52 protein-coding genes and 1 pseudogene (2 of these 53 cut by a window edge) are annotated in these 55,573 nt (G+C 74.7%); 36 read left to right on the forward strand and 17 right to left on the reverse strand.

Annotated elements, in window-relative coordinates; translation table 11 throughout:
• Together ACLWS4_RS10520 and ACLWS4_RS10525 are read left to right on the forward strand one after the other, a co-directional pair.
• Positions 1-1,441, forward strand: the 3' portion of a protein-coding gene (locus ACLWS4_RS10520) for a non-ribosomal peptide synthetase (protein WP_416873965.1). Its footprint begins 476 nt before the window's first position; only the last 1,441 of its 1,917 coding nucleotides appear in the window; its start codon lies beyond the left edge, outside the window; the stop codon is at positions 1,439-1,441.
• Positions 1,438-4,296, forward strand: coding sequence for a condensation domain-containing protein (locus ACLWS4_RS10525; RefSeq protein WP_416873888.1), 2,859 nt, complete (start codon positions 1,438-1,440; stop codon positions 4,294-4,296). The genes ACLWS4_RS10520 and ACLWS4_RS10525 overlap by 4 nt, the downstream gene beginning before the upstream one ends.
• Before the next feature lie 56 nt (positions 4,297-4,352).
• Here ACLWS4_RS10525 and ACLWS4_RS10530 read toward each other — a convergent pair whose 3' ends face one another.
• Entirely contained in the window at positions 4,353-4,835 is a 483-nt protein-coding gene (locus ACLWS4_RS10530; RefSeq protein WP_416873889.1) for a hypothetical protein, read from the reverse strand.
• A 222-nt stretch (positions 4,836-5,057) separates the two neighbouring features.
• Between ACLWS4_RS10530 and ACLWS4_RS10535 the strand changes: the two genes are divergently transcribed.
• The 4 genes from ACLWS4_RS10535 to ACLWS4_RS10550 all read left to right on the forward strand — a co-directional run bounded on the left by ACLWS4_RS10535 (position 5,058) and on the right by ACLWS4_RS10550 (position 8,746).
• Complete coding sequence (locus ACLWS4_RS10535; protein ID WP_416873890.1) at positions 5,058-5,891, forward strand: NAD(P)H-binding protein; 834 nt, start codon at positions 5,058-5,060, stop codon at positions 5,889-5,891.
• Between the two features lie 334 nt (positions 5,892-6,225).
• The gene (locus ACLWS4_RS10540) at positions 6,226-7,062 is read left to right on the forward strand and encodes an NmrA family transcriptional regulator (RefSeq protein WP_181970918.1); all 837 of its coding nucleotides are present in this window, start codon (positions 6,226-6,228) and stop codon (positions 7,060-7,062) included.
• Positions 7,063-7,241: 179 nt separating this feature from the next.
• Positions 7,242-7,844 carry a DUF1772 domain-containing protein gene (locus ACLWS4_RS10545; RefSeq protein WP_049653286.1) on the forward strand — a complete coding sequence of 201 codons (603 nt, stop codon included), beginning with the start codon at positions 7,242-7,244 and terminating at the stop codon, positions 7,842-7,844.
• Between the two features lie 206 nt (positions 7,845-8,050).
• Positions 8,051-8,746, forward strand: a complete 696-nt coding sequence (locus ACLWS4_RS10550; RefSeq protein ID WP_049653289.1) for a polysaccharide deacetylase family protein — start codon at positions 8,051-8,053, stop codon at positions 8,744-8,746.
• A 149-nt stretch (positions 8,747-8,895) separates the two neighbouring features.
• On the opposite strand, the gene ACLWS4_RS10555 is transcribed toward ACLWS4_RS10550, so the two are convergent.
• Complete coding sequence (locus ACLWS4_RS10555) at positions 8,896-9,363, reverse strand: DUF1772 domain-containing protein (RefSeq protein WP_310593231.1); 468 nt, start codon at positions 9,361-9,363, stop codon at positions 8,896-8,898.
• 219 nt (positions 9,364-9,582) lie between these two features.
• Between ACLWS4_RS10555 and ACLWS4_RS10560 the strand changes: the two genes are divergently transcribed.
• The 4 genes from ACLWS4_RS10560 to ACLWS4_RS10575 all read left to right on the forward strand — a co-directional run bounded on the left by ACLWS4_RS10560 (position 9,583) and on the right by ACLWS4_RS10575 (position 13,191).
• On the forward strand, positions 9,583-10,590 hold the full coding sequence (locus ACLWS4_RS10560; RefSeq protein ID WP_049653291.1) for an AraC family transcriptional regulator: 1,008 nt from the start codon (positions 9,583-9,585) through the stop codon (positions 10,588-10,590).
• Positions 10,591-10,674: 84 nt separating this feature from the next.
• Positions 10,675-11,268 (forward strand): TetR/AcrR family transcriptional regulator, encoded by a 594-nt coding sequence (locus ACLWS4_RS10565; RefSeq protein WP_416873891.1) that lies wholly within the window; start codon positions 10,675-10,677, stop codon positions 11,266-11,268.
• A gap of 44 nt (positions 11,269-11,312) precedes the next feature.
• Positions 11,313-12,470 carry a GDSL-type esterase/lipase family protein gene (locus tag ACLWS4_RS10570; RefSeq protein WP_416873892.1) on the forward strand — a complete coding sequence of 386 codons (1,158 nt, stop codon included), beginning with the start codon at positions 11,313-11,315 and terminating at the stop codon, positions 12,468-12,470.
• A 157-nt stretch (positions 12,471-12,627) separates the two neighbouring features.
• Positions 12,628-13,191, forward strand: coding sequence for a hypothetical protein (locus ACLWS4_RS10575; RefSeq protein ID WP_416873893.1), 564 nt, complete (start codon positions 12,628-12,630; stop codon positions 13,189-13,191).
• A 107-nt stretch (positions 13,192-13,298) separates the two neighbouring features.
• Here ACLWS4_RS10575 and ACLWS4_RS10580 read toward each other — a convergent pair whose 3' ends face one another.
• The 7 genes from ACLWS4_RS10580 to ACLWS4_RS10610 all read right to left on the reverse strand — a co-directional run bounded on the left by ACLWS4_RS10580 (position 13,299) and on the right by ACLWS4_RS10610 (position 22,192).
• Positions 13,299-13,988: a hypothetical protein gene (locus tag ACLWS4_RS10580; protein ID WP_416873894.1), complete on the reverse strand. Its 690-nt coding sequence runs from the start codon at positions 13,986-13,988 to the stop codon at positions 13,299-13,301.
• Between the two features lie 188 nt (positions 13,989-14,176).
• Positions 14,177-14,842 (reverse strand): 4'-phosphopantetheinyl transferase family protein, encoded by a 666-nt coding sequence (locus tag ACLWS4_RS10585; RefSeq protein ID WP_416873895.1) that lies wholly within the window; start codon positions 14,840-14,842, stop codon positions 14,177-14,179.
• Between the two features lie 5 nt (positions 14,843-14,847).
• Positions 14,848-15,756 carry an alpha/beta fold hydrolase gene (locus ACLWS4_RS10590; RefSeq protein ID WP_416873896.1) on the reverse strand — a complete coding sequence of 303 codons (909 nt, stop codon included), beginning with the start codon at positions 15,754-15,756 and terminating at the stop codon, positions 14,848-14,850.
• Positions 15,757-15,790: 34 nt separating this feature from the next.
• Positions 15,791-16,261, reverse strand: a complete 471-nt coding sequence (locus ACLWS4_RS10595; protein WP_074004792.1) for an SRPBCC family protein — start codon at positions 16,259-16,261, stop codon at positions 15,791-15,793.
• Positions 16,262-16,351: 90 nt separating this feature from the next.
• Entirely contained in the window at positions 16,352-17,827 is a 1,476-nt protein-coding gene (locus ACLWS4_RS10600; protein WP_117485437.1) for an FAD-binding protein, read from the reverse strand.
• Positions 17,828-19,313: 1,486 nt separating this feature from the next.
• A complete protein-coding gene (locus tag ACLWS4_RS10605; RefSeq protein ID WP_416873897.1) occupies positions 19,314-21,254 on the reverse strand; it encodes a flavin-containing monooxygenase in 1,941 nt (646 codons plus the stop codon).
• A gap of 44 nt (positions 21,255-21,298) precedes the next feature.
• Positions 21,299-22,192: a class I SAM-dependent methyltransferase gene (locus ACLWS4_RS10610; RefSeq protein WP_074006253.1), complete on the reverse strand. Its 894-nt coding sequence runs from the start codon at positions 22,190-22,192 to the stop codon at positions 21,299-21,301.
• 1,407 nt (positions 22,193-23,599) lie between these two features.
• Between ACLWS4_RS10610 and ACLWS4_RS10615 the strand changes: the two genes are divergently transcribed.
• Genes ACLWS4_RS10615 through ACLWS4_RS10625 form a run of 3 tightly spaced genes read left to right on the forward strand, consistent with a single transcriptional unit; the run spans position 23,600 to position 25,640 of the window.
• Positions 23,600-23,860 (forward strand): hypothetical protein, encoded by a 261-nt coding sequence (locus ACLWS4_RS10615; RefSeq protein WP_049656300.1) that lies wholly within the window; start codon positions 23,600-23,602, stop codon positions 23,858-23,860.
• A 41-nt stretch (positions 23,861-23,901) separates the two neighbouring features.
• A complete protein-coding gene (locus ACLWS4_RS10620) occupies positions 23,902-24,888 on the forward strand; it encodes a 3-oxoacyl-ACP synthase III family protein (protein WP_049656304.1) in 987 nt (328 codons plus the stop codon).
• Positions 24,885-25,640, forward strand: coding sequence for an SDR family NAD(P)-dependent oxidoreductase (locus ACLWS4_RS10625; RefSeq protein ID WP_049656301.1), 756 nt, complete (start codon positions 24,885-24,887; stop codon positions 25,638-25,640). Before ACLWS4_RS10620 ends, ACLWS4_RS10625 begins: the two co-directional genes overlap by 4 nt.
• A gap of 372 nt (positions 25,641-26,012) precedes the next feature.
• On the opposite strand, the gene ACLWS4_RS10630 is transcribed toward ACLWS4_RS10625, so the two are convergent.
• The gene (locus tag ACLWS4_RS10630; protein WP_416873898.1) at positions 26,013-26,414 is read right to left on the reverse strand and encodes an Imm7 family immunity protein; all 402 of its coding nucleotides are present in this window, start codon (positions 26,412-26,414) and stop codon (positions 26,013-26,015) included.
• Positions 26,415-26,580: 166 nt separating this feature from the next.
• Here ACLWS4_RS10630 and ACLWS4_RS10635 point away from each other — a divergent pair, with 166 nt between their 5' ends.
• The 3 genes and pseudogenes from ACLWS4_RS10635 to ACLWS4_RS10645 all read left to right on the forward strand — a co-directional run bounded on the left by ACLWS4_RS10635 (position 26,581) and on the right by ACLWS4_RS10645 (position 29,777).
• Positions 26,581-28,230 carry an alpha/beta fold hydrolase gene (locus ACLWS4_RS10635; RefSeq protein ID WP_416873899.1) on the forward strand — a complete coding sequence of 550 codons (1,650 nt, stop codon included), beginning with the start codon at positions 26,581-26,583 and terminating at the stop codon, positions 28,228-28,230.
• A 228-nt stretch (positions 28,231-28,458) separates the two neighbouring features.
• A pseudogene (locus ACLWS4_RS10640) lies at positions 28,459-28,894 on the forward strand (VOC family protein).
• Between the two features lie 337 nt (positions 28,895-29,231).
• Positions 29,232-29,777 (forward strand): SMI1/KNR4 family protein, encoded by a 546-nt coding sequence (locus ACLWS4_RS10645; RefSeq protein WP_416873900.1) that lies wholly within the window; start codon positions 29,232-29,234, stop codon positions 29,775-29,777.
• 470 nt (positions 29,778-30,247) lie between these two features.
• On the opposite strand, the gene ACLWS4_RS10650 is transcribed toward ACLWS4_RS10645, so the two are convergent.
• Positions 30,248-30,892: a TetR/AcrR family transcriptional regulator gene (locus tag ACLWS4_RS10650; protein WP_416873901.1), complete on the reverse strand. Its 645-nt coding sequence runs from the start codon at positions 30,890-30,892 to the stop codon at positions 30,248-30,250.
• A gap of 122 nt (positions 30,893-31,014) precedes the next feature.
• On the opposite strand from ACLWS4_RS10650, the gene ACLWS4_RS10655 reads away from it, so the two are divergent.
• A complete protein-coding gene (locus ACLWS4_RS10655; RefSeq protein ID WP_416873902.1) occupies positions 31,015-32,067 on the forward strand; it encodes an alpha/beta hydrolase in 1,053 nt (350 codons plus the stop codon).
• A 239-nt stretch (positions 32,068-32,306) separates the two neighbouring features.
• Here ACLWS4_RS10655 and tpx read toward each other — a convergent pair whose 3' ends face one another.
• Positions 32,307-32,807 (reverse strand): thiol peroxidase, encoded by a 501-nt coding sequence (gene tpx / locus ACLWS4_RS10660; RefSeq protein ID WP_049659074.1) that lies wholly within the window; start codon positions 32,805-32,807, stop codon positions 32,307-32,309.
• Positions 32,808-33,377: 570 nt separating this feature from the next.
• Positions 33,378-34,361, reverse strand: coding sequence for an oxidoreductase (locus tag ACLWS4_RS10665; RefSeq protein WP_416873903.1), 984 nt, complete (start codon positions 34,359-34,361; stop codon positions 33,378-33,380).
• 82 nt (positions 34,362-34,443) lie between these two features.
• Between ACLWS4_RS10665 and ACLWS4_RS10670 the strand changes: the two genes are divergently transcribed.
• Positions 34,444-35,124 carry a TetR family transcriptional regulator gene (locus tag ACLWS4_RS10670; protein WP_380737684.1) on the forward strand — a complete coding sequence of 227 codons (681 nt, stop codon included), beginning with the start codon at positions 34,444-34,446 and terminating at the stop codon, positions 35,122-35,124.
• A 165-nt stretch (positions 35,125-35,289) separates the two neighbouring features.
• Here the strand turns inward: ACLWS4_RS10670 and ACLWS4_RS10675 are convergent, their stop codons facing one another.
• A complete protein-coding gene (locus tag ACLWS4_RS10675; protein WP_049661667.1) occupies positions 35,290-35,652 on the reverse strand; it encodes a hypothetical protein in 363 nt (120 codons plus the stop codon).
• Between the two features lie 406 nt (positions 35,653-36,058).
• Here ACLWS4_RS10675 and ACLWS4_RS10680 point away from each other — a divergent pair, with 406 nt between their 5' ends.
• From ACLWS4_RS10680 to ACLWS4_RS10700, 5 genes are all read left to right on the forward strand, one after another.
• Complete coding sequence (locus tag ACLWS4_RS10680; protein ID WP_049660971.1) at positions 36,059-36,445, forward strand: VOC family protein; 387 nt, start codon at positions 36,059-36,061, stop codon at positions 36,443-36,445.
• A 109-nt stretch (positions 36,446-36,554) separates the two neighbouring features.
• Positions 36,555-36,872 (forward strand): ArsR/SmtB family transcription factor, encoded by a 318-nt coding sequence (locus tag ACLWS4_RS10685; RefSeq protein WP_198959518.1) that lies wholly within the window; start codon positions 36,555-36,557, stop codon positions 36,870-36,872.
• A 101-nt stretch (positions 36,873-36,973) separates the two neighbouring features.
• Complete coding sequence (locus ACLWS4_RS10690; RefSeq protein WP_416873904.1) at positions 36,974-38,221, forward strand: MFS transporter; 1,248 nt, start codon at positions 36,974-36,976, stop codon at positions 38,219-38,221.
• 227 nt (positions 38,222-38,448) lie between these two features.
• A complete protein-coding gene (locus ACLWS4_RS10695; protein ID WP_049660792.1) occupies positions 38,449-38,871 on the forward strand; it encodes a YwqJ-related putative deaminase in 423 nt (140 codons plus the stop codon).
• Positions 38,868-39,611, forward strand: a complete 744-nt coding sequence (locus ACLWS4_RS10700) for an SUKH-3 domain-containing protein (protein WP_416873905.1) — start codon at positions 38,868-38,870, stop codon at positions 39,609-39,611. The genes ACLWS4_RS10695 and ACLWS4_RS10700 overlap by 4 nt, the downstream gene beginning before the upstream one ends.
• Positions 39,612-39,722: 111 nt before the next feature.
• Here ACLWS4_RS10700 and ACLWS4_RS10705 read toward each other — a convergent pair whose 3' ends face one another.
• The gene (locus tag ACLWS4_RS10705) at positions 39,723-40,691 is read right to left on the reverse strand and encodes a phosphotransferase family protein (protein WP_416873906.1); all 969 of its coding nucleotides are present in this window, start codon (positions 40,689-40,691) and stop codon (positions 39,723-39,725) included.
• Between the two features lie 183 nt (positions 40,692-40,874).
• Between ACLWS4_RS10705 and ACLWS4_RS10710 the strand changes: the two genes are divergently transcribed.
• Entirely contained in the window at positions 40,875-41,870 is a 996-nt protein-coding gene (locus ACLWS4_RS10710; RefSeq protein WP_416873907.1) for a zinc-dependent alcohol dehydrogenase family protein, read from the forward strand.
• A gap of 46 nt (positions 41,871-41,916) precedes the next feature.
• Here the strand turns inward: ACLWS4_RS10710 and ACLWS4_RS10715 are convergent, their stop codons facing one another.
• Both ACLWS4_RS10715 and ACLWS4_RS10720 read right to left on the reverse strand, forming a co-directional pair.
• Positions 41,917-42,270, reverse strand: coding sequence for an ArsR/SmtB family transcription factor (locus ACLWS4_RS10715; RefSeq protein WP_049660701.1), 354 nt, complete (start codon positions 42,268-42,270; stop codon positions 41,917-41,919).
• Positions 42,271-42,921: 651 nt separating this feature from the next.
• Positions 42,922-43,794, reverse strand: a complete 873-nt coding sequence (locus ACLWS4_RS10720; RefSeq protein WP_380740881.1) for an AfsR/SARP family transcriptional regulator — start codon at positions 43,792-43,794, stop codon at positions 42,922-42,924.
• A 485-nt stretch (positions 43,795-44,279) separates the two neighbouring features.
• On the opposite strand from ACLWS4_RS10720, the gene ACLWS4_RS10725 reads away from it, so the two are divergent.
• From ACLWS4_RS10725 to ACLWS4_RS10780, 12 genes are all read left to right on the forward strand, one after another.
• Positions 44,280-45,491: an aminotransferase class I/II-fold pyridoxal phosphate-dependent enzyme gene (locus tag ACLWS4_RS10725; RefSeq protein ID WP_049659474.1), complete on the forward strand. Its 1,212-nt coding sequence runs from the start codon at positions 44,280-44,282 to the stop codon at positions 45,489-45,491.
• A 168-nt stretch (positions 45,492-45,659) separates the two neighbouring features.
• Positions 45,660-46,895: a beta-ketoacyl-[acyl-carrier-protein] synthase family protein gene (locus tag ACLWS4_RS10730; RefSeq protein WP_375874209.1), complete on the forward strand. Its 1,236-nt coding sequence runs from the start codon at positions 45,660-45,662 to the stop codon at positions 46,893-46,895.
• A complete protein-coding gene (locus ACLWS4_RS10735) occupies positions 46,892-47,803 on the forward strand; it encodes a MaoC family dehydratase (RefSeq protein WP_416873908.1) in 912 nt (303 codons plus the stop codon). Before ACLWS4_RS10730 ends, ACLWS4_RS10735 begins: the two co-directional genes overlap by 4 nt.
• A gap of 5 nt (positions 47,804-47,808) precedes the next feature.
• On the forward strand, positions 47,809-49,329 hold the full coding sequence (locus tag ACLWS4_RS10740) for an AMP-binding protein (protein ID WP_380778415.1): 1,521 nt from the start codon (positions 47,809-47,811) through the stop codon (positions 49,327-49,329).
• Between the two features lie 69 nt (positions 49,330-49,398).
• Positions 49,399-49,680 carry an acyl carrier protein gene (locus ACLWS4_RS10745; RefSeq protein ID WP_049656700.1) on the forward strand — a complete coding sequence of 94 codons (282 nt, stop codon included), beginning with the start codon at positions 49,399-49,401 and terminating at the stop codon, positions 49,678-49,680.
• 5 nt (positions 49,681-49,685) lie between these two features.
• Positions 49,686-50,714, forward strand: a complete 1,029-nt coding sequence (locus tag ACLWS4_RS10750; protein WP_049656702.1) for a hypothetical protein — start codon at positions 49,686-49,688, stop codon at positions 50,712-50,714.
• Entirely contained in the window at positions 50,707-51,642 is a 936-nt protein-coding gene (gene trpA / locus ACLWS4_RS10755) for a tryptophan synthase subunit alpha (protein WP_416873909.1), read from the forward strand. The genes ACLWS4_RS10750 and trpA overlap by 8 nt, the downstream gene beginning before the upstream one ends.
• Positions 51,636-52,010 carry an ectoine synthase gene (locus ACLWS4_RS10760; protein ID WP_049656703.1) on the forward strand — a complete coding sequence of 125 codons (375 nt, stop codon included), beginning with the start codon at positions 51,636-51,638 and terminating at the stop codon, positions 52,008-52,010. The genes trpA and ACLWS4_RS10760 overlap by 7 nt, the downstream gene beginning before the upstream one ends.
• Positions 52,011-52,178: 168 nt before the next feature.
• Positions 52,179-53,324: an acyl-CoA dehydrogenase family protein gene (locus tag ACLWS4_RS10765; protein WP_049656704.1), complete on the forward strand. Its 1,146-nt coding sequence runs from the start codon at positions 52,179-52,181 to the stop codon at positions 53,322-53,324.
• Complete coding sequence (locus tag ACLWS4_RS10770; protein WP_416873910.1) at positions 53,321-54,037, forward strand: phosphoribosylanthranilate isomerase; 717 nt, start codon at positions 53,321-53,323, stop codon at positions 54,035-54,037. The genes ACLWS4_RS10765 and ACLWS4_RS10770 overlap by 4 nt, the downstream gene beginning before the upstream one ends.
• The gene (locus ACLWS4_RS10775; protein WP_049656707.1) at positions 54,034-54,735 is read left to right on the forward strand and encodes an indole-3-glycerol-phosphate synthase; all 702 of its coding nucleotides are present in this window, start codon (positions 54,034-54,036) and stop codon (positions 54,733-54,735) included. The genes ACLWS4_RS10770 and ACLWS4_RS10775 overlap by 4 nt, the downstream gene beginning before the upstream one ends.
• Positions 54,732-55,573, forward strand: partial view of an alpha/beta hydrolase gene (locus ACLWS4_RS10780; protein ID WP_416873911.1) — the 5' portion only. Its footprint extends 79 nt past the window's final position; only the first 842 of its 921 coding nucleotides appear in the window; its start codon is at positions 54,732-54,734; its stop codon lies off the right edge, out of view. Before ACLWS4_RS10775 ends, ACLWS4_RS10780 begins: the two co-directional genes overlap by 4 nt.

The following is a 55,573-nucleotide window of genomic DNA, read 5'->3' on the forward strand; positions in this document are numbered from 1 at the left end:
GCCCGCCCTGCTCTACTACACCTCCGGCTCCACCGGCCGCCCCAAGGGCGTCCTCGTCCCGCACCGCGCCGTCGCCGACCTGGTCACCGCCGAGGACGCCGTCGTCCTCGGCCCGCGCGACCGGGTGCTCTTCCATTCCACCGTCTCCTTCGACGGCGCCACCTTCGAACTGTGGGCCCCGCTCGCCCGCGGCGCCGCCGTGGCCGTCTCCCCGAGCGAGCGGCCCAGCGCCGAGGACCTGGTCCGCGACGTCGAGAGCTTCGGCGTCACCACCGTCTTCCTCACCACCGCGCTCTTCCACCACCTGGCCGCCCGGCGCTCCCGGATCTTCGGCGTGCTGCGCACCCTGGTCGTCGGCGGCGAGGCGATCTCCGCCGAGCACGCGGGCGCCGTGCTGCGGGCCTTCCCCTGGCTCGAACTGGTCAACGGGTACGGGCCGACCGAGGCCACCACCTTCACCACCGTCCACCGGGTCACCCCGGCCGACTGCGCCGGCTCCGTCCCGATCGGCCGGACCTTCGGCGGCGCCCGCGCCTACGTCCTGGACGAGGGCCTCGCGCCGGTGGCGCCGGGCGCCGTCGGCGAACTGTGGATCGCCGGCGACCGGCTGGCCCTCGGCTACCTCGACCGGCCGGAGCTGACCGCCGAGCGCTTCCGCGAACTGCCGGGCATCGGACGCGCCTACCGCAGCGGCGACCGGGTCGCCCAACTGCCGGACGGCTCCCTGGAGTACCACGGGCGCACCGACGACCAGGTCAAGGTACGGGGCTACCGGATCGAACCCGGCGAGGTCGAGCACGCGCTGCTCCAGCTGTCCGAGGTCGCCGAGGCGGCGGTCGTGGTCCGCCGGGCCGGGCAGCCCGACGCCGCGCTCACCGCCTGCCTGGTGCTCGCCGAGGGCACCCGCCCGGCCGTCGAGGCGCTGCGCGCCCGGCTGGCCGAGCAGCTGCCCGCCCACCTGGTGCCCACCGCCTGGACCGTGCTCGCCGCGCTGCCGCTGACCGGCAGCGGGAAGGTGGACCGGCGGGCACTGGCCGCCGACGAGCGGGCCGGGGCGCACCCGGCCGGGGACGAGACGGCCGTCGACGGGGCGGCCGACGCGCACCCGCCCGTGAACGAGACGGCCGACGCGCACCCGGCCGGCGGCGGGCCGACCGGGGCACACCCGGCCACCGGCGCCGGCCTCGGCCCGATCCAGCAGGTCGTCGCCGAGGCGTGGAGCCGGGCCCTGGAACGCCCGATCACCGACCCGGCCGCCGACTTCCTCGCCGAGGGCGGCCACTCGCTGCTCGCCATGTGGGTGGTGGACGACCTGCGCGAGGACCTCGGGGTCGAGCTGTCGCTCGCCGACTTCCTCGCCCACCCGACCGTCGCCGCCCAGGCCGACCTGCTGGAACGCGCCCTGCGGGCCGCCGACGACACCCCCGGAGCCGACCGATGAGCACCGTCGACCAGACCGACCTGCTGCGCCGCGCCCGCGGCCGCCGCACCGCCACCGCCCCCTCCCGACCCGTCGCGCCCGGCGGCCCGGCCGCACCCGCCGAGCCGGCCCCGCTCTCGCACGCCCAGCAGCGGATGTGGCTGATGGACCACCTCGGCCAGGGCGGCGCCCTCTACAACGTGCCGATCGCCACCCGGCTGCGCGGCCCGCTCGACCAGGCCGCCCTCGCCGCCGCGATCACCGGCCTGACCGAGCGGCACGCCGTCCTGCGCACCCGCTACCCGCGCCGGGGCGACCAGCCCTACCAGCAGACCGACCCGGTCGCCCCGGTGCCGCTGCCGGTGCTGGACGCCACCGGCCCCGAGCAGCTCCTCGCCGAGGCCGCCCGCCCGTTCGACCTCGCCGCCGGCCCGGTGCTGCGCGCCCTGCTGCTGCGGCACGGTCCCGAGGACCACACACTGCTGCTGACGATCCATCACATCGCGGTGGACGGCGGCTCGCTGCCGTTCATCGCCTCGGACATCGCCGCGCTGTACCGCGCCGAATGCGAGGGGGTTCCGGCCCAACTCCCGTCGATGGCCCCCTCGTACGCCGACTACGCCCGCCAGGAGCGAGCCCGGGAGGCCGAGTTGACGGCCGCCGCCGACACCCTCGCGGCCGGTCTGTCCGGAGCCCGGCCGCTGTCGCTGCTGCGGCCCGTCCCACCCGGCGCCCGCGAGCGCCGCGCCGCCCTGCACGCCGCCCCGGTGGACCCCTCCGTGGTGGAAGGGCTGCGCGTCCTCGGCGCGCGGCACGGCGCCACGCTGTACACCGTCGTCCTGGCCGCCGCGTTCGCCGTGCTGCGCACCGCCTCCGGGCAGGACGACCTCGTCCTCGGCTGCGCCAGCGGCCACCGCGCGCGGCCCGAGTTCCGCCGGACCGTCGGCCTCGCCGTCAACACCCTCGCCGTGCGGACGAATCCGTCCGGAGACCCGTCGTTCGCCGAACTGCTCGGTCTCGTCCGCACCGCCCTGCTCGACGCCCAGCAGCACCACGAGGTGCCGTTCGACCTCGTGGTCGAGCGGCTCGGCGCGGCCTCGCGCGGGGCGGACGGCACCCCGCTGCTCTCGGTCAGCTGCGACCTGCTCCGGATCGCCGACCCGCTGGTGCTGCCCGGCCTCGACACCGAGAACGTCGAACTCGATCTGGGACTGGCCAAGTTCGGCCTCACCCTGCTGCTGGAGGACGGCCCGCGGCCGCGCGTCCTGGTCCAGCACGACCGGGACGCGCTGGACGCGACCACCGCCGCCCGGCTCGCCGACGCCTTCGCCGCGCTGCTCACCGCCGTGGCCGGCAACCCGGACCTGGCGCTGTCCGCACTGCCCGGCGAGCGGCTGGCCGCCGCCGAACACCCCGTGGCGGCCGCCCTCACGGCCGATCCCGCGGTGGTCGAGGCGGCCGTCGTCGAGCACCCCGACGGCCCGCCGCTCGCCTACGCGGTGGTGCGCGGGCCCGTCGCGCCGACCGGCAGTGCCCTGCGGGCCGCCCTGCGCGGGCACCTGCCGGCCGCCGAACTGCCGCGTGCGGTCACCCTGCTGGACCGGCTGCCCCGCCTCCCGGACGGCACCCCGGACCGCGACCGGCTGCCCGGCGCGGGCCCGCAGCCCGGCACCGCCGCACTTTCCGGCACCGCTCCGCTGTCCGGTGCCGCTCCGCTGGAGGGCGGCCCGCTGGACGTCGTCCGGCAGGCGTTCGGCGAACTGCTCAGCGCGACCCCGCCCGCCGACGGCGACTTCTTCGCCCTCGGCGGCCACTCCCTCATCGCCGTCCAGCTCGCCGAACGCCTGCGCACCCGCACCGGGCTGCCGCTCACCGGCCTCGACATCCTGGAGCAGCGCACCCCGCGTGCCCTCGCCGCCCTGCTCGCCACCCGCGCGGACGAGCGCAGCGCCGCCCTCGCCCAGGCCGGCGCCCGCCCGCGGAGCACCGGTGCCCGCACCGGCACCGTCCTGCTCACCGGTGCCACCGGAGGGGTCGGCGCGGCCGTGCTCCAGGAGCTGATGGCCCAGGGCCGGCCGGTCCGGGTGCTTGTCCGGCCCGAGTCCGCGCACCTGCCCGCGCTGAACGGCGCCGAGGTGGCGGAGGGCGACCTCGGCGACCTCGACAGCCTGCGCCGGGCCGTCGAAGGCGTCGACGCTGTCATCCACTCCGCCTGCACCTTCACCGACCACGCCACCGACCTCGCCGCGATGCGCGCGCTGGTCGACGGCTGGCGGGGCGGCCCGTTCGTCTTCGTCAGCAGCATCGACGCGTACGGCCGCCCGCCGGGCACCGAGGTCCCCGAGGGCGGCCCCAGCAGCGCGCCGGTCACCCCGTACGGGCAGGCCAAGCTGGACAGCGAGCGGATCCTCTTCGAGGCCGCCGCCACCGGCCGCGGCCAGGCCGTCGCCGTCCGCGCCCCGATCGTCTGGGGCCCGCACCACCGCCTGCGCGACCAGCTCCGCTGGGGCTCCACCGGCGCCCTCTACCAGGCCGCCCTGGCCGGACGCCCGATCGGCCTGCCCGCCGACGACGAGTGGTACGGCGCGTCCTGGGTGCACGCCGCCGCCCTGGCCCGCGCCCTCACCGCCTGCCTCACCCCCGACCACCCCGCCGCCGGCCGGGTCGTCAACGCGGTGAGCGGACACGTCTCCTGGCCCGAGTTCACCGCGGAACTGGTCCGCCTGCTCGGCTCCGACAGCCCCATCGCCACCGCCCCCGACGCCGACGAGGACCTCCGCCGCCCCTGGCACTACCGCGCGGACACCCTGGCCGCTCCCCTCGCCCCCGAACCCGGCGAGGACTGGCGCAGCGTCCTGGCGGCCATGGTCCGCTGAGCCCCCGCCGCGGGCGGAGGAGTCCGGTTCGCCGGACACCTCCGCCCGCGGCGCTGCTACTCCAGCAGCCATTCGACCCCTTCCTCCGGCACCCACGGGAAGGGCACCTCGGGCCACTGCGCCGCCGCCCACGCGTCGAGGTCGACCGCCATGACGGCGTCGATGAACTCGGTCGGCGGCCGGTAGTCGTGCGCGGTGATGTAGTGGGTGATCAGGAACGGTGCCGCATAGGCGATCGGCGGCGCGCCCGGGATCCGGATCTCGCCGTTGCCCTCCGGGTACTCGTCGCCCGGCGGGCACAGGTCGCAGTCGTGCAGCCCGAGGCAGACGTTCATCCACTGCACCTGTTGGACGGCCCTCAGCTTCGCCGTGAACTCGGCGGGCACCTTCCCGGTCGGATAGGGCTGGCCGGCCTCCAGCCAGCCGACGTTCAACCGGGTGTAGGCGGGGCGGTACCAGAGGGCGCGGAACCCGGGCTCCGGCTCGTCGAAATAGTCCTTGGCGTTGTAGGTGTACTCGGTCAGATCTTCGTAGAACACCGAGGCATCATGCCCGACCGGTCTCCACCGCCCCCTACCGGACCTGTCGTAGCCGGGCCGTGGCGACATCGCGGGTGCGCCGTGCGCGGTCGCGTTCGGGGAGCAGGCTCAGGACCTCGTGCGGCTGCTGCCGGGTGCCTCCTCGGCGATCTACTTGACCTCAAGTCGGCTTGAATTCCTAGCCTTCCCTCCGACCAGTCGTCAGATGACAGGAGAAGGCCCATGATTCTTGTGACCGGAGCCACCGGGAACATCGGACGCGCCCTGCTGGAGGACCTGCGGGCGCACGGGGCGGGTCCCCTCCGAGCCCTCACCCGTGACGCCGCCCGGGCCCGGTTCCCCGAGGGGGTGGAGGTGCGCGAAGGCGACTTCGCCGACCCGGCCGCCCTGGCGTCCGCCCTCGACGGGGTGCGCTCGCTGTTCCTGGTGTCGCGGATCGGCTCCGACGCCGAGATCCTCGCCGCCGCCCGCCGGTCGGGTGTCGAGCACGTGGTGCTGGTGTCGTCCATCACCGTCCAGACGCATCCGCACCTGGGCCCCGCCCGCGAGAACGCCGCCGTCGAGCGGCTGCTCATGGACAGCGGCATGGCGTGGACGGTGCTCCGGCCGACGCAGTTCGCCTCGAACGCCCTGTGGTGGGCGCCGGCGATCCGCGAGCGCCGGACGGTCCGCGTGCCGTACGCGGACACCGGGCTGCCCACCGTCCACCCCGCGGACATCGCGGCGGTGGCGCGCGTGGCGCTCACCGAACCCGGCCACCGGGGACGGACCTACGCGCTGACCGGCCCGCGGCGGGTGACGGCCCGGCAGCAGCTGGAGGCCGTCGCGGCGGCCCTGGGGCGGGAGGTGCCCGTCGCGGAGACCGGCCGCGCGGAGGCCCACCGGGAACTGTCCGCGCTCCTGGGGGCCGAGGCCGCGGACGCGGTGCTGGACGTGACGGGCGGCGACGTCAACGACGAGCTGCTCGAGGTGCGCGACACCGTCGAAACGGTCACCGGATCCCCCGCCAGGCCCTTCCACCGCTGGGTCTCCGAGAACATCGCCGCCTTCCGCTGAGCCGCCCCCCGGCAGCGCCCCGCCCGGCACCGGGTGCTCAACCGATGGCCACCACCCGGGCCCACTCCGGCGGAGTGTCCGGCCGGATGCTCAAGGGCTGCTGGAGGAGGGGTCGAGACGGGTGGTTCGTGGGGGCTTGGGTGTGTTCTGGTGGAGGGCGGAGGGGGCGCGGCGGGGGTGTAGACGCTCGCGCATGGAACTGAGTGCGGAGGCTATGGTTCGCCGGCCCGGAGTGGCCTTGACTGGTGAGCACAAGGACGGACGCGCAGGGTTCACGAACACCGGCGGGTCCGCCGATCCGAACAGGCTCCTACTCCGAGTGAGGGTGATTGTGATGGCTGGTGTGGTGGATCTCGCGGTCGAGTCCGGTGTCGTGCTGGTGGTCGGTGGGACGGGGAAGACGGGTCGCCGGGTGGCGGACCGGCTGACGGCCCTGGGGTACGGGGTGCGGGTGGGGTCGCGTTCGGGTGCGGTGCCGTTCGACTGGCACGACGAGGGGACGTGGGAGGGGGCGTTGGAGGGTGTGAGTGCGGCGTATCTGACGTACTACCCGGATCTGGCGTTCCCGGGTGCGGTGGAGGCGGTGGGGGCGTTCTCGCGGTTGGCGGCGGAGCGCGGGGTGGGGCGGCTGGTGCTGCTGTCGGGGCGCGGTGAGGAGGCCGCGGAGGCGGGGGAGAAGGCGGTGATGGAGTCGGGGGCCGCGTGGACGGTGGTGCGGTGCGCGTGGTTCAACCAGAACTTCAGTGAGTCGTTCTTCCTGGAGCCGGTGCTGGCGGGGGAGTTGGCGTTGCCGGTGGGTGGTGCGGTGGAGCCGTTCGTGGACGCGGAGGACATCGCGGACGTGGCGGTGGCGGCGTTGACGGAGGCGGGGCACGCGGGGGAGGTGTACGAGCTGACGGGGCCGCGGCTGCTGTCGTTCTCGGACGTGGCGGTGGAGCTGTCGGCGGCGACGGGGCGTGAGGTGCGGTTCGAGGCGGTGTCGGAGGAGTCGTACCGGGGGGTGCTGGAGGCGGCGGGGCTGCCGGCGGACTTCGCGGAGCTGTTCTCGGTGATCCTGGACGGCCGCAACGCGTCGCTGGGCGACGGGGTGCGGCGGGCGTTGGGCCGCGAGCCGCGGGACTTCGCCGACTACGCCCGCGAGGCCGCCGCCTCGGGCGTGTGGAACGCGTGACCAGCCAGAAGGGCAACACCTGCCGTCCGTACGGCAGTCCACTTGATCGTCGGTGCCGGGCGGCGCCGACCGCCTGACCGAACACCCGGCCCCGGCCGGGAGCGGTGAGGAGGTCGGCGGCCCGGACACCGGGAGGGTCCCCGCGTCGGGCGGGGACCGGGGAGACCGAAGGAAAACCGATGCGCTCGAATCAGACCGCGACCCCTGCTTCCTACACCGCCGCACAGTCCTTCACCGGCCTCGCGCCGGGCGGTACGGCCCCGGCCGTGCCCGCCACCCGGAGCAAGGCCGCCGGGCCGCTCCTGGTGGGCGCCACCGTCGCGATGGGCCTGATGGCGGGCCTGTTCTTCGCCTTCGACGTCTCGGTGATGCCGGGCCTCGCGGCGGGCGACGACCACACCTACGTGGCGGCGATGCAGCAGATCAACAAGGCGATCGACGGGAACGGGCTGTTCGGCCTGGTCTTCGTCGGCGCGTTCCTCGCCACCGGCATCGCCGCCTGGCTCCAGCACAAGGCCGGCCGGCGCCAGGCCGCGCTCTGGGCGGCGGCCGCGACGGCGCTGTACGTGGTGGCGCTGATCGTCACCATGGGCGTCAACATCCCGCTCAACAACGAGCTGGCGGCGGCCGGCGACCCGGCGCAGATCCACGACCTGGCCGCCGTACGGGCCAAGTTCGCGGATACCTGGGTCCCGGTCAACATGCTCCGCACCGCGCTCTGCGCCGGCGGACTGTTCGCGCTGACCCGCTCCCTGGTGCTGCACGGCCGCGCGGGGCGCTGAACGCCGAACCCCCGCACCGCGCCCCCGGCGGAACCCCGCCGGGGGCCTCGGCATGTCCGATACCCGCGGTGCCCGGCGGTGCTCGCCACCCGGCGCACCCACTGGCCGGTTCCGTTCGCTCGCGATCGACGGAGGGTCGCGGCGGACGGCCCCTCAGGAGCAGACTGGCGGCCGGTGCACGGGAGTTCCGACCGCAGGGGGCAGACATGACCGTACGACCCGGCAGGCGAACGGCAGTCGGCAGGATCCGGACCGCGATCGGCGCGCTCGTCGTCGCCCTGGCGGCGGGAGCGGCGGTCGCCCTGCCCGCCACCGGGGCGGAGGCGGCCGGCGCCAACGGCGGCAAGGTGGTCTACCTGACCTTCGACGACGGCCCCAGCCCCGCCTACACGCCCAAGGTCCTGGCGACGCTCGCCCGGTACGGGGTGCGCGCGACCTTCTTCGAGATCGGGCAGAACGTCGCCGCCCACCCCTCGGTGACCGCGCAGGTCGCCAAGCAGGGCCACAGCGTGCAGAACCACTCCTGGTCGCACCCGGACCTGCGCAAGCTCTCCGCCGCCGCGCTCGACGCGCAGGTGGCCGACACCGACCGGGCGATCCGCGCGCGGACCGGCCGCACCCCGAGCTGCCTGCGCCCGCCGTACGGCGCGGTGAACAGCACGGTGCGCTCGAAGGCCGCGGCGCTCGGCAAGCAGGTCGTGCTCTGGTCGGTGGACCCGGCGGACTGGTCCCGCCCCGGCACGGCCGCGATCCGGTCACGGGTGCTGGACAACGTCCGTCCCGGATCGGTGGTCCTGATGCACGACGGCGGCGGCGACCGCAGTCAGACGGTGGCCGCGCTGCCGACGATCATCTCCACGCTCAAGGCGCGCGGGTACGGCTTCGCCACCCTCTGCGGCTGAGTCGGGCCGGCGGCAGAGGGTGGCGGGGGACGGGCGGCGCGCTGGGGCCGCCCGTCGAACGGGCTCGGCCCGGCTGCTGAGCGGGTCCGGGCCGGCCGTCGAAGGGGCTCGGCCCGGTCGGCTCCGCCCGTCGAGCGGGTCGGGGCCGGTCAGCTCTGCCCGTTGAGGATCAGTGCCCACGCGAGGCAGGCCAGCGCGCCGGTCGACAGCAGGGTGCGCAGCACGTTGAAGCGCACCCAGCGCGCCTCGAAGCGGCTGCGCACCGCGGCCGGGTCGGCGATCCGCTGGGGCGACCCGGCGGCCTCGAGCTCGTCGTTCAGCGGGATGTTGACCGAGCGGGTCACCCCGATCATCGCGATGTACAGCACGAGGGCGGCGATGGTCGCGGGCAGGACGTCGTGCCCGTCCGAGGGCAGGTGCAGGGCGACCGCGGCCGCGGTGGCGAGCAGGGCGCCGACGAAGCCGAGGACGAACCAGCCGTTCAGGATCGCCTTGTTGATGCGCTGCATGACCTCGATGAAGGTCCGGTCCTCGGCCCGCGCGAGCGCGGGCATGACCGAGCAGGAGAATCCGTAGAACAGTCCCGCGGTCAGTCCACAGGTGACAGTGGCCGCCACCAGGACGAGTGTGCGTGCCGTTTCCATCGTCGTGAGCCCCTCACTTCTCGCTGTCGGTACCGCTGTACTGCCGTACCGCCGTATCGCGTTCGCCGTGTCTCGGTCCATACCCCGTGGGCAGATCATCCGGCATCGGGGCGGTGCGGGCCACCTCGATCACTCAAGAGTCTCTCAAATGACGAAGCGTCAAATGATGTGCCGACGTCTACACTTGGCGGCATGGACACTCTGACGGGACTCCTCGACGGCCCCAAGGCCCGTGGCGCGTTCCTGCTGCGCTCCATCCTCACCCCGCCGTGGTCGCTGCGGATCGAGGACCGGGCCCCGCTCTCGGTCGTGACGATGGTCCGCGGCGACGCGTGGATCCTGCCCGAGCGCGGCACCCCGCTGCTGCTGCACCCCGGGGACGTGGCGATCGTGCGCGGCCCGGAGCCGTACACCGTGGCGGACGATCCGGACACCCCGGTGGACGTGATCGTCGGCCCGGGACAGGTCTGCACCAAGGGCGGGGTGGACGTCTCCGAGGTGATGTCGCTCGGCGTCCGGACCTGGGGCCAGGGGCGGGAGGGCGACCGGGCCTCCTCGGTGGTGCTGTCCGGCACCTACCAGGCCGAGCACGAGATCGGCCAGCGGCTGCTGGGCTGCCTGCCCGCACTGCTGGTCCGCCCGGCCGGCACCGGCGCCGACGACACCCTGGTGCACCTGCTGGCCGCCGAGATAGGGCGCAACGAGCCCGGCCAGGAGCTCGTCCTGGACCGCATCCTGGACCTGCTGGTGGTCTCCGTGCTGCGCTCCTGGCTGGCCGCCCCCGACTCCGGTGCCCCCGCCTGGTACCGCGCCCAGCACGACCAGGTGGTCGGCCCGGTGCTGCGGCTGATGCACGACGACCCGGCCACCGCGTGGACGGTCGCCGAACTGGCCCAGCGGGTCGGGGTCTCCCGGGCCGGCCTGGCCCGCCGCTTCACCGCCCTGGTCGGCGAGCCCCCGATGGCGTACCTGGCGGGCTGGCGCCTGGCGGTCGCCGCCGACCTGCTGCGCGAGCCCGAGTGCACCGTCGCCTTCGCCGCCCGCAAGGTCGGCTACAGCAACGCCTTCGCGCTCTCGGCGGCCTTCAAGCGGGTGCGCGGCGTCAGTCCGCAGGAGCACCGCCGGCTGGCCGCCACGGGCAGCCAGCCGCAGGCGGCGGGCTTCTCGGGGCCGGCGGAGACGGTGATCCTGGCGGGCTGAGCAGGTCGTTTCCATTTGCCTAAACCATTTAGGCAATCCCATACTGTCCGTAGGCCACCGACGCGACCGTACGGGAGAACGCACATGGCACGGGCAGGGCTGACCGTCGAACGCCTGGTCGTCGCGGGCGCCGAACTCGCCGACGAGGTCGGCTTCGACCAGGTGACCGTCGCCGCGGTCGCCCGCCGCTTCGGCGTCCGGACGGCCAGCCTGTACTCCCACGTCAAGAGCTCCCAGGACCTCAAGACCCGGATCGCCCTGTACGCCCTGGAGGAACTCGCCGACCTCGTCGCCGACGCCCTCGCCGGCCGGGCGGGCCGCGACGCGCTCGCCGCCTTCGCGGACGCCTACCGCGACTACGCGGCCCGCCACCCCGGCCGCTACGACGCCACCCGCCTGCGCCTGGACGCCGAGACGGCCGCCGCCAGCGCGGGCGTCCGGCACGCCCAGATGTCCAGGGCGCTCCTGCGCGGCTACGACCTGGGCGAGCCGGAGCAGACCCACGCGGTGCGGATGCTCGGCAGCGTCTTCCACGGCTACATCAGCCTGGAGGCGGCCGGCGGCTTCAGCCACACCGCCGTCGACGCGCGGCAGTCCTGGGACTGGATCATCGACTCCCTCGACGCGCTGCTGCGCTCGGGCGGAGTCCGTACGACCAGTCCGACCATCCGTCCATGAGCCCGGTCTGACGACCGGACGAACCGACGAACCGAAGAAGCATCATGACCACGATCACCACCCCCGTCACCGAGGACCTTCTCCACGGCCACCTCGACGTCGAACACACCCGCCGCGGCCTGCTGCCGCACCGCCTGCCCGCTGCCGCCCGCCGACGGATCCCGGACGAGCAGCTCGCGATGGCCGAGTCCCAGCCCTCCGGCGTCCGGCTGGCCTTCCGCACCCGCGCCACCACGATCACGCTGCACGCCGTCCCCACCAAGCGCGCCTACCCGGGCGTCCCGAACGTCCCGGACGGCGTCTACGACCTCCTGGTGGACGGCCGGCTCACCGCGCAAGCCGGCGTCCCCGGCGGCAACCTGCGCACCGTCGACCTCGCCACCGGCCGCTTCGAACTGACCGAAGGGCCGTCCGGCAGCGCCCGGTTCACCGGCCTGCCGGAGCGGGACAAGACCGTCGAGATCTGGCTCCCGCACACCGAGACCACCGAACTGATCGCCCTCGACACCGACGCCCCGGTCGAGCCGGTCCCGGCCGGCACCCGCAAGCGCTGGCTGCACCACGGCAGTTCGATCAGCCACGGCTCCAACGCCGCCCACCCCACCGGCACTTGGCCCGCCCTGGTCGCCAACCGTGCGGGCCTGGACCTGGCCAACCTCGGCTTCGGCGGCGGCGCCCTGCTCGACCCCTTCACCGCGCGCACCATCCGCGACACCCCCGCGGACCTGATCAGCCTCAAGCTCGGCATCAACCTGGTGAACACCGACCTGATGCGGCTGCGCGCCTTCACCCCGGCCGTCCACGGCTTCCTGGACACCGTCCGGGACGGCCACTCGAGCACGCCACTGCTGCTCGTCTCCCCGCTGCTCTGCCCGCTCCACGAAACCGTGCCGGGCCCGCTCGCCCCCGACTTCAGCAGCGGCACCCTGCGCTTTCGAGCCACCGGCGACCCCGCCGACGTCGCCGCCGGCCGGCTCACCCTCACCGTCATCCGCGCCGAACTGGCCCGCATCGTCGCCGACCGCCGGGCCGACGGCGACCACCACCTCCACCACCTGGACGGCCTGGCCCTCTACGGCGAGCCCGACCACGAGGCCCACCCGCTCCCCGACGGCCTCCACCCCTCCCCGGAGGCCCACCGGCTGATCGCGGAGCGCTTCGCCGACCTCGCCCTCGCCCCCGGAGGCGCCCTGGCGCCGTGACGAGCCGTGACCCGTCGTGACCCGCCGCGGCCGCCTCCCGCCGGGAGCGGCCTCCCGGCTCCGGGGCCGGTCGCACGAGCAGTCAGTTCCCTGTGCTGTACTACGTGCTCCTCCGTACACCACGTACACCACGCGCCACTTCCGGAGCCACCTCTCGATGAGCACCACCTGCCCGACCTGCGCCGCGGCGGACGAGACCGTCACCGTGCGCCTCGCCCTCCTGGACTCCGACCGGCCGCTCGACCCGCCGACGCGGGAGCTGCTGACGATGCCGTCCGAGCCCCGGGGCACGAGCGGGGCCGCGGTCGCCCTCTTCGTCCTGGCCGGCCTGATGGGCCTGCTGGGACTGACCACGCTGGGCTCCGGCGACAAGGCCGCCGACGTCGACGACGCCGCGTACCAGCTCGGCTACCACTACGGCGCGTTCCTCTTCGCCGCGGTCCTGCTGGGCATCGGACTTGCCGTCCACTTCGCCCACCGGAGCCGGCGGAGCGACGCGGCGGACCAGTGGCCGCGGACCTACGAGCAGTGGCAGCAGCTCCACCAGGTGTGGCGGGCGACCTGGCTGTGCCGGCGCTGCCGCGTCGTGTTCCTCCCCGCCGCGTCGCCGCGCCCCGACTCCGCCGCCTCCTCCGCGACACCCGCGGAGCAGTTCCCGCAGTGGTCGGTGGCCGTCGCGCGACAGGACGACCGCCCCGGCGCCCCGACCACGGCGGCCTGACCGGCTGCCCGACCACGTCGGTCCTGCTGTCCACCCGGCAGCCGGCCCCCCGGAGGCCGCATCACGTGCCGCCGCCGGGGAGGCCCGGCCGGGTCGGGTCCGTCGCCTCAGGCCCGGCGCCTCAGGAACGCGCTGATCTCGTACGGCCCCTGCCGCGCGAGTCCGACCAGCGGCTCCAGGTAGCCCAGCCACGGCGCGTCGAAGCCCTCCGGAGCCGCCACCGACAGACGGCTCCGAGCCGCGGCGACCCGTCCTGCGGCGGCCGGCAGCGCCTCGTCCTCCAGGCACCCGTACGCCTGCTCCACGAGTGCGGCCATCCTCCGCCGCCCCTTGCGGGCATGCGCCTGCTCGGCGCCGTCGCGGGCCACGAGCAACTGCTCGACCGGGATGGCGACCGCGGCTTCGAACGCGCCGAGCAGCGGCTCCTCGCACAGCTGCCCCACCACGCCCTCGGACAGCGGCGGGTTGCCGGCGACCAGCCGGTCCAGCACGGTGATGCCCAGCACCGCGTACGCGCTGGCCGTACGCCACAGCAGCACCTCCACCGCCTGCGAGAACTCGAAGGCCGCGCCGTTCAGTTCCCGCGCGACCTCGTAGTCGAGCCGCGGCGCCACCCCGTCGTCCCCGTCGTCGCGACGGCCCTCGGCGGCGTCGGCCGAGTACCTCAACCGCATCTCCACGGCGAGCGCCGAGCGCCACTCCGCGTGCAGGCCGCTGACCGTGCCGTGCATCGCCGCCAGCGCGCCGTGCTCGGCCTCCGTCAACCCGTCCAGGGCCTTCCTGCTCGGGAAATCCACCTCAGCGCCCTTCCGTCCGCCGACAACGTCGACGCCACGCTAGAGCCCCGCCGCGCCCGCCGCAGGCGAACCGGCCGCGCGCCACACCGATCAGGGCGAAACCCCGTAGCCCCGCCCCTCGTTCGGCACCAGCCGTACCGGCGTCGAACGAGGAGCGGGGCGGGCGTGGTCCGCAGGCGGCGGGCGTCTCACGCGGCGGCCGCCCGGGACGGCGGGAGGGCGAGCGTGGTGACGACCGTGCCGCGGTGCACGCCCCAGGAGCCGGTGCGGACGGCCGGGAGGTGCGGGTGCCGGGCCGTGAAGGTGCCGTCGGCGTGCACGGTGACGGCGATGGCCGCGAGTGGAGCCCAGGTGCCGGTCAGCGGATGGACGGCCTTGTAGGCGGCCTCCTTGGCGCTGAACAGGACGGTGTCCCACGGGGCTTGGCCCTCAGGCAGCTCCGCCAGGCCGCCGCGTTCGGACGCGCTGCTGACCAGCTGCAGCACGCCCCGGGGAAGCGGCCGGGCGGGCTCGGCATCGATCCCGAGCGAGGTGAGCCGCCCGGTACCGGCGACCGCGCAGGCCGTGTACCCGTCCGTGTGGGTGATGCTGCCCGTGACACCCACCGGCCACCGGGGCGCCCCGCCGGGCCCCGGCAGCAGCGGCACCGGCGGGTGCCCGAGAGCGCCCAGCGCCTGGCGGGCGAGTGCCCGGGCGGTGGCGAACTGCCGTCGGCGGCGCGGCGAACGGTCCTGGATGTACGCCGCCTCCAACGGCAGCAGTCGCTCCTCGGACGGGTCACCGAAGGACTCGGCACAGTGGACGTGGGGCGGGAGCAGCGCGGCCAGGACGCCGGCGGGGGCGGTGGTGGTCACGGTCGTCAGCGGCCAGCCGTGACCAGCAGGTGGACGTGGTGCGCGACGTGCTGCGGGGCCTCCAACGGCACCATGTGGCCGGTGCCGGGAATCCGGTGCAGCTCGGCGTGCGGCAGCGCCGAGGCGAGCTCCTGGCTGAAGCTGGGCTTCACGATCTTGTCCTCGGTCCCGGTGATGACCGCCGTCGGCGCGGTGATCCCGGCCAGGCCCGCGCGCTGGTCCATCTCCTGGGTCGACGCGAAACAGGCGGCCCGGACCTTCGGCACCGTGGCGGCGAACAACCGGCGGTTGGCCTCCCGCGCCGCCAGGGTGGCACTCGGCCCGTGCGTCCCACCGAGCAGCCGACGGCCCAGCCATGGCGTCCCCAGGGCCCGGCTGAACAGCTTCGACCCCATCATCTTGACCTCGTTCGCCGGCGTGTTCTGCCCGTGCGAAGCCGTCGACACCAGCACAAGTCCCGCCAGCTGCTTGACACTTGCCCCGCCCTTCGCGGCGGACGGCCCGGTCGCGGACAGCCCCGCCGCCCAGGCCAGCGCCGCGTACCCGCCACCGGAGTGCCCCACCACCACGACCGGCCGCTCCGGCGTGGTGAGCGTCCCGACCACGGTGTCCAGGTCCCGCGCCAGCCGCTCGATGCCGATCGGCTCCCGCCCGGCCGTCGACGAGGCGTGACCGCGCTGGTCGTACGTGGCCACCGTGTGCCCGGCCGCCGCCAGCTGGCTCGCGGTGGCGTGCCACACGGTCCGGGACGCGGCCCAGCCGTGGACGAGCACCACCAACGGCCGGCTCGGGTCGGGCTCGCCCGGCTGGTGGACGGTGATGGCGAGCCGCGCGTGGTCGTCGGTGGTCGCGGTGTGGTCGGTGGTGGTGACGGCGTGCCGGGTGGGCAGCGTGCGGATCTCGGTGATGGTCACGGCGGGCCTCCTCTTCCTCTTCCGGTGACGGTTCTTACTTCTGGTTGTCGAGGTGGTGGCGGAGGTTGCTCAGGGCGCGCTGGGTGGCGGTGGTGTGCTTGGCGGTGAGGTTGGTCAGCTTGTGGAGGAACTTGGCGAGGCCGTGCGGGGTGGTGGCGAAGGTGACGGTGAGCAGGGTCTGGGCGCCGTCGTTGTGGGGCGTGAGCTGGTACGTCGTAGTGCCGTGGAAGTGGCCGGTGTGGCTCTGGGTCAGCCGGGCGTCGGGCGTCGCGTGGGTGGTCGTGGAGGTGAACCGGAGCTTGGGACCGGGCTTCCCGACGCCACCCGTGTGGACGGTGGTCGTGGTGGTGCCGCCCTCCTGCTGGGGGCCGGTGGGACCGGGCTGGTGGGTGTTGTGGGGGTGCCACCAGGTGGTCCTGCCGTTGAGTTCGTCGACGATGGCCTCCCAGACGGCGTGGGTGGGGTGGTCCAGGATGGCCCGGTCGGTGTGGTGAATGGCGTGCATGGGGAATTCGGCCTTTCGGTCGGCGAACGGGGGCGTGCGACGGGGGATTTCCTATTTCTCCGGACGCGGATTCCGGGTGTTTTTTGTGTGTTAGGGGAAGATGTTTTGGCCGGGGGTGAGGGTGTGGGTGGGGTCGTAGGTGTTTTTGGCGTTGGTGAGGGTGGTCCAGTGGGGGCCGTAGTGGTTTTGCCAGTCGGTTTGGGTCATGTTGGGGATGGCGCCGACGAGGTAGCGTTTGGCGCCGAGTTGGGTGGCGGTGTTGTAGAGGGTGCGGTTGCGGGTGAGGGCGGGTTGGGGGTTGGTGTTGGGGTGGGGGAAGGCGAGGAAGTCGAAGAGGTAGGTGGTGGGTTCGTTGGGGGTGATGGCGAGGGGGTGGGTGAGTTTGTTGGTGTGGAAGGGGTAGCAGAGGAGGAGGCCGGCGCCGATGTCGTCGGGGGTGATGTGGGGGAGGGCTTGGTTGAGGAAGGTGGGGGTGGTGGTGGCGGGGAGGAAGAGGGAGAGCCAGGGTTTGGGGGCGTTCCAGTAGCCGAGGTTTTTGATGGTGTCGGCGAAGGTGTCGGCGCGGTAGGTGTAGTCGCGGTAGGTGGTGTCGTTGGTTTCGGTGGTGGTGGGGTTGAGTCCGGTGAGGAGGGTTTGGGGGTTGGGGGGTGTGGTGTTGTAGTGGGCGACGGCTTCGATTTTGTAGCGGGGGGGTTGTCCGTTGGGTTGGATGAGGATTTCGCCGACTTGGGAGGGGAAGCGGCCGTCGTTGAGGATGGTTTGTTGGTCGGTGAGGAAGGTGTGTTGGTCGTTGTAGGTGAGGGTGAGGACGAGGGCGCGTGTGGGGGCGGGGATGAGTTTGACGGTGGCGCGGGTGATGATGCCGACTTGGCCGGCGCCGGCGAGGGCGGTGTGGAAGAGGTCGGGGTTGCGGGTGGGGGTGGCGGTGAGGATGCGGCCGGTGCCGGTGACGATTTCGATGGATTCGACGGTGTCGGCTTGGAGGCCGTGTTTGTGGACGGTGGAGCCGATGCCGCCGATGCTGATGGTGCCGCCGATGGAGAGGTGGAGGTAGTCGGTGAGGCAGGGGGGTGTGAGGTTTTGGGCGAGGGCGGCGTCGGTGAGTTGGGCCCAGGTGACGCCGGCGTCGACGGTGGCGTTGGTGGGGGTGATGGTGTGGATGCGGTTGAGGGCGCGGGCGTTGATGCTGATGCCGCCGGCGGCGCCGGCTTGGCCGTAGTTGGAGTGTGATTCGAGGTCGTTGCCGGTGCCGCTTTGGCCGTTCATGGCGACTTTGAGGCCGTTGTGGCGGGCGTAGTTGATGATGTTGGCGATGTCGTGGGGGCCGGCGGGGTTGAGGACGGCGTAGGGGGTGGTGGTGGTGAGGCGGCCGAAGTCGTGGGCGTGGGCGGTGGTGGTGGTGGGGTTGGTGGTGAGGGTGCCTTGGAGGGGGGGTAGGGGGGCGATGTGGCCGGGGGGTGTGGGGGTGTTGGTGGTGGCCCAGGTGCGGGTGGTGGTGTTGAAGCCGATGATGGTGGCGGCTGCTGCGGTGAGGAGGGTGCGTCGGGTGAGGTCGGGGTGGGTCATGCGGGGTGGTCTCCTTGGTGGTGTGGGTGGTTGGTGGTGGGGGGTGGTGGGCGGGCCTGGTTGGTGCGGGGCTTGCGGGGCGGGTGCCCTGGTGGGTGTTAAGTCTCTTTAGCGCCGGGGTGGTTGTGGGCGGTGTCCGGGCCGGTGGTGGTGGCGTCCTGGCCGGGCGGCGGTGCCCGGTGTCCGGTGGTGCGGGTGGTTGCCGGTCCTGGCCGTGGTCGGTCTGGTTGCCGGTCTTCGGTTCGCGGCTGGTCCCGGGTGGTCGGTGTCCGGTGGTGCTGCCCGGTTGCTGCGGGGCTTCGGGGACGGCGTCCCGAGGCGGGTGATTCCTGAAGTCCCGTTCGTGGCGGGCTGGTTGTGGCTGTCCGGGGTGGTGCCTGGGGTGGTTCCGCCGGTGGTCCGGTGGTGTCCGGGTGCGCTGGGTGGTGTCCTTGGGCGGGCGGGTCGCGGCGGCCCTGTTGGTCCGGGGTGGTGCGGGAGAGGGGTGACCGACCGGGCCATGGGGCCGGTCGGCGAAGTGAAGTCCCGTTCGTTTCGTGCTTGTTGACGGTGGTGCGGGGACCTGCTTTCCCTGCCTGCCTGCCGGGCCTGTTCGGCCCCCTGTCGGTTTTTCTGGTGTTGCTGTACTGCGACGGCGTCCGTCCGTACTGGTTCCTGCTGGGGCTGCCGGCCTTGCTGGCTCTGCCGTTTCGCTCTTGCTGTCCTGCTCCAGCCGGTCGTACTGGCCGCTTCTGCCGGTTTCACCGCAGTGGTCGTACCGGTTGCTTCTGCCGACTGCTTCTACTGGCGTCGTTGTTGCCAGTGCACGGGCTTCGTCGGTTCGGGCCGTGCTGGTCTTCGGGTTCTGCCGGCCGGTGCCCTGTTGATCTGATCGCCGTGGCCTTGCCGGCCGTTCCTGCTGGCCCGTGCCGACCGCTTCCAGCGCTCTGGGCTTTGCCGGCCGTTCCTGCCGTCGGCCCTGGTTCGGGGCCCTGGTCTTGCGGGTGTCGCCGGTGGTTCCTGCCGGTCCCGTCGTTCCGAGCGCATCGGCCTTCTCGGTCTTGCCGTGCCGGCGGTGTTGGGTGTTCCTGCCGGTCTTCGGGTCTCACCGCGTTGGCTTCGCTGGTCCTGGCCGTGCTGGCTTCTGCTGGTGCCTGGTGCCTGGTGCCCGGTGCCCGTGCCGTGGGCTGTGTGTTGTTGTGGGGTGGGTGGCCGGTCCGTGGTGTGGGCCGGCCTGTCCGTTGTCCCCTTGTCCCCTTGCTCGTTGTCCGTTGCCCGTTGTTCTTGTTCCCGGTGCCTGTTGTCCCTGTCCGCGTGTCCTTGCCCCGTTGTCCGTTGGCCTTGTCCGTGTCCCGGTGCCTGTTGGCCCTGTTGGTGTGTCCTCGTCCTTGTTCGGGCGGGCCGTGGCCGTGTGCGGGTGTGGGCGTGTGGGCCGTTGGCGTGCGTGGGCGGGTGACCGTGGCGGCTGTGGGTGCCGTGGCCGCGGGTGCGGGCCGCGGGTGGTGGGTTAGGGGTTGGGGGTGTGGTTGGTGTGGGTGGTGGTTTGGTAGTTGGTGAGGTCGAAGGTGCGGGTTTGGTGGCGGAAGCGCCAGGTGTAGGTGGGCCAGATGGAGGGGTTGTTGCCTTTGGTGTCGGTGTACCAGCTGGTGCAGCCGCCGGTGTTCCAGACGGTGTTTTTGAGGCGGTTTTGGAGGGTGTTGTTGTAGGTGGTCTGGGCGTGGGGGTGGACGTCGAGGGTGGTGAGGTGGTGGGTGTGGAGGGTTTTGAGGGCGGCGAGGATGTAGGTGATCTGGGCTTCGATCATGACGGTTTGGGAGGAGTGGCCGAGGGTGGTGTTGGGGCCGAGGAGCATGAAGAGGTTGGGGAAGCCGTGGATGGTGGTGCCGCGGTGGGCGGTCATGCCGTCGCGGTTCCAGGTGTCGGCGAGGGTGTGTCCGTTTCGGCCGTGGATGAGGTGGGCGACGGGGCGGTCGGTGGCGGTGAAGCCGGTGGCGAGGATGATGGTGTCGATGTGGCGGGTGGTGCCGTCGGTGGTGGTGATGTGGGTGGGGCCGATGCGGGTGATGGTGTCGGAGACGATGTCGACGTTGGGTTGCTGGATGGCGGGGTACCAGGTGTTGGAGAAGAGGAGGCGTTTGCAGCCGACGGTGTAGTCGGGGGTGAGGCGCTTGCGCAGGGCGGGGTCGGTGACGGATTTCTTGAGGTGGCCGGCGGCCATGTTCTTCATGCCGGTGGTGCGGGAGGGGCGGGACATGAAGAACGCGACGATTTCGCGGCCGTGTTTGTTGAAGGTGCGGCGGAAGCGCTGGTAGCCGGGGAGGTGGCGGAGCATCCAGGTGTGGCGGGGGGTGTTGGGTTTGTCGGGTTTGGCGGCGACCCAGGGGGGTGTGCGCTGGTAGAGGTCGAGGCGGTTGACGTCGGGTTGGATGGCGGGGACGAACTGGATGGCGGAGGCGCCGGTGCCGATGACGGCGACGTCGCGGCCGGTCAGGTCGTGGTCGTGGTTCCAGCGTGAGGAGTGGAAGACGGTTCCGGTGAAGGTGTCGAGGCCGGGGATGTTCGGGATGGCGGGGTCGGAGAGGTAGCCGGTGCCGGTGATGAGGGCTTGGGCGGTGTAGCGGCCGTGTTTGGTGCGGATGTCCCAGTGGTGGTGGGTGTCGTTCCAGGTGGCGTCGAGGAGTTCGTGGTCGTAGCGCAGGTGGGGGTCGACGCCGTGTCGGGTGGCGCAGTCCTTGAGGTAGGCGTGGACTTCGGCCTGGGTGGCGAAGGTGGACTTCCAGTCGGGGTTGCGGGCGAAGGAGTAGGAGTAGAGGTGGGCCTGGACGTCGCAGGCGCAGCCGGGGTAGGTGTTGTCGCGCCAGGTGCCGCCGAGGTCGGTGGCGCGTTCGAAGACGAGGAAGTCGTCGATGCCGGCTTTGAGGAGGCCGATGGCGGTGCCGAGGCCGGAGATGCCGGCGCCGATGACGGCGACTTTGAGGTGGCGGACGGCGAGGTCGCCGGTGGGGTGGGGGGCGGTGGCGTGCTCGGTGCCGGCGGCGGCGACGGTGATGGCCGCGGCGGTGGCCGTACGGGTGCCGGTGCCGGTGGTGCGGGGCGGGGTGCGGGGGGCGGTCGTGGTGGCGCCCGTGCCGGAGGCGGCCGTGCCCGTGCCGGAGGCGGACGCACTGCCGGTCGTGCCCGTGCTGGTTCCCGTACCGGTGGCCGTGCCGCTGCCGGTGGCCGTACCGGTGGCTGTGCTGCTGCTTCCGGTGGCCGTGCCCGCGCCGGTGCCGGCCTTGCCGGTGCCGGTTCCGGTGCCGGTGTTGGCGGTGTTGGTGCCCGTGGTGTTGGTGGTGGGGGTGGGGGCCACCCCCGCCGCCGGGGCTGTGCCGGTGCTGGCGTCGGTGGGTGTGCCGGTGCCGGTGGTGGTGGTGTTGGTGGTGCGGTTGGGGGCGGGGGTGGTGGTCATGGCGTCGGTGTCCTTGTCTCGGGTGTCCTGGGTGGGCCCGGGGGTCAGGCGCGGCGGGTGAGGGTGACGCGGAAGTTGTTGAAGATGTGGTCTTCGAGGGTGTAGGCGAAGATGTCGAGGTAGCGCTCGAAGCGGGCGACGGTGGTCTCGTCGGTCATGGTGACGGCTTCGTCGCGGCGGGCGGCGAGGAGTTGGAGCCAGGCGCGGCAGGCGCGGGCGAAGGACTCGGGTTCGTTGCGGATCTCGGTGACCTCGAAGAGGCCGTCGAGGCCGGCGGCGAGTTCGGGCAGGCGGGGGATGTGGCAGCCTTCGAACTCTTCGCGCTGGAGGAATTTGAGGTCGTCGAGGAGCTGGCGGCGCAGTGGGGGGTTCTCGACGGTCATGGTGTGCAGGACGAAGCGGGCGCCGGGCTTGAGGAGGGAGTGGACCTGCTTGAAGAAGACGCGGTAGCGCTGGGTGCGCTCTTTGGGGGTGAGGGAGGACAGGACGAAGTGTTCGAGGGCGTTGATGCAGAACGCGGCGTCGTAGGGGGCCTGGCCGTCGGCGAGGCGGTGGTCTTCCCAGCTTTCGACGCGGGCTTCGATGGCGGGGTTGTTCAGGGCGTCGACGAAGTCGGCCTGGGTGCGGGAGAGGGTGACGCCGACGGCCTTCTTGACGCCGTGGACGGTGGTGAGGCGGTTGAGCATGGTGCCCCAGCCGCAGCCGATGTCCAGGACGGTGTCGGTGTGGGCGGCGCGGGCGAGGTCGGTGAAGGCGTCGAGTTTGCGTTCCTGGGCCTCGTCGAGGACGGCGACGAGGTCCTCGCCGTCCTCCCAGTAGCCGCCGGAGTACATCATGGTGGGGCCGAGGATGAGCCGGTAGAGCTCGTTGGGGACCTCGTAGTGGTGGCGGATGGCCTCGACGTCGGGGTTGATGGTGCGGGCTTCGACGGTGGTCATGGGATGGGGCCCCTCGGTTGACGGTTGTGGGTGTGTGGGGTTGTCGGACGGCGGTGGGTCGGCCGGTGCGGGGTGGGCGGGTGGGCGGCCCGGTCGGGCCGCTTCCGTGGTGGTCGGCCCGGTGCGGGCCGGGGTGACAGGCCCGGCCGCTGTCCTGGTGCCGGCGGCGGGCGGCTGGGTGCCGTCCGGTGTCCGACGGTGGTCTTGCTGAACTCGGCCGCGACCCCGGCTGGTTGGTGCCGTCCGGGAGAACGGTCGGGCCGTTCGGTGCCGCGTGGTGTGGTGCTGGGCCGGCCGTCGTTCAGGGCGGCTGGGTGCCGTCCGGTGTGCGGCGGTGGTTCCGGCTGAACTCGGCCGCTGTCCCGGCTGGTTGGTGCCGTCCGGGGCGGGCGGTGCGGCCGTTCGCGGTTCTTCGGTGTCTGCCGTGTCGGGCGGCTGGGTGACGCCCGGGTGGTCTTGCTGAACTCGGCCGCTGTCCCGGGTGGTTGGTGCCGTCCGGGGTGGCGGGTGCGGTGTCCGGCCGGGTGGTCGGTGGCGCCTGGTGCGGTGCCGGGCCGGTGGTGCGCGGTGGTCGCCGTGCGGGCCGGTACGGCGGGGTGGTGTGCGTGCGGGTGCGGTGTGTTGTGGGTCAGGTAAGCGTGTGTCTCGCAAGCGGTGCGCAAGGGGGCGGGGGGTGGGTGGGTTGCGGGCCGGTTGCGTGGGGGCGGGTTTCATGCGGTTTCGGCAAGACACGCGGCCCCCACGGCCTGTCGCGGGGGGGTGCTTCGGTTCCCGGGTGGTGTCGACCGCTGTTCCCGGGGGTCGTGCCGTGTTGTTCCGGAGGGTTCTCCCGCCGGCTGTCCCACCAGTTCCGCCCGTTCCGCTCGTCGTTTCCGCCTGCTTGTTGTCCGTCCGTCCGTCCGTTCCTTGTGGCCGTGTGTCCGCTCGTTCGTCCGTCCCCTCGGTGCCGTGTGTGGTGTGTTCCCGGGGGCGGGGTGCGGGGGCGCGTGTCCGGGGGCCGGCCGGCCGGTCGGCCGGTCGGCCGGGGGTGGCGGTGCGGTGGTGCGGGTGGCGGTGGGGTGGTGCGGGTGGCCGGGAGGGTGCTCCGGAGCGGTGCGGTGCGGGTCCGCGGGTACGGGTTCACCCGGGCTCTGTGCGGGTTCGCCCGGGCCCTGTACGGGTTCGCCCGGGCCCTGTGCGGGGTGTCGCCGAGGCGCCCGGTTCCGTCTGCCCGTCTGCCGGCCCGCTCGCGTCCGTTCGTCCGCCAGTCCGCCTGCCCGCCCGTCCGCATGTGTCGGCCGGTGGGCGGGTGGTCGGGGTACGGGTGCGGGGCGGGGTGGCGGCGGTTGTTCCTGGCATGTTCATTCGACGCGTTGACGTGCCCATCACCCGGGAAACGGGGGTGGGCGAGGAGAGGAACGATCACTGATGTCTCAGATTCCCACGATCGAGGACCTGGCCCAGCAGCTCCAGGCGGTCTCCGGCGCGCAGGAGATCGACGCGGACGCCGCGCTGCAGCACATCGCGGACGTCGACTCGCTGGACCTGATGGAGTGGCTGTACGGCTTCCAGAACCAGTACCCGCACATCCCGGCGGACGAGTCGCTGTTCGCGGACATCGACGACACGACGACGCTGCGGGTGGTCCACGAGCGGATCCTGGCGCTCGTGCCGGCCGAGGCCAACTGAGAACCCGGCGCGGGCGGGCGGACGAGGAGAGGGGTCGGGTGGTGAGCGGTTTCGACGTCACCGGCTGGGGCATGTCGGTGCCCGAACGGGTGGTGACCAGTGCCGAGCTCGCGGAGCGTTTCGGCGTGGACGAGCACTGGATCGTCTCGCGGTGCGGGATCCGTGAGCGCAGGGCGGTGGGCCCGGGGCAGACCACGGCGTCGATGGCCGTGGAGGCCGGGCGCCGGGCCCTGGAACGCGCGGGCCTGACGGGCGCGGACATCGCGCACCTGATCGTGGCGACGGCGACCCCGGAGCAGCCCTCGCCGGCGACGTCGGCGTTCGTCCACGACGAGCTGGGCATCGCGGGCAGCGCCCACGACGTGAACTCCGAGTGCGCCGGCTTCGTGTACGGGCTGGTGACCGCGGCGGGCCTGCTGCGCATGGACCCGCGCCCGATCCTGCTGATCGGCTCGGACACCCACACGCTGACCGCGAACCCGCGGGACCGGGACCTGTCGATCCTGGTCGGCGACGGCGCGGGAGCGGTGGTCCTGCGGCCGGGCGCGGTGGACCGCATCCGGGCGTGGAACCTGGGCGCGGACGGCTCGTGCAAGAACAGCCTGAAGGTCCTGGCCGGGGGCTCGCGGATGCCCACCACCGAGCGGACCGTCGCCGAGGGCCTGCACTACGCGCAGATCAACGGCAACGAGATCTACCTGAACGCCGTGCGCTACACGGTGCGCACGATCCGCGAGACGCTGGAGCAGGCGAAGATCACACCGCAGGACGTCGACCACGTCATCCCGCACCAGGCGAACATCCGGATCATCAACTCGGTGCTCTCCCACACGGGGATCCCCGCGGACCGGCTGGTGACGAACCTGGAGCGCTACGGGAACACCGCGTCGGCGTCGATCCCGATCGCGCTGGCGGAGGCCCTGGACTCGGGTCGGGTCAAGGACGGCGACACGGTGCTTTTGGCCGGGTTCGGCGCGGGCATGACGTGGGGCTCGGTCCTGCTGACGTGGGGAGGGGTGGCGCGGTGAGCGGCAAGGACGCCTTCGGCGCCAGGCCCGACTCCCCGGTGGCGCTGGTCACCGGCGCCTCCGGGGGGCTGGGCAGCGAGCTGGCGCTGGCGCTGGACGCGGCGGGCTGCCGGGTCGCGGTGCACTACAACAGCTCCCGGGCCGGGGCGGAGAAGGTCGCCGCCCAGCTGGTCAACGACCACGTGCTGGTGAGCGGCTCGGTCGCCGACTGGGACGCGGTCACCGCGATGTACGAGCAGGTCAAGGCCGCGCTGGGGCCGGTGGACGTGCTCGTCAACAACGGGGCGGTCCGCAAGGACGCGCTGATGGCGATGCAGAACCCCGCCGAGTGGCGGCAGGTGATCGACACGAACCTCGTCGGCTCCTTCCACACCGCCAGGGCGTGCGTGCCGGCGATGCTGCGCGCCCGCTGGGGACGGGTGGTGAACATCGTCTCCCCGTCGGCGCTGATCGCCACCGCCGGGCAGACCGCCTACTCGGCGTCCAAGGCCGGCCTGATCGGGCTGACCCGCACGCTCGCGGCGGAGTGCGGCCGCCGGGGGGTGACCGTCAACGCCCTGTCACCCGGCTTCATGATCACCGGCATGACGGACACCCTGCCCGAGCACGTGGTGGCGGGCATGCGGGAGAAGGTCCCGGTGCCCCGGTTCGTCACCCCGCGCGAGGTCGCCCGCTCGATCACGCTGTTCCTCGACCAGGACTGCATGACCGGCCAGGTCATCAGCATCGACTCGGGAGCCTCCATCACCTGACCCGGCGCCCCGGGCGTGTCCGCCCGGGGCCGGGCCGCCGGACCCGTCCGTCCGGGTACCCGGGTCCGTCCGCCCGGGTCCGCTCCGGGCCGGTGGCCGGTCGGCCGGTTCCCGGTCCGCGGGTCGCCTCGTGCCGCGCCCTCTCGGCCCCCTGTCCGGCCCCGTGCCGGACAGGGGGCCGAGGGGGCGCACCCGCGTTCCCGCTCGGGGGTGTCGCGGCAGGCCCCGGCTGGGCACGCGGCAGCGGCAGCCCCGCCCCGCCCCGCCCGCTACCGCCCGCCGGCCGCTCCGGAAGCCGCCCGCCCGCCTGGCCATCCCGTGGCCCGCTGGCGTTGTCGTTCCCCTCGCGGAGGGTCCGGCCGGCGTCGCGTCCTACCCCTGGAACGGGTCCTCCAGGACGGGGACGCAGGGTGACAGCAGCGGATCCGCGTGCTCGCTCACCCGTCCGCGGGCCATCCTGTGGACGAGGACCTCGTTCTCACGGCCGGGGTCCTCGTCGTCGCGTACGTGCAGCAGGCCGTAGGAGCCCGGCGCCCGTTCACCGACCTCGCGGAAGAACGCCGGGATCCGCGCGTCACGGTGGTTCGAGAAGCCGCCGAAGTGGACGAACACCTCCCCGTTCATCCACCGCAGATCGAGCAGGTACGGGCTGCCGATCTCCCGGACGCGCTCCTCGATACCCCCGACGATCAGCCGGAGACGGTCGTCGTCGTACTCCTCGTCGTCGGCGCCGGCGCTCTCCAGAACCTTGATCCAGCCGTGGTACTCGAACATGGGCCGCAGCCTACTGAGCGGCCGACCGGCGCCCGTGCTGTGGGTGGTGCCGGTGGTGACGGTGGTGTGTCGGTGGCGGGACAGCGTCCTGCCGGTGTGCCGACAGCGCTCGACGCAAGACTCGGTGACGCCCGATCAGGAACACACGACGACGAGGGAGCCGCCCGTGCCCCGACCCCGGCCCGCCACCGCCTTCCGTACCGCCTTCCGTACCGCTTCGCGTACCGCGTTCCGTGCCGCCACGGCCGTGCTCGTGCTGGCGGCCCTGGCCCCGGCCCACACCGCGACCGCCGACACCGCCGACACCGCCGGGCCCGCTGACACCGCCGCGTCCGCCGTGCCCGTGCCGCGCCTGCACTGGGACGGGCCCTGCGCCCAGGGCTTCGAGTGCGCCACCGCCGCCGTGCCGACGGACTACCGCGACCCGCGGGGAACACCGCTGGACCTGGCCCTGATCCGCCACCGCGCCACCGACCCGGCCCACCGCATCGGCTCGCTGTTCTTCAACCCCGGCGGCCCGGGCATCCCCGGCACCGCGGCCCTGCCCGCCGTCTACGGCCTCTTCCCCGAACAGGTCCGACGGCGCTTCGACATCGTCAGCTTCGACCCGCGCGGCACCGGCGCCTCCACCACCCTCCACTGCTTCCCCGACCCCGCCGCCGAACAGGCCCTCCTCGACGGCCTGCCCGCCGGCTTCCCGACCGCCGCCGACCAGCAGAGCGCCTGGACCCGCGCCTACACCGGCCTCGCCCGCCACTGCGCCGACAACGACACCACCGGCCTGCTCGCCCACCTGTCCACCGCCGACACCGCCCGCGACCTCGACGTGCTGCGCCAGGCCGTCGGCGACCGGCGCCTCACCTACTGGGGCACCTCGTACGGGACCCTGCTCGGCGCCGTCTACGCCAACCTCTTCCCCGACCGGGTACGCGCGATGGTCCTGGACAGCGCCCTGGACCCGCGCGCCTGGTCCACCGGCCGCACCCCCCGGCAGCGCGCCCTGCCCCCGTTCCTGCGCACCGGCAGCGACCTCGCCTCCGCCCGCACCCTGGACGCCTTCCTCGAACGCTGCGCCGCCGCCGGCCCCGCGGCGTGCGCGTTCGCGGCGGGCGACGCGGACGCGACCCGCGCCAGGTTCGCCGCCCTCCTGGAGCGGCTGCGCCGCGGGCCGCTCGCGCCCGGCACGCCGGCGCGGGAGGTGACCTACGCCTTTGCGGTGTCCACCGTCGCGTCGATGCTGTACACGGCCGCGCCGCTGCCGGGCGTCCCCGACAGCGGCTGGGCGGCCCTGGGCGCGTGGCTGCAGCAGCTGTGGACCGCCCCCGACGCACCGCCCGCCCCCACCCCCGCTCCGGCACCGGCGCCGGGCGCGCTGTCGGGGCAGGCGCAGACCCTGGGCGCCCTGTGCGCGGACACCGTCAACCCGCCCGCCGGCGCCGACTACCCGGCCCTGGCCGCCCTCGCCGAGACGCGTTCCGGCGCCGTCGGCCCGTACTGGGTGTGGCAGACCCAGCGCTGCGCGTCCTGGCCCTCCCAGGCCGCCCGGGACCGCTACGACGGGCCGTGGGACCGCCGCACCGCCGCGCCCGTGCTGGTCGTCGCGAACACCGGTGACCCGGCCTGGCCCTACGAGGGCTCGCGCGCGATGGCCGACACCCTCGCCGGGGCCCGCCTGCTGACCGTCGACGGCTACGGGCACACGGTCCTGGGCAACCCGAGCGCCTGCGCGGCCGGGGCGCAGGAGCGCTACCTGGTGGAGGGGCGGCTGCCGGCGCCCGGGACGGTCTGCGCGCCGGACCGCCGGCCGTTCGCGTAGCGCTCCGGGGACGGCGGCGGTGGCGGCTGCACGGGCCGCCTCCGTCGCCGTCGCCGTCGCGGTCGGGGCGGTGCCTGTTCCCCTCCTTTGCGCGGCGCGGGCCCGCCCCCTGCCGAGGGCGGGTGGTTGCGGGTCGCGGCCTGCGTCGTGCGGGGCGCCCGCCGGCGGTGTGGCCGTGGTGTCGGCGGCGGGCGGTACGGTCGCGGCATCCCGAGCGAGGAGGGCCGCATGGCGACCGGGTGGAGCCTGACGATCGACTGCGCACCCGGCGAGGCTGGCCGGGTTCTGGGCGCTGGCGCTGGGCTACGTGCACAGGCCCGCGCCGGCGGGGTTCGGGAGCTGGGAGGAGTGGTTCTCCCGTCACGGGGTCCCGCGGGAGGAGTGGGACGACGGCGCGTACCTCTGCGATCCCGAGGGGACGGGTCCCGCCCTGTCCTTCCTGAAGGTGCCGGAGCCGAAGGCGGTGAAGAACCGGGTGCACGTGGACGTGCAGGCCGGCGGCGGCCGTGGGACGCCGTGGGAGGTGCGGTGGCCGCGCGTGGTCGAGGCGGTGGAGCGGCTGACCGCCGCGGGTGCGACGGTGGTCCGTGAGGAGGAGCTGCGGGGCAGGCCCGACCATGTGGTGATGGCCGATCCGGAGGGCAACGAGTTCTGCGTGGTCTGACCGCGGACATTCCCCTCCCGGCGGCCGCGGTCCCCGGAAGCCGGGATCCCGGGTGCCGTCCCGGCCGATCCGGTCCACCCGGCCGGGCGGCCCGGGCGGCCCGGCCGGCGCCGTCGGTCCCGTGTCGTTCGAGGGCTGCCGTCAGGTCTTCGCGGTTCACGACGCGTGGTATGACGCGCTCTGCGGGTGCCCGGAAGTCCGCCGCTCCGCTGCCCTGGGTGGTCGGGGCCCGGCGGGACGGGCGCTGGTCCGACAGCCCGCTCGACCTTCACCGGGCGGGACACCGGGCAGTACGGTGACCGACCGGAACCCGCCGCCCACGAAAGGGGACACCGCCATGGTCCACCCGGCCGTCACCCGCCTCTCGGCCCTGATCGGGGAGCCGGGAACCCCGGGCGACAGCGTCGACTGGGACGAACTGGCCCGCGCCACGGGCCTGCGCCTGCCCGCCGACTACCGCGACTTCGTCGCGCTCTACGGCGGCGGCGAGCTGGACGAGTACCTCGGCGTCAGCACGCCGCCGGTGGACGGCTCCCCGTACGGCGACCTCCTCGACGCGCTGGACTTCGACCCCCGGCAGGAGCCGGCCGTCCCCACCGGCACCGCCCCGGAGGACCTGGAGCAGGGCAGGCTCCTGCCCTTCGCGGGCAGCGCCAATGGCGACGTGGTCTTCTGGCTCTGCGACACCCGTGACCCGGACGGCTGGGACGTCGTCGTCTTCAGGCGCCAGCACCGTTACGGGGAAGCGGCCTGGGTCCGCTTCGCGGCGGGCTTCGGCGACTTCCTGGCCGGAACCCTCGACGGCACGCTGGCGAACCCCTTCGGCGACAGCGGCTTCACCAGGACCCCGCACACCTACCGCCACTGGCGCCGGCCGTTGTGACCCGCACGGCGTTCGCACGCGGCCACCGGCTGCCGGTGGCCTGAGCGGGGCTGCCGGTGGTCAACGGTCCTTCCTCCCGGCCCCGTTGGCTTTCCCGGGTCCGCTCGGCGGCGGGCGGCCACGATCGGGGCCGGCCGCCGCATCCCGCTCACCGCGCCCGCCGCCTCCCGGCGTCCGGTCCCACCCCCGGCGACGGTCGCCTCCGGTGCCGACGGGAACGGCAACTCCCTGAACAGGGAGCGTGGTTGCGTCGCGGCCGCCGGCTGCTGGCCGCCCGGAACCCGCTACGGGCCCGGTGGGAACACGTGACCCGTTGCGTACCGTCACCGGTCGCAGAACGTGGGCCAGGGCCTTGTTCCGGGGCCGCTCGTCCGGTTCCGGGGGAGTGGTCGTACGGCCCGGCGTGCGCGGGCATGCCGTCGGCCTGACGGCGCCCCCTTCGCCGGGCCGGGGCCGGGGGGCGGCCGGTGTCAGGGGCGCTGCCGGGGGGCGGTGGCCCGGTTCCCGCCCGTCAGGCCGTCCAGGACCAGGTCCGTCAGGCGTTCGGGCAGGTCCGGTTCGTCGGGGCGGTGGCCGAGCAGGCAGCGGGTCTGGAGGGGGGCGCAGAGCAGTTCCAGTGCCAGGGCGGTGTCGGTGTCCGGGGGGAGTTCCCCGCGGTCCACGGCCCGGGCGATGATGGCGCCGGCCTGGTCGAGGCGGGAGTGCCAGAAGGTCTGCCAGGCCTCGGCGAGGTCGGGGTCGTCGGCGCTGAGGGCGGCGGCCCGGGCGACGGAGCGGCCGGTGGGGGTGGCGAGGTAGCGGGCCAGGGCGCGGGCGAAGGCGGCCAGGTCGGTGCGGACGGCCCCGGTGTCGGGGACGGGGACGCCCTCGTTGCTGCCGGTGAGCATGGCGTCCAGGACGAGTTTCTCCCGGGTGCCCCAACGCCGGTACACGGTGGTCTCGTTGACGCCGGCGCGGGCCGCGACCCCGGCGACGGTGAGCCGGTCGACGCCTTCCTCGGCCAGTACCTGCGCGGCGGCGTCCAGGACGGCCTGGCGCACGCGCGCGGCGCGCCCGCCCGGGCGGCGGCGCACCGGCTGCGGCTCCGACTCCGGCCGCGGCTCGTGTTCGGTCATGTCGATCACCTCGGCCACCACACTAACGCAGGGCCGCTTGCGTTAGGCGCCGGTGCGGGCGCATAGTCGTTAACGCAAGTGTTCCGGCTTTAAGAAGCTTGAGTGCGACAGGAGGCACCACCATGTCCTTCACCTGGCCCCTGGACCCGCGGGACCTGTTCGTCGAGCGCTACCCGCAGATGACCCTCGGCCTGCCCGCCGGCGAGGTGGACGCGGTCCGCGCCGCCGTCACCGTGATGTGGCCCGACCGGCCCGGCGGCTGGGTGTACGAGTGGTCCGCCCTCGCCGCCCGCCACGCCGCCGCCGGGCGCCACCGCGAGGCCGCGCAGGCGTACGGCTGGGCCAAGTTCCCCTCGCTCGCCGACGGGCCCAAGCGCACCGCGCTCGCCCGCCAGGTCGAGCAGTACGTCCTCGCCGCCCCCGGCTTCCCGGTGGAGTTCGAGCGCCGCGTCCTCACCGTCCCCCACCGCGGCGGCGAGGCCGCCGTGCCGGTCCACCTGATGGCCGCCCCCGGCCTGCCCGCCGACGCGCCCCTCGTCCTGGCCAGCGGCGGCGTGGACTCCTGGAAGACCGACCTGCACGGCATGTGGGAGCAGCTCGCGTTCGCCCTGCCGGCGCGGCTGCTGCTGTTCGACCTCCCCGGCACCGGCGAGAGCGCCCACCTGCCGATGACCCCGCACGGCGGGGACGAGGTGATCGCCGCACTGGTCGCCTTCGCCCGCGCGGCCGGCAACGGGAGGGTCGGCCACTTCGGCATCTCGATGGGCGGCTACTACTCCGCCCGCACCGGGCTGACCGGGGCGGTGGACGCCTCCGTGGTGCTCGGCGGCCCGGTCGAGCGCGCCTTCGCCCCCGGCCGCGGCTTCGCCTTCGGCATGGACGGCATCGTCGGCAACGCCCTGGGCTTCGACACCGCGCCCACCAGGGCCGAACTCTACGCGGCCTTCGCCGGATTCGACCTGCGCCCGCTGCTGGACCGGGACGCCAACGGGCCGATGCTGGTCGTCAACGGCACCGAGGACGTCCACGTCCCCCAGGACGACACCCTGGTGTTCGAGGGCCGCCGCGACACCCGCGTCGAACTGATCCCGGACACCGGCCACTGCGCCGTCTCCCGCTTCGGCGAGGCGATGGCCCTGATCGCCCCCTGGCTGAAGGACACCCTGGCCGCCTGAACCGGCTGCCCCGGGCGCCCCGCCACGGGACGCCCGCCGCGGGACGCCCACCACGGGACGCCCACCACGGGACGCCCGCCACGGCGGTCGTCCTCCGCCCGGCGCGTCCTGGACGGGCAAGAGCGACGGCGGCCCGCCCCCCGTCCCGCCCGTCCCGCCGGAGCGGGGACGGGCGGGACGCGGGGGGCGGGCCGCCGCACCACAAAAGGAGTCGGCACCGCGGGCGCGGTGCCGGCCGGTCAGACGAGGGCGGCGAGCGCGGCCTCGTAGTTCGGCTCGTCGGCGATCTCCGCGACCAGCTCGGTGTGCAGGACGGTGTCGTTCTCGTCCAGGACGACGACCGCGCGCGCCGTCAGCCCGGCCAGCGGACCGTCGGCGATCGCCACACCGTAGACGTCGTGGAAGTCCCGCCCGCGCAGGGTGGACAGCGTCTTGACGTTCTCCAGGCCCTCCGCGCCGCAGAACCGGGCCTGCGCGAACGGCAGGTCCGCCGACACGCACAGCACCACGGTGTTCTCCAGCGAACCCGCCTTGGCGTTGAACGTGCGCACCGAGGTCGCGCAGGTCGGGGTGTCGATGCTGGGGAAGATGTTCAGGACCTTGCGCCGACCCGCGAAGTCCTTCAGCGACACGTCCGCGAGCCCCTCGCCGACCAGCGTGAACGACGGCGCCTGGCTGCCGGCGGCCGGCAGCGCGCCACCGACCTGCACCGGGTTCCCCTTCAGCGTGACCTGAGCCATGAAAAGCCTCCTACCAGCAGTGTGTACGGGATGCAACGCCGCCGATCCTACTGCCCGCCCCCACCCCCGCCCGGGGCGACCACCAATACCGGACACCCCGACCGGCCGGAACAGGAAACGGCAGCGGGAAGCGGGAACAGGGACCCGGACAGGGAAGCGGCGAACCGGCCCGCACGGGGCCCACCCCGCGGGCCCCGCCGCACAGACCGTCAACCCGCCCACCACACGCCCCCGCCCACCACACGCCCCCGCCCGCCGCACGGCCGCGCCCGTCGCCGCCCGCCCGCCGTACGGCCGCGCCCTGTGCCGGTGGTGTCCGGCCGCCCCCTGGCCGGGACCGGTCCGGCGTTCCCGGCGGACGGGGGCGGGGTGCCGGGCGGGCCGGGACCTGCCGCCCGGTCACGGGGGAGGCGGCACCCGCGGGCGCGCCTGCCGCCGCGGCCCCGGCCGCCGTCGCCGTCGGGCCGTGTCCGCTGCCGTAGCGCGGTCCCCCCCCCGTGCCCCGCTGCGCCCCACCGCCCGCCGTGCCGCGCGGGCGGTGACCTCCCCTCGCCTGGTCCCGCCCCGGGGTCAGGCGCCGTCCGCCGCGGGCACGGTGAACCGCAGCCCGGTCAGTTCCTGCGACACCTCCCACAGCCGCCGGCCCGCCCGCGGGTCCTGGGCGCGAGGGGCGGGCGAGGTCAGCGCCGGGGCCCCGCGCAGTTCGCCCGGCCCGCCCGGCCCGTACAGCTCGCCGCCGCGCACCCCGGGGGCGGTCGCCGCGTGCAGCTGTGCCAGCGCCCCGCGGGCGGGCGTCTGCGCGAGCGGGCGCAGCAGGTGCCCGAACAGCAGCCGCACCGGTGCGACGGCGCCGGCGCGGGGCAGGGCGGTGGCGGCGTAGCCGGGGTGGGCGAGCACGCTGCGCACGGGGCTGCGGGCGGCGCTCAGGCGGCGGTGGAGTTCGAGGGCGAAGAGGGCGCCCGCGAGTTTGGACTGGTTGTAGTGGCCCATGGGGGAGTAGGCGCGCTCGCCGGTGAGGTCGTCGAAGTCGATGCGGGCGCGGCGGTGGTTGGCGGAGGTGACGGTGACCACGCGCGGGTCGCGGCCCTGGGCGAGCAGGTCGATCAGGTGGGCGGTGAGGGCGAAGTGGCCGAGGTGGTTGACGGCGAACTGGAGCTCGTGGCCGTGCGGGGTGAGGGTGCGCGGGGGTGCCATGACGCCGGCGTTGTTGACCAGGACGTCGGGGTGGACGCCGTCGGCGCGCAGGCGGGTGGCGAAGGCGTGCACGGAGCGGGGGTCGCCGAGGTCCAGGCGGCGTACCTCCAGGCGGGCGGCGGGGTGGGCGGCGCTCACGCGGGCCGCGGCGCGCCGGCCCTTGTCCTCGTCGCGTACGGCGAGTACGACGCGGGCGCCGCGGCGGGCGAGGGCGTCGGTGGTGGCCAGGCCCAGGCCGCTCGTGGCGCCGGTGACGACGAACACCCGCCCGTCCAGGTCCGGTTGCGGCTCCGGGCCGGGGCCCGGGCCGGGGGCGGGGCTGCGGTCGGGGGTGTGGTTGCTTCGGGGCGTACGACTCATACGGCTCAAGGTGCCCTTCCTGTCACCAAGTGTCAAGATGGGCATTGGGCGTCGTGTGTGGCGTGGGGGCTAGGATGGGGCGGTGACCTCCCGACCCGCCGCCACCCTGGCCCAGCGCAAACGCCAGCTCGTGGCGGACGAGCTGACGCGGGCGGCGCTGGAGCTGCTGGCGGGCGGCGGGTTCGATGCCGTCACGGTGGACGAGATCGCCACCGCCGCGGGGGTGTCCAAGCGGACGTTCTTCCGCTACTTCGCGTCCAAGGAGGACGTGGTCGTCCGGTTCCTGGGCGCGCTCGGCGCGGCGATGCGCGAGGAGCTGGCCCGCCGTCCGGCGGGGGAGGCGCCCTCGGTGGCGCTGCGGCACGCGGTGTGGCGCAGTGTCGAGGACTGCGCCGGCCACGAGGAGCGCGCCCGCCAGGTGGTGCGGCTGGTCCTGTCCACCCCCGCCCTGCTCGCGCGCTTCCTGGAGCGCCAGGCGCAGTGGCGCGACGACCTCGCCGAGGAGCTCGCCGCCCGCCTCGGCCTGGACGCCGGGCGCGAGCTGTACCCGCGGCTGGCCGCGGACATGGCGCTGGCGGCCTTCCACACGGTGCTCCAGCGCTGGAGCGCCGACGACGACGCTGCCGGTGGCGCCTCCGGTGGTGGCGGCGGCGCGGCGGTGGACCCCGCCGCGCTGACCGGGAGCTGCTTCGCAGTCATCGCCCCGGCCCTGGACGCCGTCGTGCGCACCCCCGCTCCCGGCGGCGCCCCCGCCACGGCCTGACCCCTGCGGCGACGTCGGGCCGCTCCGCCCTCCCGGTCGCCCCGCGGTATCCGGGAGGGCGCCCGCCCCGCGGTGCCCGCGGAGGGGTCCGCGGGTGCCACGGGGCGGGCGCCTGCCGGGCGGGCCGTCACCGTACGGGTGCGGGCGCCGGTCCGGGCGGCCGGTTCAGTTGAAGACCACGACGTCGGTGCGCATCGGCAGCGGGCTGTTCCACCCGATGCTGATCTTGAAGGTCACCACGCCGTTGCCCGGGGCGATGCTCGAGACCTGGAAGGCCGCGGCGCCGACGAACCGGTTGCCGTTGGAGTCGATCTCGGAGGCCGTGATGACGACCGTCGAGTCGATCCCGATGACGTTCCAGGACAGCTGGAGGTTGAAGGTCCCGTTGCCCGGGCTCCACGTCCACCAGGCCCGGTTCACGGAGCCGACGTTGCCGCCGATGGCCGCGAGGCCCTCGTCCCGGCCGGCGGGCAGCGAGCTGTGCGTGATCTGCGGGACCTCGGAGGCGGAAGGTTCGACTGCGGCCATGGCGGCACTCCCTGCGCCGGGAGAGCCCCCCACGAGCCCTCCGGATACCCAGAGTGTCCGCCGTTGCGCACAGCGTCACAATCACTCGTGCGAGTGAACCACCGGCGCGCCGCCGTGCCACCCGCGCCACCACGGCCCCGGGCCGCGCGCCGCCCGGCGCGCACCGCCCGCCACCCGCCCGCCGCCCGCCTGTCGCCCGGCGCGCACCGCCCGCCGGCTGCCGACCCGTCAGTCCGCGGCCCGTCCCACCCCGCCCCGCGTCCCGCGCGGCTTGCCCGCGGCCGGGCGGTGGCCGACGGTGGAGTGCGAAACGCGCCGCGCGGCCCCGCCCGCCCGCGCGCACCGCCGCCCACCCGCCCGCCCGGGCCCGAACCACCCGGGCCCGAACCACCCGAGGGAGCCCCCCGTGAGGATCAACCTGGCCAGCGTCTTCGTCGACGACCAGGACAAGGCCCTGCGCTTCTACACCGACGTGCTGGGGTTCGTGAAGAAGGCCGACGTCCCGCTCGGCGACCACAGCTGGCTCACCGTCGTGTCGCCCGAACAGCCCGACGGCACCGAGCTGCTCCTGGAGCCCGACCGGCACCCCGCCGCCAGGGCCTACGTCGCGGCCCTGGCCGCCGACGGCATCCCCGCCACCTCCTTCGCCGTGGACGACGTGCACGCCGAGTACGAGCGCCTGCGCGCCCTGGGCGTGCGCTTCACCCAGGCGCCGCTGGCCATGGGGCCGGTGACCACCGCCGTCCTGGACGACACCTGCGGCAACCTCCTCCAGATCGCCCAGTACCACTGACCCCCGCCCCGAGCCCCGTCCCCGAGGGCGCCCCGCCTTGACACCCCGGATCGTATCCAGAATATTAGATACGTCCCCGAGGGGCCGGACGGCGGAAGGAGCGTGTGCGGTGGACCTGGACCCGCTGGCCGTGCACAAGGCGCTCGCCAACCCGGCGCGCGCGGACTTCCTGCGCTGGCTCAAGACGCCCGAGCGCTACTTCGACGAGCCGTACTACCGCGAGCGCGGCGTCGGCTTCCACATCGGCGTGTGCGTCACCGACATCCAGGAGCGCTCGGGGCTGTCCCAGTCGGTGGTCTCCGGCTACCTCCAGATCCTGCGCGAGGCCGGGCTGCTGGTGTCCGAGCGCGTCGGCAAGTGGACGTTCTACCGGCGCGACGAGGAGACCATCGCCGCCTTCGCCGCGTACGTGCGCGACGAACTCTGACCCCGCCCCACCCTGCTTCGGGGGGCGCCCGCCCGGCGCCCCCTTTTCTTCGACCCAAACGCATCCAACTATCTAGATTTGTGTATCCAATGGAGGCTGTCGTGCCACGCACCGCTCCCGCCCGAAACGCCCTGGCCGTCCCGGTCCTGGCACTGGGCGTGTTCGGCATCATCACCACCGAGATGGGCGTCGTCGGCGTCCTGCCCTCCCTGGCCGAACGCCTGCACGTCACCCCCGCCGCCGCCGGATGGCTGGTCGGCGCCTTCGCCCTCACCGTCGCCGCCACCGGCCCCGTCGGCGTCCTGCTCGCCTCCCGGCTGCGCCGCAAGACCGTCCTGGCCGCGGCGCTCGCCCTCTTCGCCGTCTCCAACGCCGTCTACGCGCTCGGCCACTCCTTCCCGCTCGTCCTGGCGTTCCGGATCCTGCCCGCGCTGCTCCACCCCGTCTTCTTCGCCCTCGCCCTGACCGCCGCCACCCGCCTGGCCGCGCCCGGCAAGGCCGCCCGCGCCGCCACCACCGTCTTCGCCGGCGTCAGCGCCGGCTTCGCGTTCGGCGTGCCCGTCACCTCCTACCTCGCCGAGCACATCTCCCTGCCCGCCGCGTTCTGGGCCGCCGGCGCCGTCAACCTCCTCGCCTGCGCCGGCGTCCTCGCCTTCTTCCCCGACCTGCCCGACACCGCGCCGCCCACCTACGCCGGACAGCTGGGCATCCTGCGCCGGCCCCGGCTGTGGCTGGCCGTCGCCGCCGTCACCCTGGTGTTCGCCGCGATGTTCAGCGGCTACGGCTACATCGCCGAGTACCTGGGGAGCGTCACCGGCCTCGCCCCCTCCCTCACCGGCCCCGTCCTGATGGCCTTCGGCGTCGTCATGACCGCCGGCAACATCCTCTTCGGCCGCCTGCTGGAACGCGGCCTCGTACGCACCGTCACCGCCTACCCGCTCCTCTACCTCGCCCTCTACCTCCTGGTCGACGCCGCCGGCCCCCACCCCCTGCCCATGCTCGCCGCCGTCCTGCTCTGGGGCGCCGTCCACTCCGGCGGCCTCGCCGTCGCCCAGGCCTGGCTCGCCCGCGACGCCACCGACGCCCCCGAGTTCGGCAACAGCCTCTTCATCTCCTTCTCCAACCTCGGCATCACCCTGGGCACCACCCTCGGCGGAGCCGTCGTCACCACCGCCGGCCCCCGCCACCTGCCCCTGGCCGGCGCCGCCCTCGCCGCCGCCGCCCTGGCCGCCGTCCTCCTGCGCCGCCGCCTGGACCCGCCCCGGCAGCCCGACCAGCCGCAGCCCGACCAGCAGTCGCGGCAGGACGAGCCGCGGCACGAGGAGCCCCGGCCCGCCCCGGCCCCCTGACCGGCCCCGCCGGCCCGCGCCCCCTGCCCCGCCCCGGGCAGGGGGCGCACCCGACCGCCGGCCCCCGACCCCTGGCCGTACCCGCACCGCCCGCGCGGCCCGCACGCGGGAACCCCGGCGGCCCGCCGCGGACCACCGCTACCGTGTCACCGGCCCCCGCCACCGGCCGTCGCGGCGCTCCCGCGCGCCGCACCCGGCCACGACACGAGACGAGTTGATGCCGCACCATGTCCGACGACGACATACCGCCGGGCGTCGGCGCCGCACTGCTGCGCCCCGGGGCCGAGGCGGTGACGGCGACCAGCACGCACACCGCCACGACGGACGCGCACCCGGCCGTGCGGAGCCTGCTGGACCGGACCGCGCCCGCGATGCGCTCGCTGTTCCACGGGCGCTGCCCGGAGGTCGTCCTGCTGTCGCGGGTCGCCGCCGAGGCGCGGGCGGCGCTCGTCGCCGAAGGCGTCCACGACCCCGGGCACGACCGGGTCATCGAGCGCATGGGCCTGCTGCTGTCCGGGGCGGTGATCGCGGGCATCCTGCTGCGCGAGCCCGGCGATCCGGCGCACGAGCGCCCGATCCCGCCCTGCTCGTCGTGCGCACCCGCGCTCGACGCGCTCGGCGTGCGGGTCGTGGAGGTGCCCGCGCTGTGACGTCCCGTTTCCCCGCCCCCGTCCTCCGCGCCCTGACCGCGGCCGGCCGGTACGAGGGCGTCCGCCTGCCCGAGCACGAACTGCGGGCCTGGCTGCGCTCGTGGGGGGACCCGGCCGCGTACTTCCCGGCCCCCGTGACGGCCGTGCTGCGGGAGTTCGGCGGCATGACCGTCCACCAGTACGGGCCGGGTGCGGACATGTCCCGGACGCCGTTTCGGATCGATCCCGGGGCCGGGCTCCACGCGGACCGGAGCCTGCGCGCCTACGGCGCGAGGTACGGCCCGGACCTGGTGCCCGTCGGGGAGTACGACCTGGGACGCGGGCGGCTCGCGATGGACGCCGAGGGCGCCGTCCACCTGTTCTGGGGCGACCTGTGGAAGGTCGCCGACTCCTTCGACGGCGCCCTGGTCGCCCTGGTCGAGGGCCGGCGCCCGAGGCGCCTCGACCCGGCCGCGCCGGCCCCGCTTCCCCCCGGCGAACCGGCGGACGAGGCCAGGGCCCGCGACCTGGCCCGCCACCGCGCCGTCCGGGGCGGCCCCCTCGGCGCGGTGGACGTCGTGCTCCGGGAGTTCGAGCTCGGCTGGCCGGCCTTCCCGGTCTTCGCCGACCCGGACCCGCTCGCGAACGTGGGCGCGGGCTGCCTGATCGTGGACCGCCGCAACGGCCTCGTCACGCAGATGCCCGCCCTGCCCGCCGACCGCGTCCTGGACATGTACCGCGCGTGGTACCCGGCCCGCTGACGCGCCGGCGGCTCGTCCCGCCGCCCGCGCCGCGGCGGCACCGCGGCACCGCGGCACCCGCCCGGGCACCCCGCGCCCCGGGCATCCCGCGCCCCGGGCCCGGGGCCGGGTTCAGGTGTAGCGGTCGAACAGGGCCTGCAGGTAGTCCTCCAGGCGTCCCGTCAGCACGGCCGGCGTCAGGTCGGCGCGTCCCAGCTCGCGCCAGGGCTCGGCGACCTTCCGGGCGTCCGGGGCGAAGGCGAGGGCGTCCAGCAGCCGCCAGTACAGGTGGTCGCGGCCGGCGGCGAGGGTGCGGCCGCCGGCGGCGGTGTAGCGGTCGGCGAAGGCCAGGCCCGCCTCGGGGCCGTGCAGCAGGGCCAGGGCGGTGGAGCAGTGGGCGACGTCCAGGTCGGCCGGCCCCCAGGACGTCTCCACCCAGTCGACGACCCCGCTGACGGCCAGGTCGGCGCCCGCGCCGGTGAACAGCACGTTGCCGGGGTGGAAGTCGCGGTGCAGGAAGCAGGAGCGGTGCGCGGGCACCGCGCCGCCGATCACCTCCACCGCCCGCCGCCACAGCCCGGCGCGGGCGGTGCCCCCGGGCACCTCCACGCGCTCGGGAGCCGTCCACGCCTGCCAGGCGCGCGGCCGGTCCTCCTCGGCGACGTCGAGGGCGTGCACGGCGGCCAGCTGCGCGGCCAGCAGGCCCGCGCGCCGCCCCGCCTCCCCGTCCTCGGCCACCCGCACGGTGCCGGGCAGGTGCGTCATCAGCAGCGACGGGTGCTCGCACACCGCCCCCGACCCGTCCACCGCGCGCAGGCGCGCCGCCGGGACGCCGCCGCCCTCCAGCAGGCGCAGCACCGCCGCCTCGCGGGCCAGCAGCCCCGGGGCGTGGCGGCGGTAGAACGGCTTGACGAAGGAGCGCAGCACCAGCGCGTACGGGCCCGCGCCACCCGCCCGCTCCACGTCCACGCGGCGCATCCGCGAGGTCCACCCGCCGGTGAGCGCGCTCACCGCCGTGACGCGCTCACCGGGCGCGAGGAGCCCCTCCACCCACCGGCGCGTGCCGTCCCACCCCTGGCCCCAGTCCCCACCGTCGATCATGGACGGCAAGCCTACGCCCCACCTCCGTCCGACCCGCCCCGGGCAGGACTGACGAAGAGTCAACTCCCGTACAACCACGGACAGAAGGCCTCTATTCCGACAGGTGTCGAAGTTTGACAGGCGGGGCGCGCCCGGGGTTGGCTGGACGCCGATCCGCACCGCACCCAGGGGGAGGGGCCCGCCATGCCCAGGACCGTCGTCTTCGAGACCACCGGAGGACCGGAGGTACTGGCCGTACGCGAGCGCCCCCTGCCCGAACCCGGGCCCGGCGAACTGCGCCTGCGCGTGGCCGCGATCGGCCTCAACCGCGCCGAGGCCCTCTTCCGCGCCGGCACCTACCTGGAGCGGCCGCGCCTGCCCGCCACCCTCGGCTACGAGGCCAGCGGCACCGTGGAGGCCGTCGGCGAGGGCGTCACCGCCTTCACGCCCGGCGACCGCGTCGACACCGTGCCCGCGTTCTCCCAGAACGACTACGGCGTCTACGGCACCCACGTCCTGGTCCCCGCCCGCGCCGCCGTCCCCCACCCCGCCGGCCTCACCCCCGCCCAGGGCGCCGCCGTGTGGATGCCCTACCTCACCGCCTACGGCGCCCTCGCCGAGGACGGCCACCTGCGCCCCGGCGACCACGTGCTGATCACCGCCGCCGCCTCCGGCGTGGGCCTGGCCGCCATCCGCACCGCCCGCCGCCTGGGCGCCCACCCGATCGCCACCACCCGCACCCGCGCCAAGGCCCGGCACCTGCTGGACGCCGGCGCCGCCGAGGTCGTCGTCACCGGCGAGGACGACCTCCTCGCCCGCGTCGACGCGGCCACCGGCGGATCCGGCGTGCGCACCGTCTTCGACCCCGTCGCCGGACCCGGCGTCCTGACCCTCGCCCGCACCCTGGCCCCCGGCGGACGCCTGACCGTCTACGGCCGCCTCGACCCCCGCGACACCCCGATGCCCGGCCAGGACACCTTCGCCCCCGTCACCAGCCGCTTCTTCTCCATGCACGAGGTCACCCGGGACGACGAACGCCTGCGCCGCGCCCACGCGTTCGTCACCGCCGGCCTGGCCGACGGCTCCTTCACCCCCGCCGTCGACCGCGTCTTCGAAGGCCTCGACACCGTCGCCGAGGCCCACCGCTACCTGGAGGCCGGCACCCAGATCGGCAAGATCGTCCTGACCGTCGGCGACTGAACCACCACCGGAGGCCGAACCGCCGCCGCCGGGGGCCGGGGGGCCCTCAGGCCCCCGGGGCCCGGCGGGCCTCCGCGTCGGCGGCGGCCACCACCGCCGCCAGCAGCCCCGGGAACCGCCGCTCCAACTCCTCGCTGCGCAGCGCGTTCATCTTGGTGGTGCCCACGTAGTACTGGCGCAGCAGCCCCGCCTCGCGCAGCACGCTGAAGTGGTGGCTGGAGGTCGAACGCCCCACCGGCAGGTCGAAGGAACCGCAGCTGAGATCGGCTCCCGAGTGCGCGAGCGTGCGCACCACCGTCCTGCGGGCCGGATCAGCGAGCGCCTCCAGCACCTGCTGGACGCTCACGTCCTCCACACCAGGGTGCACGATCACCCGCGCCGCCACGCGTGCCCGCCCCACACCCACCACCCCTTCCCAACACTCGACCCCCGTCTGTCCGACAGTCAAAAACCGCGCCGTGTGCGCGACTTCACGAGCACGACGCTACCAGGGACGATCGCCCGGCCCCCGGCCTCCGCCCCCGGGAGGCGCGCCGGACCCCCGGACCGCCCCCGCGCCCCACCCGCCGCCCACACCCACCGCAACACCCGCGCAACACGCCCCGCCGCCCGGCACGGGGGCCGGCCGCGGGCCGTACGGGAGCGCCGGGCACGGCGGCGCGCGGCCGAGGACGGCCGGAAAGAGGGGATGCGCGGCGCGGCACGGCGGGGGAGGGACGCGGCGCCGGGGAGGGCCCCGTGACGGACCGCCGAGGACGACCGGGGACCGCCGGGGACCGCCGGGCACGGCGGTGCGCGGCCGAGGGCGGCCGGAAGAGAGGAGGCGCGTCGTGGCGGGCGGCACGGGGGAGGGGCCCCGCAAAGGGCCGCCGAGGACGACGGGGGACCGCCGAAGACCGCCGGGCACGGCGGCGCGCGGCCCGGGACGGCGGCCGGAAGGAGAGGGCCCGCGGCGGCAGGCGGCGTGCCCCGCCGGACCGGGGACCGGCGGGGCACGCCGCAGCGGCACAACGGCAGGCGCGGGCGCGGGCGCAGGCGCGGGGCCCCGGGCTCAGGCCGCGCGCACCGGGGCCGGCGCCGCCCGGGCCAGACGGGTCAGCGCCAGCGGCTCGAAGATCCCCATCAGCACCGGGTCCACCGCCCGCACCGCCGCCGGCGCCGGTGCCGCCGGCACGGGGGAGCGCAGCATCGCCAGGTAGAGCTCCTGGGTCTCGGCGGCCGGGTCGATGCCCAGCTCCTCGGCCAGCACCTGGCGCAGCTGCTGGTAGCAGCGCAGCGCCTCCGCCCGGTTGCCGGAGGCGGCCAGCGCCTCCATCCGGCAGCGGTAGGCGCTCTCCCGGAACGGCGCCCGGCGCACCGCCTCGTCCGCCCAGCGCAGCGCGTGGTGCTCCTCACCCAGCGCCGACGCCGCCAGGCTCGCGGTCTCCAACGCGCTGATGCGCAGCTCCTCCACGTGCTCGCGCACCCCCTGCGCCCACTCGCCCTCGTGGTCGGGCAGGAACGCCCCGCGCAGGTTCGCCAGCGCCCCCGCGGCCAGCTGCTGCGCCACCGCGTGGCCGCCCGAGGCCAGCGCCTCGCCGGCCTCGCCGACCGCCGAGGCCGCCGCCTCCAGGTCCACCGCCGCGTCCGCGGGCAGCCGCAGCACGTACCGCCCGCCCTGGGAGATCAGCGGGGTCGCACCGGGCCCCTGCCCCGGATCGGTGACGAACGCCCGCACCCGGCTCACCACGCTGCGCAGCGCGGAGGCCCAGGTGTCGGGCAGGCCGTCGGGCCAGATGGTGTCGGCCAGCTGGTCGCGGCTGGTGCCGCTGGAGCGCTCCAGCACCAGGCGGGCGAACGCCACCTGGGCCTGGGCGCTGGACAGGTGCTGCGGGGCGCCGTCCTCGTGCTCGACGGCCACCAGACCGGTCAGGCGGATCAGCATGCGCGGGCCCCCGATCTACCGGACGGACCGTCTTCCCTGAAGCCTTTCAACACGAGCTCCAACCCCCTCGAGCCAAAGCGGAAGTGACGGCCCGTTCCGGCCGTCGGCGTGGGAAATTGCGGATCGGAACAATAAACCGCCGACCAGCCGTTCGGTTTCGGCGGATTTCGACCATACATTCGCCGCATCGCGCGGTGTCAACACCGGTTGCGGAAACATACCCACCGGCCGGTCAATGCGTCGTGGACGCAAGGTTTCCGCACGTCAGAGCGTTCCCGCAGGCCAGGAAAGCGCCTATTGCGGACGCCTTGCGCATCCTGCCGTAGAAATGTAGCCATCCTTGAGCACCCCGCGTGAAGGCTTCGAGAAACACCCCGAGCCGCGAAAAGCCCCGAACAACCGCGAAACAGCCGCACGCAACCGCGAAACAGCCGCGAACAACCGTGAAAAGCCGTGAACACCGTGACGCCGTGAAGGAGAAACCCGTGAACGCCACCGGAGCATGGGACCGCCTGGAGCCGAAGCTCGCCGCAACGAACGCCCGCGTGGCCGCACTGGAGTCCGACCCCTCCCGGCGCAACAGCTTCGTCGCCTACACCATGGAACGCGACAGCGCCTACTGCGACCTCGACGGCGAGCGCCTGCTCATGATGTCCGGCTACAGCTACCTCGGCCTGGCCGGCGACGAACGCGTCGTGGCCGCCGCCAAGGCCGCCGTCGACGTCTACGGCACCGGCAACCACGGCGTGCGCGCCCTGGCCGGCACCATCCCCCTGCACGAGGAACTCGAAGCCGAGGTCGCCCGCTTCGCCGGCCGCGAACGCGCCCTGGTCTTCGGCTCCGGCTACGCCGCCAACGTCGGCACCGTCGGCGCCCTCGTCGGCCAGGGCGACACCGTCCTGATCGACAAGTACGACCACGCCTCCATCGTCGACGGCTGCCGCCTGTCCGGCGCCACCGTCACCCGCTTCCGCCACAACGACGTCGACCACCTCGAGCGCCGCCTCAAGGCCGCCGCCCCCACCGGCGTGCGCCTGGTCATCGTCGACAGCGTCTACTCCATGGACGGCGACATCGCCCCGCTGCCCGAACTGCGCGAGGTCTGCGACCGCTACGACGCCCTCCTCATGGTCGACGAGGCCCACGCCCTGGGCGTCATCGGCAAGACCGGCGGCGGCATCGAGGAGCACTTCGACCACAAGGTCCGCGTCGACGTCAAACTCGGCACCCTCTCCAAGGCCATCCCCTCCATGGGCGGCTGGATCGCCGGCAGCCACGACCTCATCGGCCACCTGCGCTACGCCGCCCGCCCGTTCCTGTTCTCCGCCGCCCTCGGCCCCGCCCAGACCGGCGCCGCCCTGGAGTCCCTGCGCATCCTGCGCCGCGAACCCGAGCGCGTCACCCACACCCAGACCCAGGCCCAGCGCCTGCGCACCCGCCTCAACGACGCCGGCATCTCCACCATGGACTCCACCACCGCCGTCCTGCCCGTCATCGCCGGCAGCGACGACGCCGCCTACGACTACGCCACCGCCTGCCGCAAGGCCGGCGTCATCGGCCTGCCCGTCGTCACCCCCGCCGTGCCCAACGACCTCGCCCGGCTGCGCATCGCCGTCACCGCCCGCCACACCGCCGCCGACATCGACTTCGCCGCCGAGGCGTTCCTGACCGCCGCCGCCCAGACCGGCCTGATCTGACCCGCCCGGCCCGACCGATCCGGCCCGCCCCGCCCGCCTGATCCGGCCTGCCCGGCCGGACCGGCCCGCCTGATCCGACCGGCCGGCCCAGACCGGCCCAGACCGGCCCGCCCCGCCCCCGCTGCCACCGCCGGGCCGCCCGCGCGACCGCGCTAAGGAGACGAAGCCATGGCCCCCCACCACCGGCCGCCGATCGCCGTCACCGGCCTCGGCGTGGTCAGCCCCGCCGGCCACACCGTCGAGGACCTCTGGCGCACCGTCGCCTCCGGGCGCTCCACCGCCACCGCCCTCACCGACCCCGCCCTGGCCCGCCACCGGGTGCGCCTGGGCTGCAAGGTCACCGACCTGCCCGACAACGACCTCGTCCCCGCCAAGGACGCCCGCCGCCTGGACCCGTTCGCCCACTACGGCACCCTCGCCGCACTCGCCGCCCACGCCGACGCCGGACGCCCCGAACCCGAACCCGGGCGCAGCGCCATCGTGGTGGGCACCGCCGTGGGCGGACGCACCACCAGCGACCGCGAGTCCGCGCTGTACACCGAGCACGGGCCGCTGCGGGTCTCCCCGCTGATGCCGCTGGTCACCATGCCCAACGCGGCCGCCGCCCAGATCGCGATGCGCCTGCACTGGAACGGGCCCGCCCTGACGATCGCCACCACCTGCGCCTCCGGCGCGGACGCGATCGGCCACGGCGCCCTGCTGCTGGAGACCGGGCGCGCCGACGTGGTGATCGCCGGCGGCTGCGAGGCCACCCTCACCCCCGTCACCCTGGCCGCGTTCGGCAACCTCGGCGCGCACTCCCTGCGCAACGACGAACCCGGGCGCGCCTCACGGCCCTTCGACACCGACCGCGACGGCTTCGTGATGGGCGAGGGCGCCGGCTTCCTCGTCCTGGAACGCCTGGACGACGCCCGGGCCCGCGGCCGCACCCCGTACGCGCTGCTCGCCGGGTACGGCGCGAGCGCGGACGCCTACCACCTGTCCAACCCGCGCCCCGACGGCGCCGGCGCGGTGGCCGCGATGCGCGCTGCCCTCGCCGACGCGGCCCTCGCGCCCGGCGACATCGCCCACGTCAACGCCCACGGCACCTCCACCGTGCACAACGACCGGGCCGAGGCCGCCGCCCTGCGCGCCGTGTTCGGCCCCCACGGCGTGCCGGTCACCTCCACCAAGGGCGCCATCGGCCACCTGATCGGCGCCGCCGGCGCCGTCGAGCTGATCGCCGCCATCGAGGCCATGAACGCCCGCACCGTCCCTCCCACCGCCAACCACGAGAAGACCGAAGAGGGCCTGGACCTCGACGTCGTGCACACCGCGCCGCGCCCGGTGCGCGCCGGCGCGGCCCTGTCCAACTCGTTCGGCTTCGGCGGCCACAACACGACCCTGGTGGTGACCCCGCTATGACCGCACCCACGACCACACCCGCCGCACAAGCCGCCCCCGCCGGACAGGCCGGACAGGCCGGACAGGCCGTACCCGCCGTGACCGCGCCCGCCGGTCCGGTGTCGCGCACCCGCCTGCACGTCACCGACCGGGACCTGGCCGCCTACCGGGCCGCGGCCCGCGCCCGCCTGGGCGCCCCCGCCCGCGCCGGGGCCGGCCCCGCGCACCCCTTCGTCGCCGCCCACGCCCTCGCCCAGCACACCGTCAGCGCGCTGACCGCCGGCGACCACGGGTTCACCGGCGTGGTCCACCTCGCCCAGGAGATCCGCACCCACGCCCCGCTCACGGCGGGGGACGTCGACGTCGCCGTCGAGGTCGCCGCCGTGCGCCGCGAGGCCCGCGGCACCCGCCTGGCCCTGACCACCCGCCTCACCGACGCGGCCACCGGCGCCCCGCTCGCCGACCTCGCCACCGCCGCGCTCCTGCTGGGCGCCACCGGCACCGAGCCGTACGGCGCCCTGCCGCCGGCCGCCCACCCCGGCTCCGTCCCCGACGGCCCGCCCCTGGTCCTCACCCACGTGCTGGACGCCGGCGACACCCGCGCCTACGCCCACGCCTCCGGCGACCTCAACCCCATCCACCTCGACGACGACGCCGCCCGCGCGGCCGGCTTCCCCGGCGTCATCGCCCACGGCATGCACCTCGTCGCCCTGGCCGCCGAGGAGATCACCGACCGCCACGCCGGCGGCGACCCCGCCCGCGTCACCGCGCTCGGCGCCCGCTTCGCCGCCCCCACCCGCCCCGGCACCGAACTGCGCCTGACCCTCCAGCCCCACGACCGGGGCACCGTGGTGCGCTTCACCATCGCCACCGAGGCCGGCACCGCCGTCAAGGCCGGCTGGGCGCGCATCGCACCGGCGGGGGAGTGAACGCCATGACCACCACCCCCACCACGGCCCCGTTCGGCCGCCCCGTCCAGGACACCGCGCTGCCGCCGCTCGCCCTGCCCGACGCGTTCACCGCCCACGCCCGCACCCGCCCCGACGCCCCCGCCCTGCTCTGGCACGACCAGAGCGTCAGCTACCGGGAGCTCGCGCAGGCCGCCGACGCCGAACGCGCCCGCCTGAACGCCCTCGACCTGGCACCGGGCGAACCGGTGGGCCTGTACGCCGTCAAGTCACCCGCCGCGGTCGCCCTGGTGCTGGCCTGCCTGATGGAGCGCCGCCCCTTCCTGCTGCCCTCCCCGCAGCTCGCCCCCGCCCTGCTGGCCGCGCTCTTCGCCCAGGCCGGCGCGCGCCGCCTGCTCGCCCCCCTGGGCCAGGACGCCCCCCGGCTGCCCGCCCTGCCCCACCCCGCCCCGGTGCCCACCCTCGCGGCCGGCACCTCCTTCATGCTCACCACCTCCGGCTCCACCGACCTGCCCAAGATCGTCCCCCTCGCGCAGGGCGCCGTCGACCGCTTCACCGCCTGGGCCCACGACACCTTCGACCTCGGCCCCGGCCGCACCGTCGCCAACTACGCGCCCCTCAACTTCGACCTCGCCCTGCTCGACGTGTGGGCCACCCTCGCCGCCGGCGGCACCTGCCTGCTCATCGACCCCGCCCACGCCCTCAACGCCCGCCACCTGCTCGCCCAGCTCATCCGCCACCGCCCCCACGTCCTACAGGCCGTCCCCCTCGCCTACGCCCTGCTCGTCCAGGCCGCCGGCACCGCCCACGTCCTGGACAGCGTCGAGCACGCCGCGTTCACCGGCGACGCCATCGACGCCCGCACCCTCGCCGCCCTGCCCGCCCTGCTGCCCGGCGCCGAGCTGTACAACATCTACGGCTGCACCGAGACCAACGACAGCTTCCTGCACCGCCTGGACCGCCTGGACGCCGCCGCCGCCCTGCCCGTGCCCATCGGCACCCCGCTGCCCGGCGTACGCACCCTGGTCGCCACCGCCGACGGCACCCCCCTGGACGGCCCCGGCAGCGGCGAACTCTACGTCTCCACCCCCTTCCAGGCCGCCGGCTACCTCGACCGCTCCCGCGACACCGGACGCTTCACCACCCAGCCCGAAGGCGCCGGCGAAGGCCGCCGCTGGTTCCGCACCGGCGACCTCGTCACCCGCGACGAGGCCGGACGCGTCCACCTCACCGGCCGCGCCGACTTCCAGGTCAAGGTCCGCGGCGTCGCCGTCAACACCGCCGAGATCGAACGCGTCCTGCTCGCCCACCCCGACGTGCGCGAAGCCGCCGTCGCCGCCGCCAGCGACCCGCTCACCGGCAAACGCCTGCACGCCGCCGTCCAGCGCACCCCCGGCTCCACCCTCAACAGCCTCGTCCTGCGCGAGCACCTGGCCCGCAACCTGCCACGCGCCGCCGTCCCCGAGAAGCTCGCCATCCACGACGCCCCCCTGCCCAAGACCGCCACCGGCAAGGTCGACCGCAAGGCCGTCCTGCCCGCCCCGTAACACCCCGCACCACCCGACCAGCCATCCAATCAGCGGCCACCAGGCCACCGACGCAAGGGAGTTGCCGACATGAGCAACATCGCCCAGATCAAGCGGTTCCTCATCGACGAGTTCCTGCCCGACATCACCCCCGACCAGCTCGCCGACGACCACGACCTGCTCTCCGACGGCGTCATCGACAGCCTCGGCGTCCTCAAACTCATCGCCTGGGTCGAGGACCACTTCACCCTCCCCGTCGACGACACCGACCTCGACCCCAACAACTTCCGCTCCGTCGCCGCCATCGACGCCTTCATCACCGAACGCCGCACCACCGCCGCCACCGCGGCCGGCGTCACCGTGGGCGGCTGACAGCCATGCACCAGGCCCTCACCGCGCTCCTCGCCGCCCGCCCCGTCGACCTGGCGGCCTGGCGCTCGTGGTGGGACCAGCTCGAACACCGCACCCTGGGCCCGGCCGACAGCGACCGGGCCCAGGCAGCGGCCCTGCTGGCCGCCCTCACCACCCGCCTGCCCGACCCCGACACCCTCACCGCCCTGCACACCTCGCTCACCGAACGCACCCCCGACCCCGGCCCCGCCCACCCCGGCAGCGTCAACATCGTCGGCACCGGCGGCGGACCCGCCACCTTCAACCTCTCCACCGCCGCCGCCCTCACCGCCGCCGCCATCGGCATCCCCGTCGTCAAGACCGGCTCCCGCGCCTACACCAGCGCCGCCGGCTCCGTCGACCTCCTCGAACGCCTCGGCATCACCCTCACCTCCAGCCACACCGCCACCGCCGACCACCTCGCCCGCCACAACATCGCCTTCGCCGGCCCCCACGTCTACCCGCCCGCCCTCACCCGCCTCGCCCGCACCCTCTACCCGCTCACCCTCAAACCCTTCGGCGCGTTCCTCAACACCCTCGGCCCCCTGCTCGCCACCGTCCCCGTCACCGCCCAGCTCACCGGCACCGCCACCCCCACCGCCCTCGCCGCCCTGCGCCCCCTGGCCGCCAACACCACCACCCGCACCGTGTGGCTCGCCCACAACAGCGCCGGCGCCGACGAACTCCTGCCCTTCGCCGACAACACCCTCCACACCCCCGACGGCGACATCCACCTGCCCGCCGGCGCCGTCGCCCCCGCCGAAGGCACCCTCGCCGACCTCGCCCCCCACCCCCACGACCTCACCGGCCACTTCCTACGCGCCCTCGCCGGCCGCGCCGGAACCACCGCCACCCACACCATCGCCCTCAACGCCGCCGCCCTCGCCCTCGCCTCCGGCCGCCACACCCGCTGGCACACCGCCTACACCACCGCCCTGGACGCCCTCGCCGACGGCGCCCCCCACGCCCTGGCCACGCGCCTGGCCACCCGCCCCAGGGAGACCGCCGGTGTCTGAACCCCTCTTCCCCCGCGACGACCTGGGCCTGGCGCTCTTCCTCAACGCCGGCGACCCCGCCGGCCGCCTCACCGACCTCGCGCTCATGCTCGACGACCAGCGCGTCGACGTCCTCGAACTCGCCGTCCCCTTCCCCGACTCGCCCACCGACGGCCCCGTCATCCGCCGCTCCGCCACCCGCGCCCTGACGGCCGGCACCACCCTGGACACCGTCCTCGCCGAACTCGCCGACCTCACCCCCCGCCTGACCCACCTCAAGGTCGCCCTGCTCGCCGACTGGAGCCACAGCCTGCGCCACCGCGACCCCACCGCCACCGCCACCGCCATCCGCGACGCCGGAGCCCGCGCCCTGCTCGTCCACGCCCTGCCCCCGCGCCTGCGCCCCGCCTGGCAGCACGCCCTGCACCACACCGGCCTGCCCCAGGTCACCACCTGCTACCCCGCCTCCACCCCCGAGGTCCTCACCGCCGCCGCCCACGGCGCCACCGACGCCTACGTCTACCTCGTCGCCCACTACGGCCGCTCCGGCACCACCCCCGCACACGGCCACCGCGCCCTCGCCGACACCGTCACCGCGCTGCGCACCGCCGCCCCCGCGACCCCCGTCGCCGTCGGCTTCGGCGTCAAGGCCGCCGCCGACCTGGCCGCCGTCGCCGCCGCCGGCGCCGACGCCGCGATCGTCGGCTCCGCCGCCGTCGCCCGCGTCGAGCACGCGCTGACCGAACGCCTCGACCCCGTCGACGAGTTGCGCGCCTACCTCACCGACCTCCGCCCCCGCCCCGCCCTCCCGGAGCGGCCCGGCGGACCCCGCACCACCCCACGCACCACCCCCGGCACCACCGGCACCACCGGCACCACCCCCGGCACCACCGGCACCCGCACCACCCCCGCCGGCACCACGACCCGAGAGGAACAACCCGCATGCTGATCCGCGACCTGGCCGACGTGAAGACCGTCGAGTGGGGCAACGGCCTGTCCCGCCGCTTCCTGGTGGAGAGCGACGGCCTCGGCTACAGCCTCACCGACACCGTCGTCAACGCCGGCACCAAGTCCCGCCTGGAGTACCGCAACCACCTCGAGGCCTGCTACTGCATCGCCGGCTCCGGCGAGGTCATCGACATGGACGGCACCTCCCACCCCATCACCCCCGGACGCCTCTACGCCCTCGACGAGCACGACGCCCACTACCTCGTCGCCAGCCCCGAGGAGGACCTGCGCCTGGTGTGCGTCTTCTCCCCGGCCCTGCGCGGCGACGAGGTCCACCAGCTCGACGCCCACTCCTCCTCCGCCTACTAGAGGCACCAGAGGCACCCCGCGCCCCCACCGGGGCCCGCCGCCCCCGCACCCCCGGGGGCCCGGGCCCCCGGGACGGGCCCCAGGAACCGACGTGAGCCGGCGCCACCGGGCGCCGGCCTGCCACCCCGCGCCCCGCACCGGCGGCCCGGGAGGAAGGCGGCACATCCCATGATCCGCTGGAACGCCGACCAGACGGCCCTGCGCGAGGGCCTGGCCCGCTTCGGCGACGACCTCAGCGCCGGCCACATCGAAGGCGACGAACAGGCCGCCTTCTCCCACGACAAGTGGCGCATGATCCAGAAGACCGGCATCCTCTCCCTGCCCTTCGAGGAACGCTACGGCGGCCTGGGCCAGTCCCTGCTCACCACCATGTACGTCCTCGAAGGCCTCGGCCACACCTGCCGCGACGGCGGCCTCAACTTCTCCGTCACCACCTCCATGGCCTCCACCGGCGTCCCCCTGCAGGCCTTCGGCTCACCCGCCCTCAAGGACGCCTACCTGCCCCGCATCGCCTCCGGCGAGGCCATCGGCGCCCACGCCATCACCGAGTCCGAATCCGGCTCCGACGCCATGCAGATGCGCACCCGCGCCGTACGCGACGGCGACCACTTCGTCCTCAACGGCGCCAAGACCTTCGTCTCCAACGGCCCCGTCGCCGACGTCGTCGTCGTCTACGCCCGCACCCACCCCCAGGGCGGCGCCCTCGGCGTCACCGCCTTCCTCGTCGACGCCGACACCCCCGGCCTGACCACCGGAAACCCCATCAAGAAGATGGGCCTGCGCACCTCCCCGCTCTCCGAGCTCTACTTCGACGACGTCCGCGTCCCCGCCGACCGCGTCCTGGGCCGCGTCGGCGGCGGCTTCCTCGTCCTCGACCACGTCATGAAACGCGAGATCCTCTACACCTTCATCGTCAACACCGGCGAGATGCAGCACCGCCTCACCCGCTGCCTGGACTACGCCAAGACCCGCATGTCCTTCGGCAAGCCCATCGGCTCCTACCAGTCGGTCGCCAACAAGATCGTCGACACCAAGATCCGCCTCGAGACCGCCCGCAAGTGGCTGTACGACACCGCCCAGCGCCTGGAGGCCGGCGACAACGTCACCGTCGACATGGCCATCGCCAAACTCCTCACCAGCGAATCCAACCTCGCCACCTCGCTGGCCGCCGTCCAGGTCTTCGGCGGCAACGGCTACATGTCCGAGTACGGACTGGAGAAGGACGTGCGCAACGCGGTCGCCGGCACCATCTACTCCGGCAGCAACGAGATCCAGTACAACCGCATCGCCGCCATGCTCGGACTCGGCAAATGACCGCCCCCGCCCTCCTGGCCCCCCGGCGCGCCGGCCACCTCAAGGTCTGCGGCGCCCGCACCCGCGCCGACCTCGCCCTCCTCGCCGACACCGGCCCCACCCTGGTGGGCCTGTGGCACGGCGTCCCCGGCGGCCCCGCCGACCTCGAAGCCGACCACCTCGCCGACCTCGCCGCCACCGCCATCCGCCTGGGCCTGGAACCCGTCCTCGTCACCTTCCTCGACGACGCCCGAAAGATCGCCGCCCTCGCCCGCGCCACCGGCATCCGCTGGATCCAGCTCCACGCCTACCAGAGCCCCGCCCTCGTCGCCGACCTGCGCGAACAGCTCCCGTACGCCGTCCTCGTCAAAGTCCTCCACCTCTCCCGCGGCCGCTGCCTGGAACGCGCCTTCACCGGCGCCTTCGAACGCGCCGGCTGCGACCTGTTCCTCCTGGACACCGTCACCGACGACGGCCGCGTCGGCTCCACCGGCCAGGCCCTGGACCCCGCCCACGTCCACGCCCTGCTGCCCCGCCTCACCATCCCCTTCCTCCTCGCCGGCGGCCTCAACACCACCAACCGCGACACCTACCGCACCGTCACCGACCACCCCCTGTACGCCGGCGCCGACATCGACACCGCCGCCCGCGACCGCACCGGCCGCTTCACCCACGAAGCCGTCACCGCCCTCACCCGCGCCTGGCACCCGCGCCTCCAGGAGACCCCCGCATGAGCCCGAGCTTCATCGACGCCCTGCTGGCCGCCCCCCGCCCCCTGGTCATGGAGGTCAAACTCCGCGACCCCCACGGCGCCGACCTCCTGGGCCCCCGCACCGTCACCGACCTCGTCACCCGCTACGAACAGGCCGGCGCCCCCTGCCTGTCCGTCGTCACCGGCCGCTGGTTCGGCGGCACCCCCCGCCTCCTGCGCGAGGTCACCGCCGCCACCCAACTCCCCGTCCTCCAGAAGGACTTCCTCACCCGCCCCGCCCAACTCGAAGCCGCCCGAGCCCTCGGCGCCTCCGCCGTCCTGCTCACCGCCGCCCTGCTGCCCGCCACCTCCCTCACCCGCCTCGTCACCACCGCCCTCGACCTCGGCCTGACCCCCTTCGTCGAGATCACCGAGGAACGCGAACTCGACACCCTGCCCCGCATCGCCGAATGCGTCGTCGCCGTCAACAACAAGGACATCCGCACCCGCGAACGCGACCGCGGCGACCTCGGCCGCAGCCTGCGCCTGCTACCCGCCCTACGCGCCGCCGGCTGCCGCGCCCCCGTCTCCGCCTCCGCCATCACCGACCCCCACGACGCCGCCCGCCTCCTCGACGCCGGCTACGCCGCCCTGCTCATCGGCACCTCCCTGATGCGCACCGGCGACCTCACCGGCTGGCTCGCCGACCTCGACGCCGCCAGAGCGGGGGTCGCCGCGTGAAGAACGACCTGCGCACCCGCTCCCTGGTCCTGGACGCCGCCGGCATCCCCGTCTCCGCCCTGGTCGCCGAACCCGAACACCACGCCCCCAAGGCCGTCGTCCTCGCCATCCACGGCCGCGGCATGCGCGCCGCCTACTTCGCCGGCCCCGCCCACCCCGACACCAGCCTGCTCACCCTCGCCGCCGACCTCGGCTACACCGTCCTCGCCGTCGACCGCCCCGGCCACGGCGCCTCCGCCCACCGCCTGCCGCACGGCCAGCTCATCGCCGACCAGGCCGCCACCCTCCACGCCGCCCTCACCGACTACGCCCGCGCCCACCCCACCGGCGCCGGCGTCCAACTCCTCGCCCACTCCTTCGGCGGCAAAATAGCCCTCCAACTCGCCGCCCACTGGCCCGACGACCCCCGCCTGCCCCTGCTCGGCTGCGACATCTCCGGCCTCGCCCAGCACTACGCCCCCGGCGCCTGGGACCGCCCCGACGACCTCGCCGGCGGCGGCCGCCTCAACTGGGGCCCCCTCCACCTCTACCCGCCCGGCACCTTCCACGCCGCCCGCACCCTGCTCACCCCCGTCCCCGCCCTCGAATCCCGCGAACTGGCCACCTGGCCCGCCCGCTACAACGCCCTCGCCGCCCGCGTACGCGTCCCCGTACGCCTCACCCTCGCCGACCACGAGCACTGGTGGCGCCTGGACGCGGCCCACCGCGCCGCCCTGACCGCCGCCTTCCCCGACGGCCTCGCCCACCTGGCCACCGCCCGCCGCGCCGGCCACAACCTCTCCCTGGGCCACGCCGCCCGCCCCTACCACCTGCGGGCCCTCGCCTTCACCGACGACTG

This window comes from Kitasatospora sp. SC0581, from assembly GCF_048159585.1.
In the GTDB taxonomy this organism is placed as follows: domain Bacteria; phylum Actinomycetota; class Actinomycetes; order Streptomycetales; family Streptomycetaceae; genus Kitasatospora.

Coding starts and splice junctions, on each gene's coding strand:
- ACLWS4_RS10525 (WP_416873888.1), top strand. CDS start 1,438: ATGAGCACCGTCGACCAGACCGACCTGCTGCGCCGCGCCCGCGGCCGC.
- ACLWS4_RS10535 (WP_416873890.1), top strand. CDS start 5,058: ATGATTCTTGTGACCGGAGCCACCGGGAACATCGGACGCGCCCTGCTG.
- ACLWS4_RS10540 (WP_181970918.1), top strand. CDS start 6,226: ATGGCTGGTGTGGTGGATCTCGCGGTCGAGTCCGGTGTCGTGCTGGTG.
- ACLWS4_RS10545 (WP_049653286.1), top strand. CDS start 7,242: ATGCGCTCGAATCAGACCGCGACCCCTGCTTCCTACACCGCCGCACAG.
- ACLWS4_RS10550 (WP_049653289.1), top strand. CDS start 8,051: ATGACCGTACGACCCGGCAGGCGAACGGCAGTCGGCAGGATCCGGACC.
- ACLWS4_RS10560 (WP_049653291.1), top strand. CDS start 9,583: ATGGACACTCTGACGGGACTCCTCGACGGCCCCAAGGCCCGTGGCGCG.
- ACLWS4_RS10565 (WP_416873891.1), top strand. CDS start 10,675: ATGGCACGGGCAGGGCTGACCGTCGAACGCCTGGTCGTCGCGGGCGCC.
- ACLWS4_RS10570 (WP_416873892.1), top strand. CDS start 11,313: ATGACCACGATCACCACCCCCGTCACCGAGGACCTTCTCCACGGCCAC.
- ACLWS4_RS10575 (WP_416873893.1), top strand. CDS start 12,628: ATGAGCACCACCTGCCCGACCTGCGCCGCGGCGGACGAGACCGTCACC.
- ACLWS4_RS10595 (WP_074004792.1), bottom strand. CDS start 16,261: ATGCACGCCATTCACCACACCGACCGGGCCATCCTGGACCACCCCACC.
- ACLWS4_RS10600 (WP_117485437.1), bottom strand. CDS start 17,827: ATGACCCACCCCGACCTCACCCGACGCACCCTCCTCACCGCAGCAGCC.
- ACLWS4_RS10605 (WP_416873897.1), bottom strand. CDS start 21,254: ATGACCACCACCCCCGCCCCCAACCGCACCACCAACACCACCACCACC.
- ACLWS4_RS10610 (WP_074006253.1), bottom strand. CDS start 22,192: ATGACCACCGTCGAAGCCCGCACCATCAACCCCGACGTCGAGGCCATC.
- ACLWS4_RS10615 (WP_049656300.1), top strand. CDS start 23,600: ATGTCTCAGATTCCCACGATCGAGGACCTGGCCCAGCAGCTCCAGGCG.
- ACLWS4_RS10630 (WP_416873898.1), bottom strand. CDS start 26,414: ATGTTCGAGTACCACGGCTGGATCAAGGTTCTGGAGAGCGCCGGCGCC.
- ACLWS4_RS10645 (WP_416873900.1), top strand. CDS start 29,232: ATGGTCCACCCGGCCGTCACCCGCCTCTCGGCCCTGATCGGGGAGCCG.
- ACLWS4_RS10650 (WP_416873901.1), bottom strand. CDS start 30,892: ATGACCGAACACGAGCCGCGGCCGGAGTCGGAGCCGCAGCCGGTGCGC.
- ACLWS4_RS10655 (WP_416873902.1), top strand. CDS start 31,015: ATGTCCTTCACCTGGCCCCTGGACCCGCGGGACCTGTTCGTCGAGCGC.
- tpx (WP_049659074.1), bottom strand. CDS start 32,807: ATGGCTCAGGTCACGCTGAAGGGGAACCCGGTGCAGGTCGGTGGCGCG.
- ACLWS4_RS10665 (WP_416873903.1), bottom strand. CDS start 34,361: ATGAGTCGTACGCCCCGAAGCAACCACACCCCCGACCGCAGCCCCGCC.
- ACLWS4_RS10675 (WP_049661667.1), bottom strand. CDS start 35,652: ATGGCCGCAGTCGAACCTTCCGCCTCCGAGGTCCCGCAGATCACGCAC.
- ACLWS4_RS10695 (WP_049660792.1), top strand. CDS start 38,449: ATGTCCGACGACGACATACCGCCGGGCGTCGGCGCCGCACTGCTGCGC.
- ACLWS4_RS10705 (WP_416873906.1), bottom strand. CDS start 40,691: ATGATCGACGGTGGGGACTGGGGCCAGGGGTGGGACGGCACGCGCCGG.
- ACLWS4_RS10710 (WP_416873907.1), top strand. CDS start 40,875: ATGCCCAGGACCGTCGTCTTCGAGACCACCGGAGGACCGGAGGTACTG.
- ACLWS4_RS10720 (WP_380740881.1), bottom strand. CDS start 43,794: ATGCTGATCCGCCTGACCGGTCTGGTGGCCGTCGAGCACGAGGACGGC.
- ACLWS4_RS10730 (WP_375874209.1), top strand. CDS start 45,660: ATGGCCCCCCACCACCGGCCGCCGATCGCCGTCACCGGCCTCGGCGTG.
- ACLWS4_RS10735 (WP_416873908.1), top strand. CDS start 46,892: ATGACCGCACCCACGACCACACCCGCCGCACAAGCCGCCCCCGCCGGA.
- ACLWS4_RS10740 (WP_380778415.1), top strand. CDS start 47,809: ATGACCACCACCCCCACCACGGCCCCGTTCGGCCGCCCCGTCCAGGAC.
- ACLWS4_RS10745 (WP_049656700.1), top strand. CDS start 49,399: ATGAGCAACATCGCCCAGATCAAGCGGTTCCTCATCGACGAGTTCCTG.
- ACLWS4_RS10750 (WP_049656702.1), top strand. CDS start 49,686: ATGCACCAGGCCCTCACCGCGCTCCTCGCCGCCCGCCCCGTCGACCTG.
- ACLWS4_RS10760 (WP_049656703.1), top strand. CDS start 51,636: ATGCTGATCCGCGACCTGGCCGACGTGAAGACCGTCGAGTGGGGCAAC.
- ACLWS4_RS10765 (WP_049656704.1), top strand. CDS start 52,179: ATGATCCGCTGGAACGCCGACCAGACGGCCCTGCGCGAGGGCCTGGCC.
- ACLWS4_RS10770 (WP_416873910.1), top strand. CDS start 53,321: ATGACCGCCCCCGCCCTCCTGGCCCCCCGGCGCGCCGGCCACCTCAAG.
- ACLWS4_RS10775 (WP_049656707.1), top strand. CDS start 54,034: ATGAGCCCGAGCTTCATCGACGCCCTGCTGGCCGCCCCCCGCCCCCTG.